Genomic DNA, 47,899 nt, shown 5'->3' with positions numbered 1-47,899 from the left:
GGGGGGGGGGGGGTGTGTGCGGTTGGGGTGCTGGGTGGTCGTGGGCGGCGCGCGCTTGCCCGCCCCGCCGCGACAGGTGTCCGTAGAGCGTGACGAGCCCGAGGCCGTGGTCGATGATCACGCAGTTGCCGTAGATGCCCAGGTCGTCGGAGAAGAGGACCTTGCCCGCGGCTGCCGCGGTGATCGGGGCCGCCGCGAACGACGCGAGGTCGTAGCCGTAGTGCACCGCCCGTGAGATCTCTTCGCCGTCGACGACGTATCCCCGGCGCTCGCCGAAGCGGCTGGTGACCTTCGACCCGGACATCTGGCGCAGCGCGCCGTCGAAGAGCGGGGTGTCCTGGCTGTCGGCGATCAGCTCGCGGATCTTCGCCTCGTTCTCCGCGCGGATCCGCGTGTTGACGTCGTGGAACGCCGCGGCGTTGCCCTCGCCGCCGTTCGCGAGCCGCGGGACCACGTTGGTCAGGAACGACTTCGAGAGCCGCACCTGGGCTTCCGGCTGGGGGCGGGCCTGGACGCGCAGCGGCCAGCCGGCGGTGGCGTCGTTGCCCGCGGCGTCCTGCGCGAAGACCACCACGGGCGCGTTCGCATCGCCGTCCGCGGGGATCGCGAACAGCGCCACGCGCTCGCCCTTGCGTCCGCCCGGCCGCGGGAATCCCTGGTACTCGACGCTGCCGACGCGCACGCCGTCGCGCGCGGTGGGTTCGGAGACCCGATAGGCGACGGCGCCCGACCCGCCCTGCTTCACGTAGGTGAGCCCGCTGTGGACGGCCACCCGCGGTGCTTCGAGGTCGACGGTGAGCGGGATCTCCTGCTCGGTCAGGTTGCCCGAGAAGCCGTCCCGCCAGGCCCAGTCGCGCACCCGGACGCGCAGGGTGGCCGGACCCTTCACATCCGAGAGCTGCTTCGCGACCAGCGGGATCTCAGCGCTCTCCCGGAAGCGGAGTCCGCCGGAGAAGAGGTTTCCCGGGTAGGACTCGTCGAGCAGCGTCAGCTCCCCGCCCGCGTGGACCACGACGGCCTCCAGGGCACGGAGCCCGGCGCGCGCGTCGGTTGCCTCGAGCGCCACCGAGGCGCCGGCCCGGCCAACGATGAGCGACTCGGGCGCCACGAGGCCCGGTGCAGCCCCCTCGGCGCGGTACCAGGTGAAGCCACCGATCCCCAGACCGACGTTCAGCAGCAGAAGAAGGACCCAACCTGTCGCGTTCATCACCCCCCCAGAACCCGCGCAGAGGGTACCCGACGCTGCCGGGGCACACCCCAGCCGCCCGGAGCGGCCGACGTTGACGCTCGCCGGCCCCTCCCTCATCCTCCCCGCGCTCCACCAGATCCCCCGCGCCCGGCCGCTCCTCTGCCGCGCGGATCACCACCGAGGAATCATGGCCACCCTTCGTCGCATCGTCCTGCTTCGCCACGGCAACACCGTTGGCGACTCCCACGAACGCTTTCACGGCAGCAGCGACGTGAGCCTCTCGGATGAAGGACGCGGCCAGGTCCGCGCCGCCGGGCTCGCGATGGCCACCGAAGTCTTCGACCTGGTGGTGTCGAGCCCGCTCTCGCGCGCCTGGCAGAGCGCCTCGATGCTGGCGGGTGGTCAGCCGGTGCGCCTGATGCCCGAGTTCCGCGAGATCCATTTCGGGCGCTGGGAAGGGCTGACGGCCCAGGAGATCCAGGAGCGGGATCCGGCGCTCTACCAGGCCTGGCAGGAAGGCGCCGCGGACTTCGGGTTCCCCAACGGCGAGCCCCTGGACGCGTTCCGCACCCGTGTGCTCGCGGGCCTCGATCAGCTGAAGAACAGCGGCGCGGCGAACATCCTGGTGGTGGCCCACAAGGGCGTCATCCGCACGATCGTCCAGCAGCTGGTCGGCGAGGCGCCCGACGCCGACGCGCCCGCCCTGGGCGAGATCGTCTCGGTGACCCAGGACGGCGAGGGCTGGATCCTCGGCCGACGCAGCAGCGATCCCGAAGGCGTGAACGAAGACGCGGCCTAGCCGCGTTCGCCCTGCGCTGGCGGGGCCGCCATCCGCTTTCCGAGAGGATCGAGCGGGCGCTACTCGAGACCGGACAGGTCGCGGACCGCGCCGCGGTCTGCGCTGGTCGCCATCAGCGCGTAGGCCTTGAGCGCGGTGCTCACCTTCCGCGGTCGCGGTTCGACGGGCTGCCAGCCGCGTTCGTCCTGGGCGCGACGTCGCTCGGCCAGTTCGGCTTCGGGCAACACGAGCTCGACGCTGCGGTTCGGGATGTCGATGCGGATGTTGTCGCCGGGCTGCACCAGTCCGATCGCGCCGCCGCCGGCCGCCTCGGGTGAGACGTGTCCGATCGAGAGACCCGAGGTGCCGCCGGAGAAGCGTCCGTCGGTGAGCAGGGCGCACGACTTCCCCAACCCCTTCGCCTTGATGTAGCTGGTGGGGTAGAGCATCTCCTGCATGCCCGGGCCGCCGCGCGGTCCCTCGTAGCGCACGACCACCACGTCGCCGGCCTTCACCTGGTCGCCGAGGATCGCCTCGATCGCTGCTTCCTGGCTCTCGCACACGAACGCCGGCCCCTCGAAGACGAGGAGTTCGTCGTCGACGCCGGCAGTCTTCACCACGCACCCGTCCTCGGACAGGTTGCCGTAGAGCACCGCGAGGCCACCCTCCTTCGAGTAGGCGTTCTCGGAAGAGCGCACGCAGCCGAGCTTCGCGTCGAGATCCAGGCTGGGCCAGCGGGTGTCCTGGCTGAAGGGAGTCTGGGTCGGAATTCCAGCGGGGCCCGCGCGGAAGAACTCGTGGACGTCCTTGTCGTCGGTGCGCCGGACGTCCCAGGCGTCGAGGGCCTCGCCCATCGTCGCCGCATGGACCGTCGGCACGCTCGTGTCGAGGAGCCCGGCGCGGTCGAGCTCGCCGAGGATGCGCATCACGCCGCCCGCCCGGTGCACGTCTTCGACGTGATACTCGGAGGTGCTCGGTGCCACCTTGCAGAGCTGGGGGACCTTGCGCGACAGGCGGTCGATGTCGGCCATCGAGAAGTCGACTTCGCCTTCCTGTGCGGCGGCCAGCAGGTGCAGGATGGTATTCGTCGAGCCGCCCATCGCGATGTCGAGGCACATCGCGTTCTCGAAGGAGCGCTTGCTGCCGATGTTGCGCGGCAGCACCGAGGCGTCGTCTTCGTCGTAGTAGCGCTTCGTGATCTCGACGATCAGTCGGCCGGCCTTGCGGAAGAGCATCTCCCGGTCGCGGTGGGTGGCCAGCGTGGTGCCGTTGCCGGGCAGCGAGAGCCCGAGCGCCTCGGTGAGGCAGTTCATCGAGTTCGCCGTGAACATCCCCGAGCAGCTGCCGCAGGTGGGGCAGGCCGAGCGCTCGACCTCGGCCAGGTCCTCGTCGCTCACGCTCTCGTCGCCCGCCTGCACGATTGCGTCGATCAGATCGAGCTTGTTCTCGGAGAGCCGCGTCTTGCCGGCTTCCATCGGCCCACCGGAAACGAACACGGTCGGGACGTTCAGCCGCATGGTGGCGTTCAGCATGCCCGGCGTGATCTTGTCGCAGTTCGAGATGCAGACGATCGCGTCGGCACAGTGCGCGTTCACCATGTACTCGACCGCATCGGAGATCAGGTCGCGCGAGGGCAGGCTGTAGAGCATCCCGTCGTGGCCCATCGCGATCCCGTCGTCGACCGCGATCGTGTTGAACTCTTTGGCAACGCCGCCGGCTTCCTCGATCTCGCGTGCCACGAGCTGGCCGAGGTCCTTCAGGTGGACGTGGCCCGGCACGAACTGGGTGAAGGAGTTCGCGACCGCGATGATCGGCTTGCGGAAGTCGTCGTCCTTCATGCCCGTGGCGCGCCAGAGGGCGCGGGCACCGGCCATGTTCCGGCCGTGGGTAGAGGTCTTCGAGCGGTACTGGGGCATGCAGGTCTCCGCGGCGCCTGGGGGGTGCGCCCGAGCCTCCAGGATATCGCTCGTGGGCCTTCCCGCCTGTCTACGACTGGAGCCCCGCGCCCCGCGCCCGTGGGCCGGGCCGGGGTGCGAGAAGGCGCTGGACGGCCGTAGAGAGCCCTCCCGCGTCCCCTACTCGTCGCCCTCGCGGAGCTTCGCCAGGACGCTGTAGTCCTCGAGGGTCGTGGTGTCGCCCGCCACCTCCTCGCCGGTCGCGATCGAGCGCAGCAGGCGACGCATGATCTTCCCCGAGCGCGTCTTCGGGAGCGCGTCGGTGAAGCGGATCTCTTTCGGCTTCGCGATCGCACCGATCTGCGAGGACACCTGGGAGAGCAGCGATTTCCGCAGGGCGTCGTCGACCTCGGTGCCGCCGAGGGGCGTCACGAAAGCCACGATCGCTGTGCCGGTCAGCTCGTCCGGGCGTCCGACCACCGCCGCCTCGGCCACCTTCGGATGGGAGACCAGCGCGCTCTCCACTTCCATCGTGCCGATCCGGTGGCCGGAGATGTTCATCACATCGTCGATCCGGCCCATGATCCAGAAGTAGTCGTCCTTGTCGCGGTGGGCGCCGTCCCCGGCGAAGTAGATGCCCTTGTACTTGCTCCAGTACTGCTCCTTGAAGCGCTTGGGATCGCCCCAGATGCCGCGCAGCATGCCGGGCCAGGGCTTCTCGACGACCAGGAAGCCGCCGTCGGGTGCCTTCACCGCTTTGCCGTCGTCGTCGTAGACACTCGCCGCGATGCCGGGGAAGGGGCGGGTGGCCGAACCGGGCTTCGTGTTCACCGCGCCGGGCAGCGGGGTGATCATGATTCCGCCGGTCTCGGTCTGCCACCAGGTGTCGACGATCGGGCACTTCTTCTTGCCGATCACGCGGTGGTACCACATCCAGGCTTCCGGGTTGATCGGCTCGCCGACGGTGCCGAGCAGACGCAGCGACGACAGGTCGTGATTCTTCGGATGTTCGTCGCCCAGCCGCACGAAGGTGCGGATCGCCGTCGGTGCCGTGTAGAAGATCGTGACCTTGTGGCGTTCGATGATGTCCCAGAAGCGGTCGGGGCCCGGGTGGGTGGGCACGCCTTCGTACATCAAGGTGGTCGCGCCGTTCGCGAGCACGCCGTAGACCACGTAGGAATGGCCGGTGATCCAACCGCAGTCGGCCGTGCACCAGTAGGTGTCCTCTTCCTTCAGATCGAAGATCGCCTTCGCCGTCGTGGTGACGTGGGTGAGGTAGCCGCCGGTGGTGTGCAGGATGCCCTTCGGCTTCCCCGTCGAGCCGCTGGTGTAGAGCACGAAGAGCGGGTGCTCGGAGTCGAGCTTCGCCGGCTTGCAGTCGGCCGACGCGCCTTCCATCAGCTCGTGCCACCAGCGGTCGCGGCCCGCCTGCATCGCCGTCGCTTCGCCCGTGCGTTGCACCACCACCACCGACATCTCGCCGTCGACGCCTTCCAGGGCTTCGTCGACGGCGGGCTTCAGCGGGTAGGGCGCGCCGCGGCGGTAGCCACCGTCGGCGGTCACCACCAGCTTCGCGCCGACGTCGTTGATGCGGTCGCGCAGCGCCTCGGCCGAGAAGCCGCCGAACACCACGCTGTGGGGCGCGCCGATCCGTGCGCAGGCCAGCATCGCGATCGGCAGCTCGGGGATCATGGGCATGTAGAGCGCGACCCGGTCGCCCTTCTTGATGCCCTGACCCTTGAGCACGTTCGCGAACTTGCAGACTTCGGCGTGGAGCTGGCCGAAGGTGAGGGTGCGGATGTCGCCGGGCTCGCCTTCCCAGATGATCGCTGCCTTGTTGCGGCGCCAGGCGTGCTTCCCCTCGAGGTGTCGGTCGAGGCAGTTGTAGGAGACGTTGGTCTTTCCGCCGACGAACCACTTCGCGAAGGGCGGCTTCCAGTCGAGCACCTTCTTCCAGGGCGTGAACCAGTCGACGTTCTCCTTCGCCATCTTCGCCCAGAAGCGCTGCGGATTCTTCTCGCCGGCGCGACGCAGCTCGTTCACTTCCTTCCGCGACCAGTTCGCCTGCTTCGCGAACTTCGGGTCGGGTTTGACGACGCGCTTCTCCTTGAGCAGCGATTCGATGTCGGCCATGGCGTGTCGGGTCCTTCTTCGCTCGGGGGTTCTGCGCGCACACGGGCGCGTCCAGGAGGCGTTGGGTGCGCGGGCGACTAGCGTCCTTCGGCGACCAACGCCTCGATCTCGTCCGGGTGTTTCGGCAGCGCCGCGTTCAGGTTCTCGTGGCCGCTCTGGGTGATCGCGACGTCGTCCTCGATGCGGATGCCGATGCCTCGGAAGCGCGTGTCGACCTCGGCGTCACTCGCGACGTAGAGGCCGGGCTCGACGGTGAAGACCTGTCCGGAAGCCAGCTTCCGCGCTTCGCCGTCTTCGCGGTAGCTGCCCACGTCGTGCACGTCGAGGCCGAGCCAGTGACTGGTCGAGTGCATGTAGAAGGGCTTGTACGCCTCGCGGGCCATCAGCTCGGCGGGGTCGCCCTGCAAGAGGTTCAGCGAGACGAGCCCTTCGACGAGCGCCTTGACCGACGCGTCGTGCACCTCGGGCAGCGTCTTCCCGGGGCGACACTGGTCCAACGCGGCCTGCTGGCTCGCGAGCACCACTTCGTAGAGCGCCCGCCCGGGCCCGGTGAAGCGACCACCGACCGGGTAGGTGCGCGTCACGTCGGACGCGTAGCCCTCGAGCTCGCAGCCCGCATCGATCAGCACCAGCTCGTTCTCGCGCAGCTTCTGATCGTTGCGCACGTAGTGCAGGACCGTGGCGTTGGCGCCGCCCCCGACGATGGTCGTGTAGGCAGCGCCGCGCGCGCCGCGACGCCGGAACGTGTACTCGAGCACCGCTTCGAGCTCGTACTCGAACACGCCGTCCCAGGCGAGCTTCGCCGCGGCTTCGTGGGCCTCGTGGCTGATCTCGGCCGCGCGGCGCATCACGTCGAGCTCGGCGGGTTCCTTCAAGAGGCGCATCGCGTGGGTGATGCTGCGCGGATCGAGGATCGCCTCGGCCGGCTCGACGTTGGTGCGCGAGCGCAGGCGCATCTGCTCGAGAATCTCGACGAGGCGCGCGTCGAGGCCGGCGTCGCGTCCCAGCACGTGGTGCAGGCGCTGCGCCTTCCCCAGGAGCGACGGCAGCTTGTCGAGGAGTTCGCTCCGCGGGTACGCCTCGTCGGCACCGAAGTCCTCGACGGCGCCCTCGATCCCGGGGCGGTAGCCGTTCCAGATCTCCATCTCGCGGTCGCGCGGCTCGACGAAGAGCGTGAACGCGGGACCCCCGTCGGTGCGGAGCACCGCGACGGCGTTCGGGTGATCGAAGCCGGTCAGGTACCAGAAGTCGCTGTCTTGTCGAAAGGGGTACTCGGTATCGCGTGAGCGAGTGGCGAGCCCGGAACCCTGAAAGATCGCGACGGCGCCTTGGCCCATCGCATCACGCACACGCTGTCGACGTTCGGCGAACACGCGGGGAAGCATACCAGAGCGTTCCCGACGGGAACGCGGCTGAAGGGCGCGAGAAGCCGGCTAGGGGGCGTCCGCGCAAACCACGGTGACGTCGGCACAGTAGGTCGCGCACACCCGGTCGCCCCACAGAACGGCGGTGTAGTAGAGGCCGTCGGGATCCAGGCGCGGCAGGTCGACCGTCTTCGCGCGCGCCGCACGGTCGAGCACGTGCACACGGCCGCTCCAGCGCGTGATGGCGACGCGCCCATCACGGCTCGGCTGCACGTCCTGTACGAAGTCGAGGGCCGCGGGGAACGCGGGGTCGAGCAGCACCCGGACGGTCTCGTCCGCTGGGTCGGCGGGTTCGATGACCGCCCAGAGCGTGTGCGTGCCCGCGCCGGAGTGTTCGACCTCGGCCCGGTAGAAGCGGCCGTCGACGCCCTGCGCCACGAACTGCACCTCGGGTTCGGCCACGGTCCGCGTGGGCCGACCGTCGCGGCCCAACACGAACGCGTCGTGGCGGTCTTCGGTCGACGCCTCTCGCTGGCTGCCCGCATCGCTGGGATCGAGCACGGGGAGCAGGTCCGTCGTCACCCAGGCCTCGTTGCGCGTCGAGTCCCAGGACGGGGTCTTCGGCGCGTTGCGGTAGCCCGCCGGTGCGCTCAAGGGCCACTCCTCGAGCAGCGCCCCGTCCGCGTCGAGGCGCAGCACGCTGCCGTTGCCCTGTTCGTCGTGGCCCGACCCGTAGCGGGTGACGAGGAGGCTTCCGTCGGGTCCGGGTGCCCATTCGTTCAAGCCACCGCCGAGGCCGAGGGTCTGCACGAAGCCGGTCTCCGGGTCCACCGCGCCCGCCGGTTCATAGAACGTCGAGAAGAAGACGCGCCCCGCGTGGAAGGCGACGTCCCAGACCCCGGATCGCTTCTCGGGTCCGCCCACCTCGAGGGCGGGAAGCCAGCGTTCTTCCGCGAGGTCGAAGCGCCCGATCCGCTGGGGACCGGGTTGATGCAGGTCGGCGGTGGGGTCGCCGCCGGCCGCGCGCATCGCCGACCAGAAGGGGGCCTGGCCGAAATAGAGGACGCCCTCGGCCGCGGTGCCGTACCAGGCGCAGTAGCGCTCGCTCTCACTTGGCGCAGGTGCCGTCGCCACGTGGAGCCCGGCGGCGGGAACCGCCGGCGCCGGACGGAGCGCGCAGCCGGCGAACCCGAGGGTCCAGCCCAGGGCCAGCCCGAGAGTCAGGGTGAGAGACCGGGTGCCACTTCGGTTGGCAGTGCCACGCGGGTTGGCGAGGCACCCAAGAGACTGACTTCTTTGGGTTTTCGGAGTTCGACCGTTCGTCATGTCAACTTCCCCAAAGAGCAGGTGCCAACTCAGGATGCATTTCATCGGTCCCGCTCCGCGCGCCCTGCAGGGCCGTCCTCGGGCACGAAGAGTATCCAAGGCACGGGGACTTAGGCGACTTCCTGCCGGTCGGGGCCCGCTTCGGCCAGAGTGGCACGGAACCTGCTCTAGGGAAGGAGCACAGGAAATGGGATTGATTTGGTAGGGACAGGTCGGACGAAAGCGGGCGCGCACGTTTGACTGAGTTCCACCCCGAGGTGACCCCCGAGGACACGTAAGGCGCTTTCCCCAGAACGGCACCCCGCCTTCTCGGTGATTGCCTGGGCCCAGATCAGATCGCCCCTTCGGTCGGAAGTTCCACCGAAGGGGCGTTTCCTGTTTCAGGGCCCTCTCGCCGGATCACCGCTTCGGCCGGGTGGAACCCGGGCGACGCCTACTTCGCCTTGGGGCCGCCGTCCTTTTCCCGGGGCGGGGCGCCTTCGCCGGCGACCTTCACCACCTCGGCTCCGAACTCGCGACGGAACCAGCCCTTCAACTCGGGCAGCTCATCGAGGTCCTTCGCCGATGCCGGTGCGCGCCAGGCGATCGCCTCGAGGGCGGAGTTCGGGCAGAGGACGCCCGGGTCGAGTTCGAGCTCGGTGGCGCGCTTCCCGCGCCAGCGCTTGAGGCTCGCGAGCCGCTTGTCGGCCTGGCGGTCCATGCGTCGCCGGCCGGAAGGGGCGGCTTTCGGGATCGGACCGTGTTCGGTCTTGCGTCCCTCGCGCACCGCGTTCATCACCTCGCGCCCGAAGCGGCGCATCAACAGCTCGGTGAATCCCTTGATCTCGCCCAGTTCGGCGAGCTTCTTCGGGCGCCGCTCCGCGATCTCGATCAGGGTGCGGTTGCCGAGCACCTTGAAGGGCGGCCGGTCCATCTCGCGCGCGCGTTTGTCGCGCAAGAGGAACAGCTCGCGCAGCACCGAGAGCGACTTCGGATCGAGCTTGCGCGCGCCCTTGATCCGCAGGTAGCCGAGCTGGTCGAACTCGCGCTCGGGCCACTGCCGTCGGCAGAGCGCCTCGAACTCTTCCTGGGCCCAGCGCTGGCGCTTCGCCGCGCGCAGCTCGCGGCCGAGCTTCTCGGCCAGCGTGATCAGGTAGAGCACGTCGGCGGCGGCGTAGCTGAGTTGCTTCGGCGTCAGCGGCCGACGCGACCAATCGGAACGCTGCTCGTCCTTCGGCAGGTTCACGTCGAAGTGCCGCGCCGCGATGCTCGACAGACCGACCGATGGGTAGCCGAGCAGCTGGGCCGAGATCATCGTGTCGAAGAGGTTCGCGAACTCGAAGGAGCAATCGCGCTTCAGCACGAAGATGTCGTACTCGGCCGCGTGGAAGATCTTCCGGATCTCGGGCGACGCGAACACCGGCGCGAGCGGTGCGAGCTCCGCCGGACCCCCGAGCTTCAGGGGATCGATCAGGTAGATGCTGCGCCGCGTGCCCACCTGCACGAGGCAGGTCTTGTCGAAATAGTGGTAGAAGCTGTCCGCTTCCGTATCGACGGCAATCACCTTCTCGCTGAGAAGGTCTTGCGCAAGCGCGTCGAGATCCTCTCGGGTCTCGACCAACTCGAAGTCCGCCACTCGCTCCCTCAAACCCTTGTACGCCCGCCCTTCGAATCGAGGCTCGCGGATCGTGTGAAAGGGGGGGCCGACAAATCCATTCCCGAGATCGCGTGGGGAGTCGGCCGCGGGACCAACGTGACGCCGGGGCGCCGACGCCGGTGTCCGCAAGCTAGCCGAGGCCCGGCGCCGGCGAAAGCCGGGCCGCCCGGGCTCGGGCCGGTTAGCCTCGCCGCCGCACCGCCCGGAGGCCGCCGCACGGGGAGCCTGCCCGGGGGAGTCTGGAGGGGTAGCCGGCCGTGACGGCCCCGAATCGAGCGAGCGTCGCCGCCCCGGAAGGGCCGGCGACAGGCCCGGCCTGGAGCGCGGGCGCCGGGTTCTCGGCTGCCCCAGGCGCCGCAGAGGCGACTCGCGCCGCCTGTGAGCAGGCCCTCGGCGGGGCGATCGGCCGCGCCGACGCCGCCCTCCTGTTCGCGGGGCCCGCCCATCGGGATGACGCCGACAGGTTGGTCGCCACGGCGCGCGAGGTGCTCGGCACCGAGACGATCGTAGGCTCCCTTGCCCATGGTGTCCTCGGCGCGGGTCAGGAACTCGAGGGTGGTGCCGGGGTCAGCGTCCTCGCGGTCCAGGGCCTCCACGCCGAGCCCCTCTGGCTCGCCGACCTCGCCGGCCACGAGGACCTGGCGGCCGACGAGGTGCGCGCCGGGCTCACCCGCGACCCGCGCCCCGAGGACCTGGTCGTGCTCATCCCCGACCCGCGCGCCCTCGACCCGGACGCCCTGCTCGGCGCGGTCCGAGAGGCGGCCGGACCCGCCCTGGTGGTCGGTGCGGGAGCCGGCGATCCGATCTCCGAGGCGCCGCTGCTGTGGTCGGCACGCGAACTGGACGTCGGAGGGTTGGCCGGGTTGGTGCTGCGCGGCGCCCGTCGGGCGCGGGTGGGGGTGACCCAGGCCTGCCGCCCGGTCACCGAGCTACTCACAGTGACGAAGGCCCAGGGTCCGTGGGTCCTCGAACTCGAGGGCCGTCCCGCCCTCGACGCCTTCCGGGAGGCGGCCGGCCCCGCGCTCGCCGACGACCTGGCCCGGGCCGCCCAGTTCACCTTCGCGGCGCTGCCGCGCGACCCCGCCGCACCGCTCGCGCCGGGCGGCTATTTGGTCAGGAACATCGCTGGCTTGGCGCCCGATGCGAATGCGTTCGCAATTCCTGGCATGCTCGAAAAGGGCGATTCCCTGGCCTTCGTCCACCGCGAACCCGAGACCGCCCGCGACGACCTGAAGGCGGTGCTCGCCGGGCTGGCCGAAGAACCTCCGGGCCTCGCCCTCTATTTCGACTGCTGCGCTCGGGGCGCCGGCTTCTTCGGGGTGCCCGGCCTCGAGGCCGCCTACCTCGAGCAGGCCTTCGGCGCCGCACCGGTGGCCGGGATGTTCGGTTCCTGCGAGCTGGGCCCCATCGGCGGCCGGCCCGAGCTGCTCACCTACACCGGCGTGGTCGCCCTCCTCGACGCCTGAGTCTCCTGATTGCAGGCCTGCGCCCGATGCAACCGATTCGTGCGAGCGCGAGGTTGTTCCGGTATAAAGAACAGCAGTCTGAATAACAGAACAGCTCGATTCTTCTGGAGCCCCCATGAACGCCCTGACCAGCGTCGAGAAGGCGGTCGACGTGCTCTTTCACCTCCACGCGGCGCCGCTGCCGTTGGGCGTGACCCAACTCGGCCGCGATCTCGGGCTTCCGAAGTCGAGTGCCCATCGTCTGCTCGCGTCGCTCGTGCGGCGCGGTCTGGTCCAGCGCGACGATCGCGGACGCTATGCGCCGGGGCTCGGGTTGGTGGCCCTCGGGCTCGGTGCCCTCGACCGCGAGCCCCTGGTCGCCGCCGCCCGTGGCGTGTTGGCGTCGGAAGCCGCTGCGCTCGGCGAGACCTTCTTTCTCGTGGCCGCCCGCGCCGGGCAGCTCGTGGTGCTCGACAAGGCCGAGGGCACCGGGTTCCTGCGCGCGTCGCCCCAGGTGGGTGCGACGGTCCCGGTGCACGCGACGGCGACGGGAAAGCTCTTCCTCGCCTTCGACCCGGGCGCCGTCGAGCCCGACGCCCGCCCCGAACGCTTCACGGCGCGCACGCCCGCCGACGCGGCCGCGCTCGAGAAGCAGGTCGAGCGCGCGCGACGCAGTGGCCTGGCGCGCAGCCGCGAAGAGTGGATCGCCGGGTTGTCGGTCGTGGCGGCCCCGATCCTGGTGCGGGGGCGCATGCTCGGCGCGCTGGCGCTCGGCGCGCCGACCCCGCGGCTCGCGTCGTTCTCGGACCACGCGATCGACGCCCGGGTGCGTCGCGCCGCCGACGAGATCGCCGCACGTCTCTCGGGAGAGATGCGATCGGAGACGGACGATGTCTAGCCCGGCGCCCCAGGCCTGGCTCGACGGTCGCGTGATGCCGCTCGGCGAAGCGCGCATCCCCGTCACCGATCACGGGCTGCTCTACGGCGACGGGATCTTCGAGGGGATCCGGATCGTCGCGCGTCGCGTGTTCCGGCTCGACGATCACCTCGCCCGCTTCGCGGTCGCGGCCAAGGCCATCGGCCTGGCGCTTCCGGGCGGAACCGCCGCCGCACGCGCCGCCGTGCTCGAGGCCGCCGCCGCCTTCGGGGAAGACGAAGCCTACGTGCGTTTGATCGCCACGCGCGGCGAGGGAGCCCTCGGCGTCGACCCCACCACCTGCCATACCCCTCGCCTCATCTGCATCGTCGACCACATCCGGCTCTTCGAGCCCGAGAAGCTCGCCGCCGGCCTCGACCTGGTCACCGTGAGTGGTCGGCGTCCGGGCCCCGACGTCCTCGACCCGCGCGTAAAGAGCCTCAACTACCTGAACAACGTGCTGGCCAAGCGGGAGGCGCGGCTGCGCGGCGCCGACGAAGCGCTCTTGCTGAACGCGCGGGGAGACATCGCCGAGGCCGCCGTGGCGAACCTCTTCTGCGTCCGCGACGGCGTGCTCCTGACCCCCCCGCCCACCGACGGCGCGCTCGAGGGCATCACTCGACGCACGATCCTCGAGCTCGCGCGCCAGAGCGAGATCCGCGCCGAAGAGCGCACGCTCGGTCGCTTCGATCTCTTCGCATCGAGCGAGGCCTTCCTCACCGGCAGCGGCGCCGGTCTCGTGCCGGTGCGCAGCCTCGATGGCGAGACGATCGGCAGGCCGGGTCCGGTCTACGAACAGCTGCGCACGGCCTTCGTCGCCGCCGCGCCCGGCATGGGCGTCCCGTTCTAGGGCAGGGCGCTCCCTTCGAGGGTGCGGCGTTCGAAGCCAGACTCGCCGCGGGCTTCCGCAGCCCCTGCTAGCCTTCCCGTTCCCTCCCCTTCGAGAGGTGCGCCGTGCGCTGGTCCGAGGCCTTCATTCCCACCCTGCGCGACGACCCCGCCGATGCCGAGGCGGTGAGTCACAAGTTGCTCGTGCGCGCGGGCTACGTACGTCAGCTGATGGCGGGTGCGTACTCGCTCCTGCCGCTCGCTCAGCGGGTGTGTCACAAGATCACGAACATCGTTCGCGAAGAGATGGACCACATCGGCGCCCAGGAGTTCAAGCTGCCGGCGCTGCACCCGGCCGACCTGTGGAAGCAGTCGGGTCGTTGGGAAGCGATGGGCGACGAGATGTTCCGTCTCGTCGACCGCAAGGGCGCCGACACGGCGCTCGGCATGACCCACGAAGAGGTCTTCGCGACGCTGGCGACCGAGCTGCGCAGCTACAAGCAGCTGCCTCAGATCTGGTACCAGATCCAGACGAAGTTCCGCGACGAGCCGCGTCCGAAGTCGGGCGTCTTGCGCGTGCGCGAGTTCACCATGAAGGACTCGTACTCGCTCGACGTCGCGCAGGACGGTCTGGACTCGGCCTTCCAGCGGCACTTCGAGGCCTACCGTCGGATCTTCGGTCGCTGCGGCGTCGAAGTGCTCGCCGTCGAAGCGTCGTCGGGAAGCATGGGCGGGAGCGAATCGATCGAGTTCATGGTCGAGAGCGACGCGGGCGAAGACCTCGTCGCGACCTGCGGGACCTGCGGCTACGCGGCGAACGTCGAGAAGGCGACGTCCCAGCTCCCCCAGATCGACGACGGCGCCGGCGCGGAGGCCCCCGAGAAGTTCGCGACGCCCGGCATCAAGACCATCGACGCCTTGGCGAACTTCGAGGGCGGTGCGCCCGCTGATCGTCAGATCAAGACGCTCGTCTACGTCGTCGACGGTGGGACCGTCCTGCTGCTGGTGCGCGGCGACCATGCGCTCTCGGAGCAGAAGCTGTTGGACCAGGTCGAGGCCCAGGAGATCCGGCCCGCCAACGAGGCCGAGATCCGCGCCGCGCTCGGCGCGAGCGCCGGTAGCCTCGGCGCCGTCGGCGTCGACCAGCTCACGGTGATCGCCGACTTCGCGCTCGATGAGCGCCGCAACATGACGACGGGTGCCAACGAGGACGGCTTCCACCTGCGCGGCGTCGACGTGCAGCGAGACCTGTCGGTGAAGTACTGGCTCGACTTGCGCGAAGTCTCGGAAGGCGAAGGCTGCCCGAGCTGTGGCGACCCGCTGCGTGTGGTGAAGACCATCGAGGTCGGCCACATCTTCAAGCTGGGCACGAGGTACAGCGAGGCGATGGGCGCGAACGTCCAGGACGAGTCGGGCCAGAACCGGCCGGTGATCATGGGCTCCTATGGCATCGGCATCGAGCGCGGCATGGCCGCGGTGGTCGAACGCTGCCACGACGAGAACGGCATCGTGTGGCCGGTTTCGGTGGCGCCCTACGAGGTCGTCGTCACGGTGGTGAAGCCGAAGGACGAGGCCACGAGCGAGGCGGGCGGTCAGATCTACGACGCGCTCGTGGCGGCGGGGATCGAGGTGCTGCTCGACGATCGTGAGGAACGGCCGGGCGTGAAGTTCAAGGATGCCGATCTGATCGGGATTCCGTATCGCGTAACGGTCGGGCCGAAGGGGGTCGCCGAAGGAAAGGCCGAGATCGTGCGTCGCCGCGGCGGAGACGCGCGCCAGGTCGATCTGCAGAAGGCGGCTGCGACGGTGGCCGAGGCGGTGCTCGAAGAGCGGTCGTTCGCGCCGAACGCCTAGCGTCGGTCGGCTGACGCCCGCGCCGGATGGGAGTCGACGCGGAGTTCGAGGGGGGGCGGTCGGCGGGTCGTCGTCCCTCCGCGGAATGGCTCGCCTGGGGCTCGGCGTCGCGTCGGCACTCGGTGGCCTACCGGCGTTCTCTCTTCGAGTGGCGTTTCCTGCTGCGCTGAGTTCCGCTTCGGGACACGACCCGCCGACCTACCGTGCGGGTTTCCTTTGCGCGGACTTTCGAGATCGCGCGTGCGTGGGTGCGTCGCTTCGCGACGGTTCGGCGTCTGGCGACGCCGAACGGCGAGTGTCGACGGTTCCGCCGCGGCGCGCTGCGTGGCTCGAGTCGGCGCCGGCCGCCGCGGGGACGCACGATGGGGAGCGGCGTGGGAGGGGGGGCGACGGCGCTTCGCGCCGTCGCGCTACAAGCGGACGACGCGGGTGCGGAGGGCGGTCGGGGCTTCGTCGGGGAGGAGGAAGCGCCAGAAGATGGTGCCCATGGGTTGGCCGGCGGTGTCGAGCCAGTTGGGCGTGCCCGGGTCCTCGTGCGCGATGACGATCTTGAAGGAGCCGTCGCTCTCGTACTGGACCTGCTTGCGGTTGAGCGACACCTGCCGGTAGCGGTAGGGCGGCGTCTGCAGGTGCATGTTCCAGAGCATCACGTTCGCGAAGCGACAGCGTGGGAACCGTCCGCGGATCTCGAGCGCCTGGTTCGGCTGGAGCAGGTAGACCGCCTGTCGGTAGACGTTGTCCTTCGCCGCGTAGCCAATCTCGACATTGCCGGCGTCGGGCTTCGGGTTCGTGAACTGGTTCGGCTTCGCCGACACCCAGGGCGGCTGCTGCTCCGGGGTGAAGTTGGGGAAGTCGACGGTCACGCTGCGCAGGAAGCGGATCGCGCGCCGTACGCCTGCGGCCACGGCGGCGTCGTCCATCACGGGCGCGGGGCCGGGGGACTCCTCGGGCTCGATCCAGATCGGCATGTGCAGGGTCGGATCGGCGGCCGCCGAACGTTCCCACTCGAAGTAGTGGCGCGTCGTGATGGCGCCGGCGTCGGGTTCGAGCCGCAGCCAGTTGCGCGGGCCGCTCGCGGGTTCCTGCGCGGACAGCAGGATCTCGTAGCTGCCGTCGGGCGCGACATCGAACTCGGTGTCGTTGAGCGTCGAGACCAGGCGCTTCGACGGGCCGCCGTCCGCGTTGCCGCCTTCGATCGTGAACGAAGTGTAGGTGGCGCCGTGGACGTTGCCGTGGATGCGGTAGGACCCGCTGGGGTCGATCGGCGAGCCGTAGTAGACGGCGTCCGGGTTGTCGCCCAGGAGTTTCTTGTCGAGGGTGTGCCAGCGTCGGAACATCGGGCGCTTGCCGTCGGCCTCGAACCAGAACTGGAACGCATGCTGCACCGCGTGGGCGAGGAAGAAGCGCCCGGCGGCCCGCTCGTCGGCGGTGTTCATGCGCCGCTCGGGCCCGATGAAGTCCCGTTCGATCTGGCCGAGGAGCTCGGCCAGCTCGGCGAAGGCCGCCGCGGAGGCATCGCCGTGATCGTCGGCCTGCGCAGCCTGGGCTGCGAGCACGCCCATCCACGGCAGCGCGCCGGCGGCGGCACCCGTCTTCAGGAAGTCGCGTCGCTTCACGCGCGGGCTTCCACTGGATCGGCGAGCAGCTCGCGGTTGGCGCGGCGCAGGAAGAGCAGGCCGATCAGCGCGTTGAAGAAGATGAAGAAGTTGTGCATCACGAGGCCGAAGGCGGTCATCTGGGCCGAGTTCTCGGGGAAAAGCACCACCCAGATCGTGATGGCGGCCGCGCGCATCGGCGTCGGGACGGCGGCGGCGAAGAAGATCACGGGCAGGACGCCCAGCATGTCGATGAAGTTGGCGTCCACCCCGAACAGGCGCAGCGCGAGGGTGTAGACGACGACCGCGGCCAGCAGCGCGGGCGAGCGGATCGCCGCGACGATCACGTACTGCAACGGATTCGCTTCGCGGAAGGCCTTCAAGATCGGCTTCTCGCGCAGCGTCACTCCCTGCAGGATCCAGCCGCGGAAGTAGGCCACCCACACGACGAAGACGAGGAGCGCGCCCGCGCCGATCCACGGCACCAACGCGAACTGGCTCGGAAGCTGGTCGCCGGCGATCGAGTAGCCCACCACCGCCCAGAAGGTCAGGTAGAGGAACTCGCAGAACATGATGAAGAGCATCGACGACCCGACTTCCCACCCCGGGACGCCGTGGCGCCGGTTGAGGTAGAGGGCCATCGCGCCCTTGCCGACCTGCTCGTTCAGAATCGAGATGATGTAGGCGCTCGCGCGGATCGGCAGGATGTCGGTCCACGGCACCTTCGCGTTGAACCAGTTGACGATCCGCCAGACCACCGTCGAGTCGACCAGGAAGAAGAAGGCCGAGTACGGGATCATCAGCGCGAGCCAATGACCCCAGCTGACGCTCGCGAAGACACCGAGCAGGTAGGGCAGGACTTCCTGGCCCTCCCGCGCGGCGGCGCCGGAGATGCGGTTGTAGAGCCAGCCGAAGCAGATCAGCGTCAACAGCCAGGGCAGCGCGCGCTGCCAGGCGGGGGCTTCCTTCGGGCCGGTGGCCTCGTTCTCGGACGGGGGGCCGGCGGCGACGTCGCTCATGCAGGGGTCTCCGCGAACGCCTCGCGCAGGGCGTCGTCGAGGGGAGTCAAGGTGATCCCGAGCTGCTCGCAGGCCGGGGAGGGATCGATCTGATCGTCGTGCTCGAGGACGCCGAGCATGGCCGACGTGAGCGGCGGGTCGCTGCTCAGCTTCTCCATCAGCCAGGCGAAGCCCTTCGCTGCCGCGCCGGGCAGGCTGCCGATCGTGACTTCGGTGCCCAGCACGTTGGCCGCGCGCAGCACGAGCTCGCGGTGCGAGAGCGACTCGGGGCCGGCCAGGTCGAGGACCCGGTCTTCGATGCCCGGGCGGTCGACGGCAGCGAGGAGCGCCGACACGACGTCGCGCGCGGCGATCGGTTGTTCGAGGGTGGCCCCTCCGCGCACGAGCTTCGTGCTGGGGCCCTTCGACTGACGCAGGAGCGCCGCCGACGCGGCGTCGCCCTCGCCGAGCACCATCGGCACCCGGATCACGACCGCTGGCGTCTTCGCGGCGAGCAGGATCGAGTCGGCGCGTGCGCGTGATGCGAGGCAGGCGTTCGACGAGCGCTCGTCGGAACCGAGGATGGAAAGCGATACGACACGGCGGAGCCCCGCGGCTTCGGCCGCCTGCGCGAGTGCTTCGCAGGGGCGTTCGTGCGCGTTCTCGTAGCGGTTGTGCTTCGTCTCCTTGAGGATGCCGACCAGATGGATCGCGGCATCGCAGCCCGTCGCCGCCTCGCTCAGCTGGGACGCATCGGCGTAGTCCACGATGCGGATCTCGGGGCGCGCGGCGTCGGGCAAGGCCTGCAGCTGCCCCGCCGCGCGTTCCGAGCGCACCAGCGCGCGCACCGGTCGGCCGCTCGCGGAATCGGCGATGCGCTGGCAGATCCGACGACCCAGGTGGCCGTTGGCGCCCGTGACGAGGAGGGGGGAGGTCTCGCTCACTGCGGCGCAGCATACCCGAAGTGCGGGGGTCTTCGGGCGATCACGCGCCACCAACCGGTTTCGACACGAAGAGCGTCGCGGGTTCCCAGGGCCCGAAGCCGAAGCGTCGGTAGAGCCGCTTCGCGCCCTCGTTCGAGTCGTGGACCTCGAGGGTCAGCTTGCAGCCGTCGCGCGCCACGAGGCGCCGTTCGGCTTCCGCGAGCAGCGCCTGGCCGACGCCCTGGCCCTGATGGTCGGGCAGTACCGCGAGATCGTGCACGTTGAGCGACGGTTTCCCCGCGAAGGTGGAGAAGCCCCACACGCACACCGCGACGCCCACGGCGCCGTCGCCGCGGTAGGCGAGCAGCACGAAGGCGGCCGGGTGGGCACGCAGGCCAGGACCCATCGCGGCGCGCTCCGCCTCCGACAGGGCCTGGTTGCGGCCGCCGGGACCGCGCGCGTAGGAGTCGATGATTTCGACCACCGCCGCGACCTCGGCGGGGTCGTCGAGATCTGCCTCGCGGACCTGGGTCTCGCTCATTCGGGAGCCTCGTTGGGTTTCGCTTCGCCAGGTGTAGCGGGGGGTGCCACCGCATCGAGGAAACGCTCGATGCGCGCGAAATACGGCGCACCCCCGACCTCCACGGTGTCGTTGTGGCCCGCGCCGACGATCGTCTCGAAGCTCTTCGGTTCGGGCGCGACCTCGAACAGGCGCTGGCCGAGCGCGAAGGGCACGATCTCGTCGCGGTCCCCGTGGAAGGAGAGCAGCGGCGCGCGCAGCTGGCCCACGCGCTCATCCGACGGGAAACCGCGGATCGCGGCGCCGAGCGGGCCGAGCAGGGTGCGCGCCATGTCGGCGACGCTCGTGAAGGTGCTCTCGAGGATCACACCGGCGAGGGGGCGATCCTGGGCCAGCTCCACAGCCACGGCACCGCCCAGCGAGCGTCCGAAGAGCACGATGCGTTCGGGCGCGAAGCCGCGCTCGGTCGTGAGGTGTGCGAGTGCGGCGCGCGCGTCCTCGGCGGTCCCCGCTTCGCTCGGTGTTCCCTCACTGAGCCCGTAGCCGCGGTAGTCGAGGAGCAGCACGTCGGACCCGAGGCGGGCGAGCTGGGCCGCGTTCGGGAGCCGATGGCTCGCGTTCCCCGCGTTCCCGTGGAGGAAGAGCAGGGCGCGATCGCGCCGCGGCGCGCCGGGCAGGTAGAACGCGTGCACCCGCACGCCGTCGCGGGTTTCGAGGAAGAGCGATTCGGCGGAGATGCCGAGCGCTTCCGGCGTGATGTCGACGCCCGGGCTGGGTTGGAAGAGCACCCGATCGACGAACCCCGACAGCACTCCCAAGAGCAGTCCTCCCGCCAAGACGAAGCCGACGAGCGCCTTCACCGCGCGTTCCGCCGGGCCCACAGGGCCGCCGCCGCGACCACCGCGCACCATAGTGCCAGGCTCCCGAAGCCCAGCACGATGCCGAAGCGGTCGGCGAGGGCGCCCGAGACCCACGGAATCGCGAAGCCCCCGAGCGCACCCGCCCCGGCGGCCAAGCCGGCCGCCATGCCGCGCGCATCCGGATACCGTTGACCCGCGAGACCGATCATCACCGGGTACACGCTACCGAGGGCCGCGCCCACACCGAAGAGCACTCCCGACAGGGCCGTCCACTCGAGCGAGGTCGCGGCGGCCCAGAGCAGCGCGGAACCGGCACCCGCGAAGAAGAGCACGCGCGGGTCGAGTGCATTGCGCAGCGCCAGCATCCCGAACCGACCGGCAAGGAGACCGAGCCAGAGCCCGCTGATCCCGAGCTGCCCGTCGCGTTCGGCGAGTCCGAGGAAGAGCGCGTAGGGCACGGTGAAGATCGTGAGCGCGGCCTCGACGCCGACGTAGGCGAAGGCGACCAGCGCCAGCGGAACCAGCGGCGCCCAGCGATGCCAACCCGGCGGATCCGACGCAGCGGTCTCGTCGTCGGGGGTTCTCGGCGGCGGTGCGGGCAGCGGGACGCAGGCCGCCCAGGCCGCGACCGCGACGTGGGCCCAGCCGACCGCCGCGAAGCTCTGGGTGAAATCGGCCTGGGCGCTGATCCACGCCACGACCGGCGGTGCGACGACGGCGCCGAGCGTGGCCGCTCCGTGCAAGATCAGCATGGGACGCCCGGCCTGCGCGCCGTAGTGTTGGACTGCCACCGCGCTGATCAGCGTGTCGTAGAGCCCGATACCGACGCCCAGCGCGACCAGATGCGCCAGCCAGCGTCCGTAGGACATGCCCTCGTCGACCCCGAGCAGGGCCACCGCGGCCAACAGCGCGGCCCCGACGAAGAGCGGCCGACGCGGGTAGCGGTCGAAGATCGGACCCGCGGCCACCACGCCCACGCCGAGTCCGAGCGCCAGCGCCGACGCCAACAGGCCGCTCTCGGCGAGGTCGAGGGCGAGTGCGGCCTCGAGGCTCGCCTGGTTCGCCCCGACCAGCACGAGCACCGTGCCGAAGACGAAGAATGCGAAGAAGCAGAGCGGGAACACCGCTCAGAGCATGCCGAGCTCGAGTTTCGCCGCTTCGGACATCATCTGCGGATTCCACGGCGGGTCCCAGACGAGATCGAGCACGACCGATGTCACGCCTTCGACGTTGCGCGCCTTCGTCTCGACCTCCGGCGGCAGCTCCTCGGCGGCCGGACACATCGGCGACGTCAGGGTCATCTTGATCGCCGCACCGCCGGCGTCGTCGAGCTTGACCTTGTAGATCAGGCCGAGCTCGAAGATGTCGACCGGGATCTCCGGGTCGTAGACCGTCTTCAGCTGCTGGATGATCTCGTCGCCGACAGTCTTCAGAGCGTCCGGCGCTTCGACGATCGTGTCGTGGTCGAGACCGGCGGGTTCGTTCGCCTCGGGTTCCATGCAGTCCTCGTTCGCGGGACTCCAGAATCCCCGCCGGAGTGTTCCGACGGAGCTGGAGCGACTATTCGGTAGTGACGACGTCGCCGTCGGAGAGCGCCGAGCGCAGGGTGTGCCAGCAGAGGGTCGCGCACTTCACGCGCATCGGGAACTCGCGCACGCCGCCGAAGACGGCGAGCTTGCCGAGCCCCTCGTCTTCCGGCTCGCTGCGCGGGTCGGAGGTGACGAGGTCGTGAAACGCCGTGAAGAGCTGCTCCGCTTCGTCTGCGGGCATGCCTTTCACCGCCTCGGTCATCAGCGAGGCCGAGGCCTTCGAGATCGCGCAGCCCTGGCCTTCGAAGCCGACGTCCTGCACCACGCCGTCCGCGAGGGTCACGTGGATGGTCAGCTGATCGCCGCACAGCGGGTTGTGACCCTCGGCGTGGCGATTCGCGTCTTCCGGCGCGCCGAAGTTCCGCGGCCGCTTGTTGTGGTCGAGGATCACGGACTGGTAGAGCTCACGGAGCTCGTCGGACATCAGGCGAAGACCTCGCGGGCATGAAGCAGTCCGGCGACCAGGGCGTCGACGTCGCTCTTGTCGTTGTAGAGCGCGAGCGACGCCCGGGCCGTCGCCGGGACGTCGAAGCGTTCCATCAGCGGCTGGGCGCAGTGGTGGCCGGTGCGGACGGCGATGCCCTCGGTGTCGAGGATCGTGCCCAGGTCGTGGGGGTGGACGTCGTCCATCACCAGCGACAGTACGGCGGCCTTCTGGGGCGCGGTGCCGATGATGCGCAGACCGGGCACCTCGGCGAGACGCTCTTCGGCGTAGGCGAGGAGTTCGTGCTCGTACTGGGCGACGGCGTCGAGGCCGAGGCCCTCGACGTAGTCGATCGCGGCGCCGAGGCCGACGATGCAGCCAATGTCGGGCGTGCCCGCTTCGAAGCGCTGGGGAATGTCGGCGAAGGTGGTCTTCTCGAGGGTCACCGAGGCGATCATCGAGCCGCCGGTCATGAACGGGGGCATGGCCTCCAGCAGCTCCGCGCGTCCCCACAAGACGCCCACGCCCGAGGGGCCGAAGAGCTTGTGGCCCGAGAAGGTGTAGAAGTCGCAGTCGAGCTCCTGGACGTTGACCTTCTGGTGCGGGACCGCCTGGGCGCCGTCGACGACCAGCGGGACGCCGGCGGCGCGGCAGCGCGCTGCGATCGGGCGCATCGGGTTGATCGTGCCGAGCACGTTCGAGACGTGGGCGACGGCGGCGAGCTTCGTGCGCGGCGAGAGCAGCTTCTCGAACTCGTCGAGGATCAGGACGCCCCGGTCGTCGATCGGGGCCACGCGCAGCGTGGCTCCCTTCTCTTCGCAGAGCACCTGCCACGGTACGAAGTTCGCGTGGTGCTCCATGTGGGTCACCAGGATCTCGTCGCCCGGACCCACGTGGTGGCGCGCGTAGCTGTAGGCGACGAGGTTCAGCGCTTCGGTCGCGTTGCGCACGAAGATGATCTCGCGGCGATCCTTGGCGCCGAGGAAGGCCGCCACCTTGTCGCGCGCGGCCTCGAGCATGTCGGTGGCCTCGGCCGAAAGCTGGTAGACGCCGCGGTGCACGTTGGCGTAGTGCGCCAGGTAGAGGTCGCTCATCGCGTCGACCACCACCTTCGGCTTCTGGGCGCTGGCCGCGCTGTCCAGGAACACCAGCGGCTTGCCGCGCACTTCGCGCGAGAGGATCGGGAAGTCGCGCCGGACTGCGGCGACATCGAAGCTCATGCGGGCACCTCGCGGCGGGCGCGTCGCAGACTGTCGAGAACCGTGTCGTCGAGACCTTCCTGCAGGGCCTGGCCGGGCAGGCGTTCGAGCACTTCCAGCGCGAAGGCGCGGGTGAGCAGATCGCGGGCCCGCTCCTCGCCGATCGCGCGCGAGCGGAGGTAGAAGAGCGCATTCTCGTCGATGCGGCCGATGGTCGAGCCGTGGCTGCACTTCACGTCGTCGGCGTAGATCTCGAGCTGAGGCTTCGTGTTCACCTCGGCCTTGCCGCCGAGCAGCAGGTTCGGGTTCGACTGTTCGGCGGCGGTCTTCTGGGCGTCGGGTCGCACGATCACGCGACCGCGGAAGACGCCGCGCGCGCTCCCGCCCAGGACGCCCTTGTAGAGCTCGCGGCTGGTGCAGTGGGGCACCGCGTGGTCGACTTCGGTGTGGTTGTCGATCACGGCGTCGCCACCGCCGACGAAGAGGCCGTCGAGCTGGCAGTCGGCCCCGCGGTCGGCGAGCACGATGCCGGCGTCGTTGCGGACGAGCCGGCCTCCGAGAGTGAGCGTGTGGGCCGAGAACTGGCTGTCGCGTTCCTGGCGTACCTGGAGGTTCGAGACGTGGATCTGGTCGTCGTGCTCGCGCTGCAACAGCACCACGCGCACGCGTGCGCCCGCGCCGACGTGGACTTCGGTCACGGCGTTGGTGAACCCGGGGGTCTGGCCGGCGCTGACGTGGTCCTGCACCAGGGTCAGCTCGCTGCCCGCCTCGGCGACGATCACGACGCGCGGGTGGGTGGCCTGAGGTCGGTCACCCAGGCCGCTCGCGAACACCAGGTGCACCGGCTGCTCGACCCGGTGATTGCGCGGCACGCGTACCAGGGCGCCGTCGGCGAGGTAGGCCGAGTTCAGCGCGGCGAAGGGGTGGAGCTTCGGATCCACGTAGTGGTCGAGGCGCGCTTCGAGAGGGCTCGCGCCGTCCTCGAAGAGCCCGGCGAGGCGGTCGCAGCGCGCGCCACCCGGCAGCTCGGGCTGGCTCGAGAGCTCGGGCTGGGCGTGGCCGTTCCCGAACACGAACAGGCTGCAGGCGAAGAGCGGGGTCGCGAGCGCTTCCAGCTGGGCGCGATCCACCGAAGCGGCGGTCGCCGGCTGCAACACGCGCTCGGCCAGCGGCGCGAGGTTCGTGTAGCGCCACTCTTCCAGCCGCGTGTGGGGCAGCCCCTGGGCCGCGAACTGGTCGATGGCGTCGCGCCGTTTCGCGGCGAGCCAGGCGGGCTCGTCGCCGCGGGCGGCGACGAAGGGTGCGTGGTCCGCGACGAAGCGGTCGCGGGCGTCGTCGAGTCGGCTGCTCATCCGGCCTTCGCTTCCTCGACCCAGCCGTAGCCCTTCTCTTCGAGCTCGAGGGCCAGTTCCTTGCCGCCGCTCTTCACGATCTTCCCGCCGGCGAGGACGTGCACCACGTCGGGGACGATGTAGTCGAGCAGGCGCTGGTAGTGGGTGATCAGCAGCATCGAGCGGTCGGGGCTGCGCAGTGCGTTGACCCCGCCGGCGACGATCCGCAGCGCGTCGATGTCGAGGCCCGAGTCGGTCTCGTCGAGGATCGCGAGCTTCGGTTCGAGGATCGCCATCTGCAGGATCTCGTTGCGCTTCTTCTCGCCGCCCGAGAAGCCCTCGTTCACCGAGCGCTGCATCAGCTTCTCGTCCATCTCGACGAGCTTCATCTTCTCGCGGGCGAGGGTCAGGAAGTCCATGGCGTCGAGCTCGTCTTCACCGCGGGCACTGCGTACCGCGTTGAGCGCGGCCTTCAGGAAGTACATGTTCGCGACGCCGGGGATCTCCACCGGGTACTGGAAGGCCAGGAAGATGCCCGCGCGGGCGCGTTCTTCGGCCGAGAGCGCGGTCAGGTCCTGACCCTCGAAGTGCACGTTGCCCCCGGTGACTTCCACCGACGGGCGCCCCGCGAGCACATTGGCGAGCGTGCTCTTGCCGGAGCCGTTGGGCCCCATGATCGCGTGCACTTCGCCGGGACGGATCTCGAGGTCGAGCCCGTTCAGGATGTCGGCGTCGCCCGCCCGGGCGTGGACCGATTCGAGAGAGAGAAGAGCGTCACCCATCAGCCCACGGCTCCTTCGAGACTCACGCCCAGCAGATTCTGGGCTTCGACGGCGAACTCCATCGGGAGCTCGCGCAGGACTTCCTTGCAGAAACCGTTCACGATCATCGAGACGGCGTCTTCTTCCGAGAGGCCCCGCTGCATGCAGTAGAAGAGCTGGTCCTCACCGATCTTGCTGGTGGTGGCCTCGTGCTCGACGGTGGCCTCCGAGTTCTTCACCTCGAGATAGGGGAAGGTGTGGGCGCCGCACTCGTCGCCGAGCAGCAGCGAGTCGCACTGGGAGTAGTTCCGCGCGCCAGTGGCCTTCGGTCCGATCCGCACCAGGCCGCGGTAGCTCTGCTCACCGCGTCCCGCCGAGATGCCCTTCGAGATGATCGTGCTCTTCGTGTTCTTGCCGATGTGGAGCATCTTCGTGCCGGTGTCGGCCTGCTGGCGGTTGTTGGTCATCGCCACCGAATAGAACTCGCCCACCGAGTCGTCCCCCTGCAGGATGCACGAGGGGTACTTCCAGGTGATCGCCGACCCGGTCTCGACCTGGGTCCAGGAGATCTTCGAGCGCTTGCCGCGGCACGCACCGCGCTTCGTGACGAAGTTGTAGATGCCGCCCTTGCCTTCCTTGTCGCCCGGGTACCAGTTCTGCACCGTCGAGTACTTGATCTCGGCATCGTCGAGGGCGACGAGCTCGACCACAGCGGCGTGCAGCTGGTTCTCGTCGCGCATCGGGGCGGTGCAGCCCTCGAGGTAGGAGACGTAGGCCTCCTCGTCGGCGACGAGCAGCGTACGCTCGAACTGGCCGGTGCCCGCCGAGTTGATCCGGAAGTAGGTCGACAGCTCCATCGGGCAACGCACGCCCTTCGGGATGTAGGCGAACGAGCCGTCACTGAAGACCGCCGAGTTCAGGCAGGCGAAGAAGTTGTCCGAGTAGGGCACGACGCTGCCCAGGTACTTCCGGATGAGCTCGGGGTGTTCCTTCACCGCTTCTGAGAAGGAGCAGAAGATGATCCCGAGCTTCTCGAGCTCGCCCCTGAAGGTGGTCGCGACCGACACGCTGTCGAACACGGCATCGACCGCCACGCCCGACAGGCGCTTCTGCTCCGAGAGAGAAATGCCGAGCTTCTCGTAGGTGGCGAGCAGCTCCGGGTCGACCTCGTCGAGACTCTCGAGCTCTTTCTTCGCCTTCGGGGCCGAGTAGTAGATGATGTCCTGGTAGTCGATCTCCGGATACGAGACCTGGGCCCAGGTCGGCTCGTGCTTCTCCTCGAGCATCTCGAGGAAGCGACGCAGCGCCTTGAGACGCCACTCGAGCAGCCACTCGGGCTCTTCCTTCTTCGCCGAGATCAGGCGCACGACGTCTTCGTTCAGGCCCGGCGGAATCGACTCGGACTCGATGTCCGTGACGAAGCCGTACTGGTATTCCTGGTTGGCGAGTCGCTCGAGGGTGGCGTTTTCGGATTCGGACACGTGGCGAGACCTGCTCTGTGAGGGGAGAGGGTTCTAGGGACGAGAAAGGGAGGCGGGCGTTCAGGAGCTTCCAGGCGAGACGTCGCGGTCGGCTCCGATCGCGAAGTTCGCCAGCGGCGTGAAGCCGCTCACGCCCTGGTTGCCCGCCAGGTCGGCGAGTGAAATACAAGAAAGGGCGTCGTGGATCGCCCGGTTGATCTGCTGCCAGGGAGAGCGGACGTGGCAGCGCGCTTCCTGCGCGCAGGCGCCTTCGTGCAGGGTGCAATCGGTAAGCGCGATCGGTCCTTCGAGCGCCTCAATCATCTGGGTGACGCGGATCTCGCTCGCCCGCTTCGCGAGCTGATAGCCGCCCTTCACTCCGCGCGACGAGGTGAGCAGCCCCTCCCGGGTCAAGGTCTTCAGCAGCTTGCTCACCGCCGGCAGCGGCAGCTGGGTCTCGGTGGCCAGCTCCCGGGCGTTGCGCGGCCCTTCGCCGGCGGACGCGAGATGCGCCATCAGAACGATGCCGTAGTCGGTGAGGCGGCCGAGGCGCAACATGCGGTGGGCACTCCTTGGGCGGCGCAACCATAGGGGACCGTCTTGGTCCTGTAAATATCGGACTGAAACAGTCCGGGATCACTCAACAGTGTTCCCCGGGGGGAATTCTCGGATCTCGGCCTCTCGCGGCGCGCCGTGCGGTAGGCGCTCAGGCCGATTCAGGGGACCAGGGAACCGAGGACGGGCATCCCGCCACGAGGCCACTCTAGGGGCGGCGCTTGAAGTTGGCCCGGCGCGCAGACCCAGCTCGCGCCCAGCGCGCGCATCCGCGCCTCGGCGGTGTCCGGGTCGGCGTGGCCCGCGAGCGCGACTCCGGCGAGGTGTCGGGCGTAGGGGGCCAGGGCGGTCTCGACCGGCGTGTCCCCCAACGGATGGACGCGCACGAAGCGGTAGAGCGGAGCCGGCCGCACGCCGAGGTCGGCCTCGCAGACGACGGTCCAGGGATGGGGATCGCCGCGGAACAGGGCGACGCGACCCTCCGCTGCAGCTCGTAGCTCGGCGTTCGCCCGCTCGTGGGCCTGGGCCGCCTGGGCGTCGGCGGGCACCGCGCCCCGCGGCCAAGCGGCGCTCTGGTGGTCGAGGGCCTCTCCGAGCGCTGCACCGACCGCTTGACACGCATCCGTGTCTCCCGCCACGAAGATCGCCAATGGAGACAAGCAGCCGAGCTGGTCCCACAAGCAGACGTCGACGGCGAGGCCGGCCGCGGCGCGTGCCAGTTCTGCACCCGTGGCTTCGGGACCGAGCCAGGCGAGCGACAGCTTGTGACCGTGGCGCAGGAGCCGCTGGCTCGGAGCGATGCGCGCCGCGATCGCGTCGACGGTCGCGTCGGAGCCCGTTGCGACGACGCAAGCGGCCTCGAGCAGCACGCCCATGGCGTCCTCGTCGTCGCTCGCCGCGGGTGTCACGCGCAGGGCGCGGGCGAGGTCCGGGTCGACGGCGGCCAGCGCTTCGGCGACGAGTGTCGGTGTGAGTGGATCCCGCGAGGCCGGCTTCACCCGCGTCGGCGATCGCGCCGCGAGCGGCGCGAGCATCCCGAGCAGGCTCGGCATGGGAAGGCTTCCGGCGAGGATCACCGCGGTGGACGCGGCCCCCTTCGCCCAGACGCCATCGCAATGCAGCTCGCGTTCGGCGAGCGCGGCGAACGCGTCGGCGGTCCAGGGGGCGAGCGCGCGTTCGAGCCCGGCCTGGACCACCGGGGCCGAGAAACCGACGGCGCGGGGCAGCGCGGCTTCCAGCCGCTGTCGCTCCGGAGCGTTGGCGTCGCGGAAGCGCTCGAGGGTCGCGCCGAGCGCGGCGACGACACGCTCCGCCGGGCGCGCGCGCAAGGCCGTCGCTGCCGCGTCGAGCGCCGCGATCTCTCGGCGCAGGGCGTCCGCGTTCACGCTCGCGCTTCGCCGAGCATCGCATCGAGCGCGATCGAGCAACCGCGCTCTTCGGCGCCGGGTTCGCGCCCGAGCACTTCGAAGCCGCCGTCGTGCCAGCGGCCGAGGTCGGCGGTCTCTACGGCGAGCACGCTTCCTGTGTTCGCGAGGTCGTAGACGACGAGACGGCCGACTTCGCCCAGTGCCACGTCGTTCGCCCGGTGGCTGTCGCGTCCCGGTTCGATACAGCGCACGCGTGTCCATGGAGGCAGGGTCTTGCGACGCGGCGCGGTCGGGTCGCGCAGCACGGCGTCGTAGAACTGACTGCCGAGCTCGGTCATTCCGTACTGGTTGACGATGCGCGACGGCGGGACACCGAGTCGCCGCTCGATCCAGGCGTGGAGGTCGTCGCGGGTGACGCTGCGGCTGCGCCCTTTGAAGCCGCCGGTCTCCATCACGCGGGTCCCGGCGGGCAGCGGGAAGCGCTCGTCGATGGCGTCGAGCGCTTCGAGCAGATGCACGAACGCGAAGGCCGTGCCGCCGAGCAGCACCGGTCGCTCCGAGGCCGCCAGCCGTCCGAGGGTGCGTCGCGCGTGCGCAATGTCGAGCTCACCGTCCACCACCCAGTGGCTGCTTTCCGGAGCGCCGGCCCGCGCCAGCATCGTGTCGAACATATGCGAGAGCGAAGAGTCCGGCGCTTCGTGGGTCGCCGGGGCGAGGGCGTGCATCTCGATGCGATCGCCCGGTGCGACGTCGGGCAGCAGGTGGCGGCGGAAAGACGCTTCGAGGGACGCCTCGTAGACGGCCAGGGTGTCGAGGTGGAGTGCACCGCGTGCGTCGGTCGAGGTGCCGCTGGTCCGGAAGACGTGCTGGGTCCCGGCCTCGGGAAACGCGCGCAGGGCCACTTCCTTGAACGCGCCCGTCGGGACCGGCGGGATCAGGCGCCAATCCGTCAGCCGGTCCGGATCGACATCGCGGCCTTCGCAGAACCGTCGATAGGGCGCGCAGTGCGCGAACTGGTGGGCGAAGAGCGCGCGTGCGAGCGAATCGAAGCGCGCTTCGTCATCGCGCCAGTCGGGCTCACGCGCCCACGCGATCACGGCGGCGTCGAGCTCGGCGCGCGACGCGCTCACGCCAGCACCTCCGCGATCGCGTCGAGGGCGGCGTCCCAGGCCTCGCGCCCGATCGTGAGCGGCGGCGACAGTCCGATCACCTGGCCGTGGTCGCCCGAGGGCAGCGTGATGAAGCCGCGGCCGAGGAGCGAACGCACGGCGTGCAGCGAGACCTCGGCGTTGCGACAGGCGACGCCGATCATCAGCCCGCGGCCTCGCACCTCCTCGACCGCGACGGTCTCGCCGAGGCGCTCGCGCAGTTGCGCCAGCGCTTTGCCGCCGAGCTCCGCCGCGCGCGCGGCCAGTCCTTCGCGGTCGATCACCTCGAGTGACGCCAGTGCCGCCGCGCAGCTGGGCGGGTGTCCGAGGAAGGTCTGGGTGTGGAGGGCCTCGCCCATGGAAGCGGGCCAGGCGTCCATCACCTCGCGCCGGCCGATGCACGCCGAGAGGGGCATCCCCGAGCTGAGGCCCTTCGCCACGCACAAGAGATCCGGGACGACGTCGGCGTGTTCGCAGGCGAAGCCCGCTCCGGTGCGACCGAAGCCCGTGTAGACCTCGTCGGCGATCAGCAGCCAGCCGTGGGCATCGCAGAGCGCGCGCAGTTCGGGCAGGAAGTCGTCGGGCGGTACGCGTTCTCCCCCCCGCCCTTGGATCGGCTCGACGATCACCGCGGCAAGGGTGTCGGCGTGGGCGGCGGCAACGCGACGCACGTCCGCGATGTCTCCGAAACGGGCGTGGTGCGTGCGCGCCGGGAGCCGCGCGCGGAACGGCTCCTTGAAGTCACCGCGCGCCGTCAGGTCGAGGGCGCCCATTCCGAGGCCGTGGTAGCCGCCCTCGAAGGCGAGGACGTCGCTCTTCCCCGTGGCGAGCAGGGCCGTCTTCAGCGCGGCCTCGACGGCGTCGCTTCCCGACGACCCGAGGACGGCGCGCGCGGGGCCACCTCCCGGAAAGCGCGCGGCCAGAGCTTCGAGGAGTTCGACCTTCACCGCGGACGGGTGGACGTCGCCCATGCCGTGCATCAGCTGCTCGGACTGGCGGGCGACGGCGGCCACCACCTCGGGGTGGGCGTGGCCCGCGTTCGCCACGCCGAAGGCGCCGGACAGATCGACGAAGCGGTTGCCGTCGACGTCCCAGACGTTGGCGCCCTGGGCACGTTCCCAGAAGATCGGCGCCTCGGGCTCGAGACAGGTGACGTTGCGGGATTCGACCGCGGCCAGACGCTCGGCGAGCGCCCGGGACCGCGGTCCCGGCACGCGCGTCACGAGCGCGGGGAGCTGGTCGGTCGGGGCGGCCACGGCCGACGCAGTGTAGCGGTACGATCCCGCCGTGAAGGCGCCTCGTGCCACGCATTCCGCTGCGCTCGAGCCGGTCCACCGCATCGGGGTGGGAGGCCAGCCGCTCGTGTGGCTCGCGCACGCGTCGGGGCCAGACGCCGCCGCGCGCGACGCAGGCCTGGCCGGGCTGGGTTTCGACGTCGTACGCCCGACGCTGGCGCAGGACGGGAGTCGCGAGTCGCTGCGCGCGGCGCTCCAGGCGCATCTCCGGGACGTCTGCGGCTTCGTCGCGGTGACGGCGGTCGGGGTGGGGGCGGCTGCGGCCGCTGCGATCGAGCTGGCCCAGCGTTTCCCGGGTTGGGTGCGACAGCTCGTGCTGCAACCCGACGGTGCGGCGCTGACGGTCGCGGGCGACGAGCACGCCACCCCGACCTGGGTGCTCGACGACGGCGCGTTCGCGCGGGCACATGGGGCGTCATTCTCGAGACTCGTGTGTCGACCGCTCGCAGCCGGCGCGGATCCGACCCGGCGCGCGTCGGCGCTGCTGGGCACGCTGCATTTCGAAGCGCGCGCGGTCCCCGTGCCTCCCGGTGGCTCCACTGCGCTGGTGGCCCTGGGCTCGAACCTGGGCTGCCGGGAAGCGCATCTCGCCCACGCCTGCGCGCGGCTGCGCAGCCACCCCGAGATCGGGAACCTCGGGGTCTCCCGGGTGTACGAGACGGCGCCCGTCGGTCCGGGCGACCAGGGCCGCTACCTGAACGCCGCCGTGCGCTTCGAGACGCTGCTCCCGCCCGAGGCGCTTCTCGATCTGCTGCTCGAGATCGAAGGCGAGCGCGGACGCGAGCGCAGCGTGCGCAACGCGGCGCGCACCCTCGACCTGGATCTGCTCTTCTACGACACGGCGCGCTTCCGCACCCCGCGCCTCGAAGTGCCGCACCCGCGGCTCGCAGAGCGAGGCTTCGTCCTCGAACCGCTCTGCGATCTCGAACCCGAGCGACGTCTCGCCGACGGCGAGACTATCGCCGAGCGCGCCGCCGCCTTGCGCGACCCCGCGGCCGTGCGCGTGCGCGCGGCCTGACCCCCGATCATCGAAGCATCGACCCCGAAGAGGAGTTCCCATGGCCATCGCCGCCGTCAGCATCTCGCCCGTGGGCGCGGGCACCAGCGTCTCGAGCTACGTGGCGGCCGCGCTGCGGGTGGTCCGCGCTCAGGACCGCGTGGGTTATCGCCTCGACCCGATGTTCACGACCCTCGAGGGCGAGCTGGCCGACATCTACGCCCTGGTTCAGGCGATGCAGGAGGCCGTGTTCGCCGCCGGGGCCGAGCGCGTCGGCACCGTGCTCAAGATCGACGACCGCCGCGATCGCGCCGTTGCGATGCAGGAGAAGGTCGACCGGGTCGAGGGGCTGCTCGCAGACGAAGGGTGAGCGCGTCGGGATTCCCGACCCGGACACTCGTAATACCGATTCCAAGAGTCAGGATTTGTTGAAATAGGCTTGGGTTCGGGTAGCTTTCTTCCGATCCGAGGAGAGTCATGGCCTCTACCGAACCCCGTGTCCTTTCGAATCACGTTCGAAGCCAAATCGAGAGCGGTGAGGCCGAGAACTGGAGCCCCCAAGAGATTCTGACTTGGGGAATCAAGTATTTCCGTCCGAAGATCGCGTTGTCGTGTTCCTTCGGAGCGCCCGAGGGCCTCGTGCTCCTCGACATGATGCATCGCATCGACCCGCGCTCCCGGGTCTTCGTGCTCGACACCGGCCGGCTGCCCCAGGCGACCTTCGACCTGATCGACCGGGTGCGCGACCGCTACGACAAGAAGGTCGAAGTGATCGCACCGAACGGCTCGGACGTCGCCACGATGGTCACCGAGCACGGCATGAACCTCTTCTACGATTCGGTCGAGCAGCGCCAGCGCTGCTGCAACGTCCGCAAGGTGCAGCCGCTCAACGCCTACCTGTCGGGCCTCGAGGCCTGGGTGACGGGCCTGCGCCGCGATCAGAACGTCACGCGCACCGACACCCCGAAGATCCAGATCGACCACACCCACGGCGGGATGGTGAAGCTGAGCCCGATCGCCGACTGGACCCGCGACCAGGTCATGGAATACGTGGCCGCGCACAACGTCCCCACCAACCGCCTGCACGCGAAGGGGTATCCTTCGGTGGGCTGCGAGCCCTGCTCGCGGGCCGTCCGACCCGGCGAAGACTCCCGGGCCGGCCGCTGGTGGTGGGAGAGCGCCGAGACCCGCGAGTGCGGGATCCACGTCGGCGAAGAGAATCAGGGATCGGGGATCTGATGCACGGACGCGACACGGGGAAATCGGCGCGGGAGGCTCATTGGAGCCGCCGCGCGTTCTTGAAGCACGGCGCCGTCGTCGGAGCGGGCGCCGCGCTCGCGCCCTGGTCGGCGCTCGCCGACACCCACGCGGGCAAGCTGCCGACCCAGCTGCTCGAGGACAGCGAGTTCGTCTACATCTCACCGCTCAAGAGCGACGGGAACGAGAGCAGCTGTCACGGCGAGGTCTGGTACGGCTGGCTCGACGACAGCGTCGTGATCAACACGGCGCCCGGCACCTGGAAGGGGCGCGCGCTGGCCAAGGGCCTCGATCGCGCCAAGGTCTGGGTCGGGAACCACGGTCGCTGGAAGGGCCTGCTCGGGAAGAACGAGGCGTTCCGCAAGGCGCCGTTCTTCGAGGCGAAGGTCACCTCGGTGGAAGGGGATCCGGCGCTCTTGAATCGCCTGCTCGCCCTCTACGAGACGAAGTACCCGGCCGAGATCGCCGATTGGCGCGACCGCATGCGCCGCGGCTACGAGACCGGCGAACGCCTGCTGCTGCGATACGCGCCGGTCTAGGACGCGCCGCGTTCGAAGCGCACGTGGTTCACCAGGCGTCCCACGCCTTCGATCTCGATCTCGACGACGTCGCCATCGCGTAGCCAGCGCGGGGGGTCCGAAGCCGCGCCGACCCCGCTCGGGGTGCCGGTGAGGATTACGTCCCCCGGCTCGAGCGTGAACAGGTGGGACGCGAAGGCGACGATCTCGGCCACCGAGAAGAGCATGTCCTTCGTGCGCCCTTCCTGGCGGATCTCTCCGGACACGCGGGTGCGGATGCCGAGATCCTGGGGGTCGGCGATCTCGTCGGAAGTGACGAGGGCCGGACCCAGCGGCGCGAACGTGTCGCAGGATTTCCCGATGAAGTGCTGGCCGCGCACGTTCTGGTAGTCGCGGGCGCTGACGTCGTTCGCGACGCAGTAGCCTGCGATCGCCGCCGTCGCCTCGCGCGGGCCGACCGCTGTGGCGCGGGAGCCGACGACGACGGCGAGCTCGCCCTCGTAGTCGGGCTGGGTCACCGCGTGCGGGACGACGATGTCGTCGCGCGGCCCGACCACGCACGAACTCGCCTTGAGGAAGAGCACCGGTTCCTCGGGAAGCGAAGCGGCCCCGCGTTCCCGGGCGTGGTCGGCGTAGTTGCGAGCGACGCCGATCAACTTCCCCGGCTGCGGCACCGGCGACGAGAGCCGCACCGAGGAGCGTGGCACGACGATGCCGGCGCTGCGCAGGTCGGGCCCCTCGTAGTCGCTCACCGCGGCGGTCGCGAAGGCGAGGGCTTCGCGCGCGCTCGCGAGGGCAGGGGCCCCGTGCTCGAGGAAACGGCGCGGGTCGGCGGGAATGCGCGACTCGGCCTCGGCTTCCGGGGCACCCGCGTCTTCGCGCCCGAGCTTGACGGCCAGCGCCCGCGCGAGATCGACCACCGCCTGTCCGCCCTCGCCGTACTCGAGGAGGGCGCCGAGGCGGAGGGCGTGCCGATCGAGGGGCACGTCCTCGGGGCCGGCGTCGCGGGTACGCGAGACCAACGGGTCCCGCGGGTCCAGGGCGAAGCTCACCAGCTGCACGGGGCGCCTTCGTTTCGGTAGCGCCCGCGATGCGCAGGCCGGGTGCAAGCGAGGCGGTCAATCGGGCGACCGCAGGGCGCTTCTCGGCGAGCGCGTCGCTTGGCGCTGGGCGTTCGGCTCAAGCTCTCGGTCCCCCCGGCCGATGAACGCAGATGGACGCCCTCAGTCTATCACCGGAGGTCCTCATGACGCTCTCACCCCAGCTTCGCAGTCTCGGTCATCGCATCGGTCGGATCGGGGGATGGATCGCCGTGGCCACGATGATTGCGCTGTGGTCGCCCGGCGTGGTGCTGCAGGCGGACGCCGAGCCGCTGGCCTCCTACGAGCCGGGTGAGATGTGCCAGGCTGGCCCGAGCGTCGAACAGCAGGCGGTCCAGCTGGAGCAGATGATGCAGCTGATTCAGGCCCAGCTGGCCCACCAGGGCGGCGATCCGGGCGAAGAAGCGGTGACGCTCAACAACCGCGGCTTCAACTACGGCCCCGCGAAGTCTCCGGGCAACGGCCTGATCGACCTCGACGCGCGCCTCCAGTAGGCGCCGCTCGCGCCGCGCCCCGGCTCCGCGTTTTGACACGCCGGGGGGAAGGGCCGTAGCCTCCGGACGGGTGTCTGGAGCTTCATGAACCCGTCCTCCACGTTGCGGGTCCGCCGCGCGATCGCCGGGCTGTTTCTCGTCTGGGCGCTGCTGGCCATCGTCCTTTCGCTCGCCGCGCTGCGGGCGCCGGGCGAACGCCTCTACCACCCCTTTACCCACACCCGCATCGGTGCGACTTCGGTCGTCTACGAAGTCTCCCCGAGCGCCGCCAACGGCGGCCTGGTGGCCGGCGACGTCGTCCTCGCCATGAACGGGCTGCCCTACCACGAGGTCTTGCGCGCCGGTGTCGAGCAGCTCGACCCGGGTGTGGCCAACGTCTACACGGTCGAGAAGCGCGACGGCAGCCAGCTCGACGTCACGCTCGCACCGGTACCGATCGCCTGGGCCCAGACCCCGACCGTCAGCGCCCTCCACGGCTTGATGGTGGTGGTGGCGGCGATGTACCTGCTCACCGGCGGGGCGGCGTGGTGGTTGCGGCACGACCGCTCGGAAGCGTGGGCACTCCTGCTCTTCTGCTGCACGATGGCGGCCCAGCTCTCGACCTTTCCCCAGACCAACCTGATCACCTGGGGTTGGCCCCGTCTCTTGATCAACGTGCCCCTGATCGGCGCGACCACCTTCCATCTCTTCACGACCTATCCCATCGAGCCCGGCTGGATCGTCCGCAACCGGCGCATCCAGAACCTGCCCTACGTGTTCGCGGCGCTGTTGGCCGGTGTCTCGCTCCTGGGCCCGGCACTGGGTCTCGGTGCCGGGCTCGGGCTCAACCTCTCGTTCGCTTTCGCCCAGGTGCTGCTCGTGACGTCGCTCTTGATCCTCGGGATCGAACGACGTCGCCACGGTGACGGCCCGCTGCGCGACCAGGCCGACCTGATGTTCTGGGCGGCGACCGTCAGCTTCCTCCCGGTCGTTTTCATCTACGGCGTCGAGTGGCTGATGAAGATGCCCACCCCCTACTACTCGTTCGCGCTGCTCTGGTCGTTCCTGTTCCCGGTGTCGGTGGGCTACGGCATCGTCCGGCGCCAGCTCTTCGACGTGCGCAACGTCGCGAAGTCGTCGGCCGCCTACGGCGCCGCGACCCTGGCGATCACCGGCATGTTCGCCTTCTTCATCACCTTCGCCGACGCGGCGGTGTCCCGGCTGAACATCAACTTCCGCTGGTTCCAGGTGAGCTTCCTGTTCCTGGCGATCCTCGCCTTCAACCCGCTTCGCGATCGGCTCCAGAATCTGGTCGACCGCTTCTTCGACCGGGATCGCGAGGCCTACCGGGTGGCGGTGCGCGAGATCTCCGAGGCGATGGTGTCGATGCTCTCGCTCTCCGAGATCGCCGACCGCATTCTGCTCGCGCTCACCGACACCATGGGCGTCGAGCGCGCGATGGTGATGATGGTCGACGACGACGGCAAGGTGCTCTTGCCGATGGCCTCGCGTGGCGAATGGGACGAGGACGCGCTCGCCACCGAGATCCGCTCGGATCACGCCATCTGGAAGCACCTCTGGATGCGGCGTGAGGACCTCTCCCGCGTCGACTTCGACGACGAACCCGACATCGAATACCGCGAGGCCTGTCGCGACATCTTCGACACCCTCGAGGTCGAGCTACTCGTACCCATCCTCTACGGCGTCGATCTGTTGGGTGTGATCGCGGTCGGCCGCAAGATCTCCGGGGATCGCCTCGTTGGCGACGACCGGACGCTGCTGCGCACCCTGGCGAACCAGTCCTCGATCGCGATCGAGAACGCGAAGGCCTTCGACGAGATCGCGAAGCTCAACGAGACGCTGGAGGCGCGGGTCGAGGAGCGCACCTCGGAGCTGCGGGATACCCAGGCCCAGCTCGTGCAGGCCGAGAAGATGAAGAGCCTGGGCCAGCTCGTCGCGGGCGTGGCTCATGAACTGAACAATCCGATCGGCTTCGTCCACGCGAATCTGCAGCTGCTCGACGAGTACATCAAGAAGCTCGTCGACGTGCAGCGGAACCAGGGCGACCCCACCCGCGCCCAGGAGGCGATCGGGAAGCTGCTCTCGCGTAGCCGCGAGGGCACCGAGCGGGTGAAGAAGATCGTCCAGGACCTTCGGACGTTCTCGCGGATGGATCACGCCGAGCTCCAGGACGCGAACCTCCACGAAGAGATCGATCGCACCCTGGCGCTGATGGAGCCGCGCTTCAAGGCGGGCATCGAAGTCGTTCGCACCTATGGCGAGATCCCAACGGTGCGCTGCTACGCCGGACAGCTCAACCAGGTGTTCTTGAATCTCCTGATGAACGCCTGCGACGCGATGGAAGACCAGGGACGCATCACCATCGAAAGCGGGTCGGGGCCGATCGGCGTGCGTCTGACCTTCACCGACAACGGACCCGGGATTCCCGAGGACGTGCGCGGCCGGATCTTCGACCCGTTCTTCACCACGAAGCCCGTGGGCGAGGGGACGGGCCTCGGGCTCTCCCTGTCCCACGGCATCATCGAGCGCCACGGCGGGCAGATCGCCGTCGAGTCCGGCCCCGACGAGGGCACGCGTTTCGTGATCGATCTGCCGCTGGTGGCCGCGGCCGATGAGGAGCTGGACGCCGCCTCCGCTTCCTGAGCGGGGTCGCGCTACTCCAGGACGTCTCGCTCGCCCTCGATCTCGAGCTTGCGGTCGACGCCGATCGCGACGGGTTCGATGCAGACTTCGTCGGGACCGAGGTGCGGACGGCCGTCCGCGGCGGTTTCCGGCTCGAGGACGACCAGCTTCGGCTGGTAGCCGGGCGCCTTCACGAAGATCTTGTGCGGTTCGTCGGTGCGCAGCACGACTTCGTCGACGCCGGCTTCGAGCAGCTCACCGTCGACGTAGATCGAGACCTGCTCGGGAACGCAGCGCAGCCGCACGGTCTGCGAACTCACGCACGCGAGGGGCACGACGGACCCGAAGAGTGCGAGCATCAGCGTGGTCTTCGCAGGCGTTCGGCGAAGTCTCCCCATCGCGGAGAGCCTAGCAACCCGCTCCTCCGATAGACTTGCCGCCATGACGGGGGAGGACAGCTCGGGCTCTCTGGGACGCCAGGCCGACGCGTTGGACGGGAGTGCCGACGCGCTCGATCGGCATGCCGACGTGCTGATCCTGGGCGGGGGCATCATCGGGGCGAGCGTCGCCTACCACCTCGCCTCGCGCGGCGCGCGCAACGTCGTCGTCGTCGACCTGGATCTCGCCGGGGTCTACGCGTCTTCAGAGCTCAACGCCGGTGGCGCCCGCGCCACCTGGTGGCAACCGGTGAACATCGATACGTGCCGGGAGACCCTCGACTTCTTCTCGGTCCACGCCGACACCTTCGGCTTCGACCGCAGTGGCTACCTCTGGCTCTACGACGACGCGGAGCTGTACCGGCAGGCGCAGGAGAAGCGCACGCTGCAGAACCGGCACGGGCTCGGCGTCGAGTCGTGGAGCGTCGCCGACGTCGCCGAGCGCTTTCCCTGGCTGGACCGCAACCTCGACGAGCTGGTCGGGGCGACCCACTCGCCCCACGACGGTCTCGTCAACCCGAACGCCGTCCGCACCTGGTACCGCTCTCAGGCCGAGGAGCGGGGCGTCCGCTTCCTCAACCGCCACTACGCCAGCGGTGTCGAGACCCGGCGGGACGCGGGCGCCGGCGGCAGCCTGCGTCACGTGTCGGCGGTCCACGTCACCGAGGTCGAGCGTCGCGGCGTGCTCGAAGACGCGGGTCGGGTCCGCGACATCCTGGTCACCCACCGCGTCCCGCGCCCGATGCAGGCCGCCGAGGTGCGCATCGGCTGCGACGTGGTCGTGAACTGTCTCGGCGCCTGGTCCCCGGTGTTCTCGGCGAAGGTCGGCATCACCGACGTCACCGAGCCCGTGCGGCGCCAGATCTGTCTGGTCGACGTGCCGAAGCCCAGCGAGGTGGCGCTCGAGGCCCACGGCATGGTGGTCGACGCGAGCGACGTCTACTTCCACCCGGAAGGCCCCCACGTCCTGGCCGGCTACTCGCTGCCCGACGAGGCTCCCGGATTCGACTTCGACTACGACGGCCGCGAGTTCTTCGAGGAACACGTCTGGCCCCGCCTCGCCCACCGCTCGAGTCGCTTCGAGCGCTGCGGACACGTCCGGGGCTGGTCGGGTCTGTACGCCGTCACCCCCGACTGCAGCGGCATCGCCGGCGCGGTGCCCGGCTTCGCGAACCTCTTCGAGGCCCATTCCTTCACCGGTCGGGGCGTGATGCAGTCCTACGGCGTCGGCCAGGCGATGGCCGAGCGCGTCGATACGGGCCGCTACGGCGCGCTCGACCTCTCGGCCCTCGAGCGGACCCGCTTCGTCGACCCGTCGCGCTGGGTCCCCGAGGAGCTCCACATCTAGCGGAGCCCGCTCAGGAGAGCGGCGGCGAAGGCAGCGGAGCGCGTCCGTCCTGTGCGCGCCGGGGCCGTTCGCACCAGCGCTGCAGGAGGGAGAGGTTCGCGTCGACGCGCTCGACGCAGAGCTTTCGGACGTCGAAGCGGTCGAGCTCGTTGTCGAAGAGCGGGACTGAATTGCGCGCCGCCAGGGCGAGGGACACGCGGGTTCCCGAGGGCTCTTCGTCGACCAGGGTGTAGGTCTCTTCGAAACGGAACGCGCCGAGCGCGACCGCTGTCCGCAGTCGGGCCTCGGGCAAGATCTCGATCGGCTCCTCGCTGCAGCGCACCTTGACCGATCCCAGCAGACACAGCCATTCGGCGGCTTGTCCCAGCCGGGGGTGTCCGGGCGCCGGGGCCTCCAGCGAGAGGCGTCGGTCGTCCCAGCGGATCAGTTCCGACGGCAGCGTGAGCGCGTCCCACACCCGCTGGCGCGGGCTTCGAATCACCTTCGACATTGCGATGGTGATCAAAGGCTCGTCGACCCCCCACACAAAGGATGCCCGAGTCGCAAGGAGCTGCAACTGCGCAAGTGCCCTTGCGAGCGGCGTCCCGAGGGCTCTAGCGCTCGCGCAGCCGACGCTCCGAGGTCCGGACCCGGGCCGACATGACCCGCAGCAGCTCGAAGGCGATCTCGGGCATCTGCATCACCAGGGTCTTGAGGCTGGGACCGTCCAGCGCGAGGGCTCGCGCCGGCTCGCGGACCACCACACTCGCGCTGCGCGGCTCGTTGTCGAGGATCGCCATCTCTCCGAAATAGCTGCCCGCTTCCATGGTCGAGAGGCGTTGGGCCTCGGGCGTATCGTGGCCGAGCCAGGCATCGGCGCTGCCTTCGAGCAATAGGTAGAGCTCGCCCCCCGCATCGCCTTCCCGGACGATGCACTCGCCCGCGACGAAGGTGCGCTCGACGGCGAGTTGATTGATCGCGTCGAGTTGGTCGAGGCTCAGATTCTCGAACAGGGGCACGCGCTTGAGCGCGAGCAGTCGCTCCATGCTTCCCGAGCCTCCGCCGGCATCTTCGCCCACCCCGGCGTGGCCCGTCGACAGCCGGTACCAGCGGTCGCCGGACGCGCGCGCGAGTTCGAGGAACGCGGCTCGATCCGAGGGCAGGGCGACGGCGCCACCGAGCGACGCCAGCCGGTCTTCGAGGTCGCCCTGCTCGTGCATCAGCACCAGCATGCGTGACGCTTCGCGATCGCCGAGGTTCGACAACACCTCGAGCGCGTCGCCTCGCGCCCGCGACGATCCGAAGCGCAGCGCCTGCTCCACGTTGCGGATCACGCGCGGGCTCTCCAGCGCTTCGAGGGCCCGGAAGGCCAGCCGGCGATGGCGCATCAACGCGTCGCCGGCCGCGAGTTGCAGGAAGCGGTCGGCGAGCTCCTGGGCCCCGTGGAGCGTGCGGCTGCCCACGATCGCCTGCCAACCGAGTTCGACGCGGCGGCGGAGCTCGGCTGCCACTCGCTTCCGTTTCTCCGGGTGTTCGCTGCCGGCGATCGCATCGAAGGCGGCGGTCGCCGTGCTCTCGTCGGCGCTGCCGAGAAAGCCGAAGGCCGCGGCCGCCCCATCGGCGCCGCGCGCGCTCAAGGCACGGGTTGCGGCTTCGCGCACCTCGCCCACCGGGTCGGCCAGGAAGCGCGCCACCGTCGAGAGCGACTGTGGTGCGTCGCGGCGACCCGCGACCCCGAGCGCGGCAGCGCGAACCGCCGGTTCGTCGGCGCCGAGCGCGTCCTCGAGCTGGGCTTCGGGGAGAGTCTCGGGAAGGCTGCGCGCGAGGCTCTCGAGCGCCGCCTGCCGCACCGCGGGCGAAGCGGCGCCCGCAGCGTCGAGGAGTGCCGTCGCGAAGCGGCCGTCGCAGCGCGCGAGGGCGGCGCTGCGCACCGACGGGTCCTCGTCGGCCAGCAGCGGGGCGAGAGCGGCCTCCGGGTCTGGCTGGAGCGCGGCCGCCGCGGCCCGCACGGTCGGGTCGCGATCATCGAGCAAGGGTCGGGCGGCGCCGCTGGCCCGCTTGGGGTCGTGTGCGAAGGCGCGCAGAGCGGCGAGGCGGACCTCGGGCGCCGGATCCGAGATTGCGCCCTCGAGCGCAGGGACCGCCTCGTCCGAGCCCGCCATGGCCTCGGCGCAGTGTCGCCGCACCGACGCCAGCGGATGGTCCAAACCCTGGATGAGGGGCGCGACCAGGCCGCGCGCGCCGAGGCTCGGGATCAACTCGAGCAGCGCGCGGGACGGACGCTGGGTGTCGCTGCGCAGCAGCTCGGTGCACAGATCCGCGAGACGCGCGGCTTCCCAGGCGCCGATGTCGGTCTCGACGTCGGCGAGCTCGAGGCGGCCGCTGCGGATGCCGTCGATCAGGGTGCGCAGGTAGGCGCGACGCGCTCCGAGGTTCGCCGCCAGGTAGATCGCCGCGGCCACGCCGCCGGCCAGAGCGAGCAGTCGCAGATCGGGCGTCTCGATCAAGACGAGCGCGATCCCGGCAACGCTCATGCCCGCGTACACGACGATCCCCTCCAGGAATGCGCGGATCCTGCCTCGGAAGCGCGGGGGCAGGGCGTTGAACACGAGCGTGCGCACGGGCTGGGCGAGGGCGTTCTCGACGAGCTCGCGGTTCACGCGTGCGGCGATGGCGGTCGCCAGCACCGGCGACACGAACAGGGCCCCGAAGCTCCCGAGCAAGAGCACCGGATGGGCGACGTGGCTGCTCGCGACGCCGAAACGTCGAATCGCCAACGGCGTGATCCACAGCTCGATCACGATCTCCACCGCGTTGGTCACGGCGAGATAGATCGAGAGGAAGACGGCGAGGTCGGCCGGGTCGGGATACGCGCGAACGAAGAGGTCCGAGTAGATGTACTGGGCGATGAAGAGCGCGAGCACCATCCCGATCGCCGAGACCACGAGCCAGCGACCGAAGCGGGAGCCGCGCAGGTAGCTCACCGCTCCGCGCACGCCCTCCATGCTGGTCTCGTCCGCCTCCTCCAGGGTGAGCGGTCCCCAGCGGCGCAGTGGTCGCCGCGCGGCGAAGAGCAGGGCGCTCGCCGCCACGAGCAGCGCACCCCAGACGAAGAGCGTCGCGAGCGGCCCGGCGAAGCGCGCCGTCGCCGCGCCGACCAGGCCGCCGAGCAAGCCCCCCACGCTCGCGCCCACCGTGAACACCGGGAACAGACGCTTGCTGGCAAGCGTGTCGAAGTAGTCGCCCGAGAAGGTCCAGAAGTGGTTCGTGAAGATCGACTGGGTCAGATAGAAGGCGGCGACCAGCGCGTAGAGGACGGCCGCCGAGGGCACCGAGACGAGGAGCGGAACGGCCCCGAGCGCGACCCCGGCACCGAGCAGCATCTGGGCGAAGAGCTGATCGTTGCGCGCCCGTCCCACCCACGCCGCGTAGAGGAGAGAGCCGAGCACGGTCACCACCGAGGCGACTACGAAGGCGCCGGGCAGATGCTGGGCGGAGAGGGCGGCGAGGAAGAGCGCCTCCGAGCCCGCCAGGCCGACGGTCTGAGCGGCCGTCACCAGCAGCAGGAGGCTGGTGAAGAACAGGGTCCGGGAGCGCTCGGGGCGGCGCACCGCGGGCAGCAGGCGCCAGAGGGGCTCGCTCCAACCGGCCATGGGGGCGGAGGATAGGCCCAACCGGCGGTCTCGCCGGTTCTCAGGTCGATCCGTCGGAGTGTCGATACCCCTAGGACGCCCCGGGGAGGCCCGGGCGCACTCGTTCGGAGAACCGACGGGAGGGCACCCGATGCGCCAACGACGCGCCGGCTTCACGCTGATCGAGCTGATGCTCGTGGTGGCGATCGTCGGCGTGCTCGCGGCCGTCGCGATCCCGAACTTCCTCCGCTACCAGCTGCGCACGCGTTCGGCCGAGGCCGGCACCAACCTCGTCGCCATCGCGACGGCCCAGCGCGCGTACTTCAGTGAGTTCGGCCTGTTCATCGATGCCGCGACGCCGGTCCCGGCCACCTCGCCCGGCACCGGGCGGTTGCCCTGGCCGGGCGGTACCACCTTCGACCAGCTCGGCTGGGCGCCGGAAGGCGCGGTGCAGTTCCAGTACGCGGCCAGCGCCGACACCGGTGCGGGGCCGCGCTTCACGGCCGAGGCCGGGGCCGATCTCGACGGCGACGGCACGTTCAGCTTCTTCGGCTTCGTGCGACCGGCGAGCGGGGGGCCGGGGAAGCCCGGCGTCCTGCCCGGAACCACCTGCGACGGTTCGGGTGTCTACGCTTCCGCCGGGTTCGGGACGTCGATGGACGTCCCCGGCCCCTGCGACGCGGAGTCGGGTCGGATCCGCTTCTAGCGGCGCAGGTCCGGCGGCTTCTCGAGATCGCCTTCCCGGTGGACGCAGGTCACGGTCAAGGCCACCGGTCCGACCGTGAGTTCCCCCGCGTCCGCGAAGCCGCGTTGGTCGCGGCGGATACGGCCGTCGTACCAGCTCTTGCGCCCCAGCTGGTCGTAGGGCGCCTCGTTGTCCACGCGGGTCCAATCGGTTTCGATTCGAGCCGGCGCGCCGGAGCCGATGTGATCGGAAAGCGTCCTGCGGGGGGACGGTCTCCAGAAGACGTGCTCGACGACCAGGTGGGGCTGGTGCGGAAGCAGCCGATGTCGGAGCGCGACGAGGTGGTGCAGTCGACCGTGAATGGGCCCGTCGTGATCGAGGAAGCGATCTACCTCGGCGTCCTCGAAGCGACCTCGCACCCGCCAGCGGCCCTCTTCGCGGTCGAGGGTCAGGTCCTGCTTGCGTGTCCCGTCGGACCAGAAGACCAGCCGGGAGCTCGCGAGGATCCCGGCGGCGTCGCTGCGTTCGACGCGTCTCGAGAAATAGCTGTCCAACTGGTCCCGGGTGAGCGGGAACGCTTCCGAGGAGACCGCGCGCAGCACGAAGCTGCCGTCGCCTTCGCGGTGCACCTCTGCGGAGGCGAACGAGACATCGAGCGCGCCGAAGCGCGTCGTGCAGATCTGGCGGAAGATCGGTTCGACGCGTGGCTCGAGGGATCGCAACGAGCCGACCAGCTCCTCGAAGACGCGATCGAAGCTCGCGACGAAGCCCGCCTCCGCGTGGCTGCAAAGGACGACGAAACCCGCGGTTTCGGCGCTCGCGACCTTGACCAGCCCCCAAGCGCGTTCTTCGCCTCGGGTGCGAACGAACTCGGTCGCGACCCACAGGTAGGGCGTCCCGCCGATCGCGCCCGCCCGGACCCCGTAGATCGATCGGTGGGTGATCGCATGCCCGTCGCCGCGCAGCGCATCGAGGAGTCGTTCGGTCTCGCGATCGACATCGACGGCGAACCGCGCCTCGCCCCGCCGCAGCGAGCACTCGATCGGGCGGCTGTCGGGAAGCGCGACGCGCAGGACGTGCGCTGCGTCGCCCGACCCGAAGCGGGTCTCGACGGGACCGGAGAGCGCGGCCTCGAAGTCGGCGTGGCGGACCGACACGGCCGGTCCGAGGGTCGCTTCACGACCCATCGGAGTCGCATCGGGCAGGGGCTGGCAGGCCACGGCGATGGCGAGGAGCAACCCGGCGATCCACCTCGGCAGCCGCGCCCCCGTCGCTCCGCCGACGGCCACGGCGATCAGTTCCCGGACAGCTCGCGCGCCACGTCGGCCCAGCCTTCGTGGCCGCGATTGAAATGGGCGAGCAGGCTCACGCGATCGGCGTGGGCACCGCAGCGTTCGCGCACCCGGTGGGCGATCTCGTTCATCGGCCCGCAGACGGCGATGGCTTCCAGGACGTCGTCGTCGATCAGCTTCGTCATCTCGTCCCACTGACCGCGCTTCGACAGCGCGTTGAGCTCGGGCTGGAGGCCGCCCCAGCCATGGGCGTCGAGGACGACCTTGTAGGCCGGCGTGGAGCCGTAGAAGGCGATCTGTCCCTTCGTCTTCTGGCGGACGGCTTCGATCTCCTCGTCGTTCGACCCGCTGGCCACCATGATCTGGAACGACAGCTGGACGTCCTTCACCGCGCGACCCGCGCGCGACGCGCCGCGCTCGAGTGCGGGGAGGGTCATTTCGTCGATCGACTTCGCCGTGTGGAACGGGTGGACGAAGAATCCGTCGGCCACCTCGCCCACCACTTCGGTCATCTTCGGCCCGACGCCGGCCACGAAGATCGGCGGATTGCCGAAGGGGTTCGCACCGGGGTTGAACATCGGCGTCATCAGCGTGTGCTGGTAGAACTCGCCTCGGAAGTCGAGCCGATCGTTCTCGGCCCAGCAGCGCCAGATCTCCTTGATCGCCAGGACCATCTCGCGCATGCGCGCCGCCGGCTTCGACCACGGCATCGAGAAGCGCTTCTCGATGTGGGGCCGGATCTGGGTGCCGAGGCCGAGCAGGAAGCGTCCCTTCGAGAGCTCCTGGAGGTCCCAGCCGATGTTGGCGAGCAGCATCGGGTTGCGCGAGAAGGCGATCGCGATCGCGGGGTAGAGCTGGATGCGTTCGGTCGCCTGGGCCGCCATGGCCAGCGGGAAGAAGGGATCGTGGGGACCTTCGAAGGTGAAGGCACCGTCGTAGCCCTGCTCCTCGAGCCGGCGGGCGCTCTCGCCGGCCGTCGAGGCGATGTCCATCAGCGATGCGTCGATCTTCATGGGAGCTCCTGGTGAGCCGCCAGGCTATCGCAACGTCGACCGCAGATGGTCAAAGCGACTAGACTGCTCGGCCCGACGCCGTCGAGCCGCCACCGCGACGGCTTCCGCGCCCGGACCCCTCGTGCGTCGCCAAAGGAGTCGCTCATGTCCTCCGATCCCAACGTTCGCGTCGAACGCGACGGCCCCGTCACCACGGTCATCCTCTCGCGGCCCGAAGTGCGCAATGCGGTCGACGGCTCGACGGCACAGCAACTCGCCAGCGCCTGGAAGGCCTTCGAAGAGGACGCTGATGCGCAGGTCGGGGTCTTCTTCGGCGACCACGGCACCTTCTGTGCGGGCGCCGATCTGAAGGCACTCACAGCCGGCGTGGGCAACCCGGTGCAGCCCCCTGCCGTCGGTGACGACTGGGACCCGCTTTCCACCGACGGCCCGATGGGCCCGAGTCGCATGCTGTTGTCGAAGCCGGTGATCGCGGCGGTTTCCGGGTATGCCGTCGCCGGTGGGCTCGAACTCTCGCTCTGGTGCGACATGCGCGTGGTCGAAGAGGACGCGGTCTTCGGCGTGTTCTGTCGCCGCTGGGGGGTTCCCCTCGTCGACGGGGGCACGGTTCGGTTGCCGCGCATCGTGGGTCACGGACGCGCGATGGATCTGATTCTCACCGGGCGTCCCGTCGACGCCCAGGAAGCGTTCCAGATGGGCCTCGCGAATCGGGTGGTTGCCAAGGGCACGGCACGTCAGGAAGCCGAAGCGCTGGCTCACCAGCTCGTGCGCTTTCCCCAGATCTGCATGCGCGCCGATCGGCGTTCGGCCTACGAGCAGTGGGACCAACCGCTCGATCGCGCGCTGCGCGGCGAGTACGAGCGCGGCATCGAGGCGATCCGCGCGGGCGAGACCCGCACCGGTGCCGGGCGCTTTGCCGCGGGCCACGGGCGCTCGGGCAGCTTCGAGGATCTCTGAGCCGGAATTGCCTCCCCGCGCGCTGATCTTCGACCTCGACGGACTGCTGCTCGACACCGAGTCGACCGACTTCGCGGGCTGGGACTTCGTGTTCCGCGAGCTCGGGGTCGATCTGCCGGTCGATCGCTGGAAGGCGGCGATCGGCAGCGACACCTCCCACTTCGATCCGCTCGGTCATC

43 protein-coding genes (1 of these 43 only partly in view) are annotated in these 47,899 nt (G+C 69.9%); 15 read left to right on the top strand and 28 right to left on the bottom strand.

Features of this window, described 5'->3' with window-relative positions; all coding sequences use genetic code 11:
• On the bottom strand, positions 1–1,207 hold a 1,207-nt coding region (locus tag AAF430_06665), incomplete at its 3' end, for a M23 family metallopeptidase (protein MEM7409897.1).
• 169 nt (positions 1,208–1,376) lie between these two features.
• Here AAF430_06665 and AAF430_06660 point away from each other — a divergent pair.
• A complete protein-coding gene (locus AAF430_06660) occupies positions 1,377–1,988 on the top strand; it encodes a histidine phosphatase family protein (GenBank protein MEM7409896.1) in 612 nt (203 codons plus the stop codon).
• A gap of 59 nt (positions 1,989–2,047) precedes the next feature.
• On the opposite strand, the gene ilvD is transcribed toward AAF430_06660, so the two are convergent.
• From ilvD to AAF430_06635, 5 genes are all read right to left on the bottom strand, one after another.
• Complete coding sequence (gene ilvD / locus AAF430_06655; GenBank protein ID MEM7409895.1) at positions 2,048–3,883, bottom strand: dihydroxy-acid dehydratase; 1,836 nt, start codon at positions 3,881–3,883, stop codon at positions 2,048–2,050.
• 159 nt (positions 3,884–4,042) lie between these two features.
• Entirely contained in the window at positions 4,043–5,995 is a 1,953-nt protein-coding gene (acs, locus tag AAF430_06650; GenBank protein MEM7409894.1) for an acetate--CoA ligase, read from the bottom strand.
• 77 nt (positions 5,996–6,072) lie between these two features.
• Complete coding sequence (locus tag AAF430_06645) at positions 6,073–7,368, bottom strand: aminopeptidase P N-terminal domain-containing protein (GenBank protein MEM7409893.1); 1,296 nt, start codon at positions 7,366–7,368, stop codon at positions 6,073–6,075.
• Positions 7,369–7,428: 60 nt separating this feature from the next.
• Positions 7,429–8,685, bottom strand: coding sequence for a hypothetical protein (locus AAF430_06640; GenBank protein MEM7409892.1), 1,257 nt, complete (start codon positions 8,683–8,685; stop codon positions 7,429–7,431).
• Between the two features lie 433 nt (positions 8,686–9,118).
• A complete protein-coding gene (locus tag AAF430_06635) occupies positions 9,119–10,300 on the bottom strand; it encodes an HRDC domain-containing protein (GenBank protein ID MEM7409891.1) in 1,182 nt (393 codons plus the stop codon).
• Between the two features lie 278 nt (positions 10,301–10,578).
• Here AAF430_06635 and AAF430_06630 point away from each other — a divergent pair, with 278 nt between their 5' ends.
• From AAF430_06630 to AAF430_06615, 4 genes are all read left to right on the top strand, one after another.
• Positions 10,579–11,787: an FIST N-terminal domain-containing protein gene (locus AAF430_06630; protein MEM7409890.1), complete on the top strand. Its 1,209-nt coding sequence runs from the start codon at positions 10,579–10,581 to the stop codon at positions 11,785–11,787.
• A 115-nt stretch (positions 11,788–11,902) separates the two neighbouring features.
• The gene (locus AAF430_06625) at positions 11,903–12,664 is read left to right on the top strand and encodes an IclR family transcriptional regulator (GenBank protein ID MEM7409889.1); all 762 of its coding nucleotides are present in this window, start codon (positions 11,903–11,905) and stop codon (positions 12,662–12,664) included.
• Positions 12,657–13,532 carry an aminotransferase class IV gene (locus AAF430_06620; protein ID MEM7409888.1) on the top strand — a complete coding sequence of 292 codons (876 nt, stop codon included), beginning with the start codon at positions 12,657–12,659 and terminating at the stop codon, positions 13,530–13,532. The genes AAF430_06625 and AAF430_06620 overlap by 8 nt, the downstream gene beginning before the upstream one ends.
• Before the next feature lie 104 nt (positions 13,533–13,636).
• Positions 13,637–15,364, top strand: a complete 1,728-nt coding sequence (locus AAF430_06615; GenBank protein ID MEM7409887.1) for a proline--tRNA ligase — start codon at positions 13,637–13,639, stop codon at positions 15,362–15,364.
• A 410-nt stretch (positions 15,365–15,774) separates the two neighbouring features.
• On the opposite strand, the gene AAF430_06610 is transcribed toward AAF430_06615, so the two are convergent.
• The 16 genes from AAF430_06610 to AAF430_06535 all read right to left on the bottom strand — a co-directional run bounded on the left by AAF430_06610 (position 15,775) and on the right by AAF430_06535 (position 31,350).
• Positions 15,775–16,980, bottom strand: a complete 1,206-nt coding sequence (locus AAF430_06610) for a DUF1214 domain-containing protein (protein MEM7409886.1) — start codon at positions 16,978–16,980, stop codon at positions 15,775–15,777.
• Positions 16,977–17,978, bottom strand: a complete 1,002-nt coding sequence (locus AAF430_06605) for a hypothetical protein (protein ID MEM7409885.1) — start codon at positions 17,976–17,978, stop codon at positions 16,977–16,979. Before AAF430_06605 ends, AAF430_06610 begins: the two co-directional genes overlap by 4 nt.
• Positions 17,975–18,901, bottom strand: coding sequence for an NAD(P)H-binding protein (locus AAF430_06600; protein MEM7409884.1), 927 nt, complete (start codon positions 18,899–18,901; stop codon positions 17,975–17,977). Before AAF430_06600 ends, AAF430_06605 begins: the two co-directional genes overlap by 4 nt.
• Positions 18,902–18,941: 40 nt before the next feature.
• Positions 18,942–19,421, bottom strand: a complete 480-nt coding sequence (locus tag AAF430_06595) for a GNAT family N-acetyltransferase (protein ID MEM7409883.1) — start codon at positions 19,419–19,421, stop codon at positions 18,942–18,944.
• Entirely contained in the window at positions 19,418–20,260 is an 843-nt protein-coding gene (locus AAF430_06590; GenBank protein ID MEM7409882.1) for an alpha/beta fold hydrolase, read from the bottom strand. Before AAF430_06590 ends, AAF430_06595 begins: the two co-directional genes overlap by 4 nt.
• Positions 20,257–21,384: an MFS transporter gene (locus AAF430_06585; protein MEM7409881.1), complete on the bottom strand. Its 1,128-nt coding sequence runs from the start codon at positions 21,382–21,384 to the stop codon at positions 20,257–20,259. The genes AAF430_06590 and AAF430_06585 overlap by 4 nt, the downstream gene beginning before the upstream one ends.
• A 3-nt stretch (positions 21,385–21,387) precedes the next feature.
• Positions 21,388–21,759, bottom strand: coding sequence for an iron-sulfur cluster assembly protein (locus AAF430_06580; GenBank protein ID MEM7409880.1), 372 nt, complete (start codon positions 21,757–21,759; stop codon positions 21,388–21,390).
• Between the two features lie 61 nt (positions 21,760–21,820).
• Positions 21,821–22,273 carry a Fe-S cluster assembly sulfur transfer protein SufU gene (gene sufU / locus AAF430_06575; protein ID MEM7409879.1) on the bottom strand — a complete coding sequence of 151 codons (453 nt, stop codon included), beginning with the start codon at positions 22,271–22,273 and terminating at the stop codon, positions 21,821–21,823.
• Positions 22,273–23,493 carry a cysteine desulfurase gene (locus tag AAF430_06570; protein MEM7409878.1) on the bottom strand — a complete coding sequence of 407 codons (1,221 nt, stop codon included), beginning with the start codon at positions 23,491–23,493 and terminating at the stop codon, positions 22,273–22,275. The genes sufU and AAF430_06570 overlap by 1 nt, the downstream gene beginning before the upstream one ends.
• Positions 23,490–24,824 carry a Fe-S cluster assembly protein SufD gene (gene sufD / locus AAF430_06565; protein ID MEM7409877.1) on the bottom strand — a complete coding sequence of 445 codons (1,335 nt, stop codon included), beginning with the start codon at positions 24,822–24,824 and terminating at the stop codon, positions 23,490–23,492. Before sufD ends, AAF430_06570 begins: the two co-directional genes overlap by 4 nt.
• Positions 24,821–25,585, bottom strand: coding sequence for a Fe-S cluster assembly ATPase SufC (gene sufC / locus AAF430_06560; GenBank protein MEM7409876.1), 765 nt, complete (start codon positions 25,583–25,585; stop codon positions 24,821–24,823). The genes sufD and sufC overlap by 4 nt, the downstream gene beginning before the upstream one ends.
• Positions 25,585–27,045: a Fe-S cluster assembly protein SufB gene (gene sufB / locus AAF430_06555; protein ID MEM7409875.1), complete on the bottom strand. Its 1,461-nt coding sequence runs from the start codon at positions 27,043–27,045 to the stop codon at positions 25,585–25,587. Before sufB ends, sufC begins: the two co-directional genes overlap by 1 nt.
• Before the next feature lie 60 nt (positions 27,046–27,105).
• The gene (locus AAF430_06550; protein MEM7409874.1) at positions 27,106–27,582 is read right to left on the bottom strand and encodes an SUF system Fe-S cluster assembly regulator; all 477 of its coding nucleotides are present in this window, start codon (positions 27,580–27,582) and stop codon (positions 27,106–27,108) included.
• A 158-nt stretch (positions 27,583–27,740) separates the two neighbouring features.
• On the bottom strand, positions 27,741–28,964 hold the full coding sequence (locus AAF430_06545) for an acyl-CoA reductase (protein MEM7409873.1): 1,224 nt from the start codon (positions 28,962–28,964) through the stop codon (positions 27,741–27,743).
• Entirely contained in the window at positions 28,961–30,076 is a 1,116-nt protein-coding gene (locus tag AAF430_06540; GenBank protein ID MEM7409872.1) for a hypothetical protein, read from the bottom strand. The genes AAF430_06545 and AAF430_06540 overlap by 4 nt, the downstream gene beginning before the upstream one ends.
• Positions 30,073–31,350, bottom strand: a complete 1,278-nt coding sequence (locus tag AAF430_06535; protein ID MEM7409871.1) for an aspartate aminotransferase family protein — start codon at positions 31,348–31,350, stop codon at positions 30,073–30,075. The genes AAF430_06540 and AAF430_06535 overlap by 4 nt, the downstream gene beginning before the upstream one ends.
• Positions 31,351–31,381: 31 nt before the next feature.
• Here AAF430_06535 and folK point away from each other — a divergent pair, with 31 nt between their 5' ends.
• The 4 genes from folK (at position 31,382) to AAF430_06515 (ending at position 34,182) form a co-directional block, all read left to right on the top strand.
• Entirely contained in the window at positions 31,382–32,407 is a 1,026-nt protein-coding gene (gene folK, locus AAF430_06530; protein MEM7409870.1) for a 2-amino-4-hydroxy-6-hydroxymethyldihydropteridine diphosphokinase, read from the top strand.
• A 40-nt stretch (positions 32,408–32,447) separates the two neighbouring features.
• A complete protein-coding gene (locus AAF430_06525; protein MEM7409869.1) occupies positions 32,448–32,756 on the top strand; it encodes an MTH1187 family thiamine-binding protein in 309 nt (102 codons plus the stop codon).
• Positions 32,757–32,863: 107 nt separating this feature from the next.
• Positions 32,864–33,625, top strand: a complete 762-nt coding sequence (locus tag AAF430_06520) for a phosphoadenylyl-sulfate reductase (GenBank protein MEM7409868.1) — start codon at positions 32,864–32,866, stop codon at positions 33,623–33,625.
• On the top strand, positions 33,625–34,182 hold the full coding sequence (locus AAF430_06515) for a twin-arginine translocation signal domain-containing protein (GenBank protein ID MEM7409867.1): 558 nt from the start codon (positions 33,625–33,627) through the stop codon (positions 34,180–34,182). Before AAF430_06520 ends, AAF430_06515 begins: the two co-directional genes overlap by 1 nt.
• Here AAF430_06515 and AAF430_06510 read toward each other — a convergent pair.
• The gene (locus AAF430_06510) at positions 34,179–35,222 is read right to left on the bottom strand and encodes a fumarylacetoacetate hydrolase family protein (GenBank protein MEM7409866.1); all 1,044 of its coding nucleotides are present in this window, start codon (positions 35,220–35,222) and stop codon (positions 34,179–34,181) included. The genes AAF430_06515 and AAF430_06510 overlap by 4 nt on opposite strands.
• Positions 35,223–35,407: 185 nt before the next feature.
• On the opposite strand from AAF430_06510, the gene AAF430_06505 reads away from it, so the two are divergent.
• Positions 35,408–35,755, top strand: a complete 348-nt coding sequence (locus AAF430_06505) for a hypothetical protein (protein MEM7409865.1) — start codon at positions 35,408–35,410, stop codon at positions 35,753–35,755.
• Positions 35,756–35,839: 84 nt separating this feature from the next.
• A complete protein-coding gene (locus AAF430_06500; protein MEM7409864.1) occupies positions 35,840–38,398 on the top strand; it encodes an ATP-binding protein in 2,559 nt (852 codons plus the stop codon).
• 11 nt (positions 38,399–38,409) lie between these two features.
• Here the strand turns inward: AAF430_06500 and AAF430_06495 are convergent, their stop codons facing one another.
• Positions 38,410–38,775, bottom strand: coding sequence for a hypothetical protein (locus AAF430_06495; protein ID MEM7409863.1), 366 nt, complete (start codon positions 38,773–38,775; stop codon positions 38,410–38,412).
• Positions 38,776–38,818: 43 nt separating this feature from the next.
• Here AAF430_06495 and AAF430_06490 point away from each other — a divergent pair, with 43 nt between their 5' ends.
• Complete coding sequence (locus AAF430_06490) at positions 38,819–40,162, top strand: FAD-binding oxidoreductase (GenBank protein MEM7409862.1); 1,344 nt, start codon at positions 38,819–38,821, stop codon at positions 40,160–40,162.
• 10 nt (positions 40,163–40,172) lie between these two features.
• Here the strand turns inward: AAF430_06490 and AAF430_06485 are convergent, their stop codons facing one another.
• Together AAF430_06485 and AAF430_06480 are read right to left on the bottom strand one after the other, a co-directional pair.
• Entirely contained in the window at positions 40,173–40,652 is a 480-nt protein-coding gene (locus AAF430_06485) for an SRPBCC family protein (GenBank protein ID MEM7409861.1), read from the bottom strand.
• Positions 40,653–40,755: 103 nt separating this feature from the next.
• Positions 40,756–43,794, bottom strand: a complete 3,039-nt coding sequence (locus tag AAF430_06480; protein ID MEM7409860.1) for a HEAT repeat domain-containing protein — start codon at positions 43,792–43,794, stop codon at positions 40,756–40,758.
• 130 nt (positions 43,795–43,924) lie between these two features.
• Between AAF430_06480 and AAF430_06475 the strand changes: the two genes are divergently transcribed.
• Positions 43,925–44,479, top strand: coding sequence for a prepilin-type N-terminal cleavage/methylation domain-containing protein (locus tag AAF430_06475; protein ID MEM7409859.1), 555 nt, complete (start codon positions 43,925–43,927; stop codon positions 44,477–44,479).
• Here AAF430_06475 and AAF430_06470 read toward each other — a convergent pair.
• The gene (locus AAF430_06470; GenBank protein ID MEM7409858.1) at positions 44,476–45,747 is read right to left on the bottom strand and encodes a hypothetical protein; all 1,272 of its coding nucleotides are present in this window, start codon (positions 45,745–45,747) and stop codon (positions 44,476–44,478) included. The two genes, AAF430_06475 and AAF430_06470, sit on opposite strands and share 4 nt — an antisense overlap.
• A 5-nt stretch (positions 45,748–45,752) precedes the next feature.
• Entirely contained in the window at positions 45,753–46,763 is a 1,011-nt protein-coding gene (locus tag AAF430_06465) for an LLM class F420-dependent oxidoreductase (GenBank protein ID MEM7409857.1), read from the bottom strand.
• 144 nt (positions 46,764–46,907) lie between these two features.
• On the opposite strand from AAF430_06465, the gene AAF430_06460 reads away from it, so the two are divergent.
• Both AAF430_06460 and AAF430_06455 read left to right on the top strand, forming a co-directional pair.
• The gene (locus tag AAF430_06460; GenBank protein ID MEM7409856.1) at positions 46,908–47,720 is read left to right on the top strand and encodes a crotonase/enoyl-CoA hydratase family protein; all 813 of its coding nucleotides are present in this window, start codon (positions 46,908–46,910) and stop codon (positions 47,718–47,720) included.
• Between the two features lie 7 nt (positions 47,721–47,727).
• Positions 47,728–47,899: the start of an HAD-IA family hydrolase gene (locus tag AAF430_06455; GenBank protein ID MEM7409855.1), read on the top strand. The gene runs 485 nt beyond the window's last position; 172 of the gene's 657 nt are visible here — the first part of the coding sequence; its start codon is at positions 47,728–47,730; the stop codon falls past the right edge of the window.

Source organism: Myxococcota bacterium (assembly GCA_039030075.1).
In the GTDB taxonomy this organism is placed as follows: Bacteria; Myxococcota_A; UBA9160; order UBA9160; family SMWR01; genus JAHEJV01.
Note: the sequence above shows the minus strand (reverse complement) of the source record. Positions and strands in the feature narration are given on the sequence as shown.

Bases quoted from the DNA above. Each gene is read 5' to 3' on its own strand.
- AAF430_06660 (MEM7409896.1), top strand. From the start codon at position 1,377: ATGGCCACCCTTCGTCGCATCGTCCTGCTTCGCCACGGCAACACCGTT.
- ilvD (MEM7409895.1), bottom strand. From the start codon at position 3,883: ATGCCCCAGTACCGCTCGAAGACCTCTACCCACGGCCGGAACATGGCC.
- acs (MEM7409894.1), bottom strand. From the start codon at position 5,995: ATGGCCGACATCGAATCGCTGCTCAAGGAGAAGCGCGTCGTCAAACCC.
- AAF430_06640 (MEM7409892.1), bottom strand. From the start codon at position 8,685: ATGACGAACGGTCGAACTCCGAAAACCCAAAGAAGTCAGTCTCTTGGG.
- AAF430_06625 (MEM7409889.1), top strand. From the start codon at position 11,903: ATGAACGCCCTGACCAGCGTCGAGAAGGCGGTCGACGTGCTCTTTCAC.
- AAF430_06620 (MEM7409888.1), top strand. From the start codon at position 12,657: ATGTCTAGCCCGGCGCCCCAGGCCTGGCTCGACGGTCGCGTGATGCCG.
- AAF430_06605 (MEM7409885.1), bottom strand. From the start codon at position 17,978: ATGAGCGACGTCGCCGCCGGCCCCCCGTCCGAGAACGAGGCCACCGGC.
- AAF430_06595 (MEM7409883.1), bottom strand. From the start codon at position 19,421: ATGAGCGAGACCCAGGTCCGCGAGGCAGATCTCGACGACCCCGCCGAG.
- AAF430_06580 (MEM7409880.1), bottom strand. From the start codon at position 21,759: ATGGAACCCGAGGCGAACGAACCCGCCGGTCTCGACCACGACACGATC.
- sufU (MEM7409879.1), bottom strand. From the start codon at position 22,273: ATGTCCGACGAGCTCCGTGAGCTCTACCAGTCCGTGATCCTCGACCAC.
- AAF430_06570 (MEM7409878.1), bottom strand. From the start codon at position 23,493: ATGAGCTTCGATGTCGCCGCAGTCCGGCGCGACTTCCCGATCCTCTCG.
- sufD (MEM7409877.1), bottom strand. From the start codon at position 24,824: ATGAGCAGCCGACTCGACGACGCCCGCGACCGCTTCGTCGCGGACCAC.
- sufC (MEM7409876.1), bottom strand. From the start codon at position 25,585: ATGGGTGACGCTCTTCTCTCTCTCGAATCGGTCCACGCCCGGGCGGGC.
- AAF430_06550 (MEM7409874.1), bottom strand. From the start codon at position 27,582: ATGTTGCGCCTCGGCCGCCTCACCGACTACGGCATCGTTCTGATGGCG.
- AAF430_06525 (MEM7409869.1), top strand. From the start codon at position 32,448: ATGGCCATCGCCGCCGTCAGCATCTCGCCCGTGGGCGCGGGCACCAGC.
- AAF430_06520 (MEM7409868.1), top strand. From the start codon at position 32,864: ATGGCCTCTACCGAACCCCGTGTCCTTTCGAATCACGTTCGAAGCCAA.
- AAF430_06515 (MEM7409867.1), top strand. From the start codon at position 33,625: ATGCACGGACGCGACACGGGGAAATCGGCGCGGGAGGCTCATTGGAGC.
- AAF430_06505 (MEM7409865.1), top strand. From the start codon at position 35,408: ATGACGCTCTCACCCCAGCTTCGCAGTCTCGGTCATCGCATCGGTCGG.
- AAF430_06500 (MEM7409864.1), top strand. From the start codon at position 35,840: ATGAACCCGTCCTCCACGTTGCGGGTCCGCCGCGCGATCGCCGGGCTG.
- AAF430_06495 (MEM7409863.1), bottom strand. From the start codon at position 38,775: ATGGGGAGACTTCGCCGAACGCCTGCGAAGACCACGCTGATGCTCGCA.
- AAF430_06490 (MEM7409862.1), top strand. From the start codon at position 38,819: ATGACGGGGGAGGACAGCTCGGGCTCTCTGGGACGCCAGGCCGACGCG.
- AAF430_06485 (MEM7409861.1), bottom strand. From the start codon at position 40,652: ATGTCGAAGGTGATTCGAAGCCCGCGCCAGCGGGTGTGGGACGCGCTC.
- AAF430_06480 (MEM7409860.1), bottom strand. From the start codon at position 43,794: ATGGCCGGTTGGAGCGAGCCCCTCTGGCGCCTGCTGCCCGCGGTGCGC.
- AAF430_06475 (MEM7409859.1), top strand. From the start codon at position 43,925: ATGCGCCAACGACGCGCCGGCTTCACGCTGATCGAGCTGATGCTCGTG.
- AAF430_06465 (MEM7409857.1), bottom strand. From the start codon at position 46,763: ATGAAGATCGACGCATCGCTGATGGACATCGCCTCGACGGCCGGCGAG.
- AAF430_06460 (MEM7409856.1), top strand. From the start codon at position 46,908: ATGTCCTCCGATCCCAACGTTCGCGTCGAACGCGACGGCCCCGTCACC.